At 71.8% G+C, this 57,671-nt stretch carries 38 protein-coding genes and 1 pseudogene (1 of these 39 running past the window's edge); 17 read left to right on the top strand and 22 right to left on the bottom strand.

What is annotated here, in order from left to right:
- A protein-coding gene (locus ACZ5SK_RS03370) for a galactose-binding domain-containing protein (protein WP_334582932.1) crosses the window boundary here: on the bottom strand, positions 1-1,650 show its 5' portion. 411 nt of this gene lie to the left of the window's left edge; 1,650 of the gene's 2,061 nt are visible here — the first part of the coding sequence; the start codon lies at positions 1,648-1,650; its stop codon lies beyond the left edge, outside the window.
- 279 nt (positions 1,651-1,929) lie between these two features.
- Here ACZ5SK_RS03370 and ACZ5SK_RS03365 point away from each other — a divergent pair, with 279 nt between their 5' ends.
- Both ACZ5SK_RS03365 and ACZ5SK_RS03360 read left to right on the top strand, forming a co-directional pair.
- Positions 1,930-3,969, top strand: coding sequence for a flavin monoamine oxidase family protein (locus ACZ5SK_RS03365; protein ID WP_468417507.1), 2,040 nt, complete (start codon positions 1,930-1,932; stop codon positions 3,967-3,969).
- Between the two features lie 108 nt (positions 3,970-4,077).
- Positions 4,078-5,019 carry a TIGR01777 family oxidoreductase gene (locus ACZ5SK_RS03360; RefSeq protein WP_334583806.1) on the top strand — a complete coding sequence of 314 codons (942 nt, stop codon included), beginning with the start codon at positions 4,078-4,080 and terminating at the stop codon, positions 5,017-5,019.
- 165 nt (positions 5,020-5,184) lie between these two features.
- Here the strand turns inward: ACZ5SK_RS03360 and ACZ5SK_RS03355 are convergent, their stop codons facing one another.
- From ACZ5SK_RS03355 to ACZ5SK_RS03340, 4 genes are all read right to left on the bottom strand, one after another.
- Positions 5,185-6,123 (bottom strand): helix-turn-helix domain-containing protein, encoded by a 939-nt coding sequence (locus tag ACZ5SK_RS03355; RefSeq protein WP_334582934.1) that lies wholly within the window; start codon positions 6,121-6,123, stop codon positions 5,185-5,187.
- A 113-nt stretch (positions 6,124-6,236) separates the two neighbouring features.
- Positions 6,237-8,162: an AfsR/SARP family transcriptional regulator gene (locus ACZ5SK_RS03350; RefSeq protein ID WP_361704314.1), complete on the bottom strand. Its 1,926-nt coding sequence runs from the start codon at positions 8,160-8,162 to the stop codon at positions 6,237-6,239.
- Complete coding sequence (locus ACZ5SK_RS03345; RefSeq protein ID WP_361704317.1) at positions 8,152-11,058, bottom strand: AfsR/SARP family transcriptional regulator; 2,907 nt, start codon at positions 11,056-11,058, stop codon at positions 8,152-8,154. Before ACZ5SK_RS03345 ends, ACZ5SK_RS03350 begins: the two co-directional genes overlap by 11 nt.
- A 165-nt stretch (positions 11,059-11,223) precedes the next feature.
- Positions 11,224-11,517, bottom strand: coding sequence for a DUF6355 family natural product biosynthesis protein (locus ACZ5SK_RS03340; protein ID WP_334582937.1), 294 nt, complete (start codon positions 11,515-11,517; stop codon positions 11,224-11,226).
- Between the two features lie 334 nt (positions 11,518-11,851).
- On the opposite strand from ACZ5SK_RS03340, the gene ACZ5SK_RS03335 reads away from it, so the two are divergent.
- The 4 genes from ACZ5SK_RS03335 (at position 11,852) to ACZ5SK_RS03320 (ending at position 16,744) form a co-directional block, all read left to right on the top strand.
- The gene (locus ACZ5SK_RS03335; RefSeq protein ID WP_468575235.1) at positions 11,852-12,574 is read left to right on the top strand and encodes a hypothetical protein; all 723 of its coding nucleotides are present in this window, start codon (positions 11,852-11,854) and stop codon (positions 12,572-12,574) included.
- 157 nt (positions 12,575-12,731) lie between these two features.
- Positions 12,732-14,330: a hypothetical protein gene (locus tag ACZ5SK_RS03330; RefSeq protein ID WP_361704323.1), complete on the top strand. Its 1,599-nt coding sequence runs from the start codon at positions 12,732-12,734 to the stop codon at positions 14,328-14,330.
- Between the two features lie 145 nt (positions 14,331-14,475).
- On the top strand, positions 14,476-15,849 hold the full coding sequence (gene dacB, locus ACZ5SK_RS03325; RefSeq protein ID WP_334582940.1) for a D-alanyl-D-alanine carboxypeptidase/D-alanyl-D-alanine endopeptidase: 1,374 nt from the start codon (positions 14,476-14,478) through the stop codon (positions 15,847-15,849).
- Positions 15,850-16,042: 193 nt separating this feature from the next.
- Positions 16,043-16,744: a response regulator transcription factor gene (locus ACZ5SK_RS03320; protein WP_361704325.1), complete on the top strand. Its 702-nt coding sequence runs from the start codon at positions 16,043-16,045 to the stop codon at positions 16,742-16,744.
- 69 nt (positions 16,745-16,813) lie between these two features.
- Here ACZ5SK_RS03320 and ACZ5SK_RS03315 read toward each other — a convergent pair whose 3' ends face one another.
- Entirely contained in the window at positions 16,814-17,794 is a 981-nt protein-coding gene (locus ACZ5SK_RS03315; protein ID WP_334582942.1) for an SMP-30/gluconolactonase/LRE family protein, read from the bottom strand.
- 213 nt (positions 17,795-18,007) lie between these two features.
- On the opposite strand from ACZ5SK_RS03315, the gene ACZ5SK_RS03310 reads away from it, so the two are divergent.
- Positions 18,008-18,307: a zinc-ribbon domain-containing protein gene (locus ACZ5SK_RS03310; RefSeq protein ID WP_468156261.1), complete on the top strand. Its 300-nt coding sequence runs from the start codon at positions 18,008-18,010 to the stop codon at positions 18,305-18,307.
- Positions 18,308-18,359: 52 nt separating this feature from the next.
- Here the strand turns inward: ACZ5SK_RS03310 and ACZ5SK_RS03305 are convergent, their stop codons facing one another.
- Both ACZ5SK_RS03305 and ACZ5SK_RS03300 read right to left on the bottom strand, forming a co-directional pair.
- Positions 18,360-19,442 carry a substrate-binding domain-containing protein gene (locus ACZ5SK_RS03305; RefSeq protein ID WP_468156263.1) on the bottom strand — a complete coding sequence of 361 codons (1,083 nt, stop codon included), beginning with the start codon at positions 19,440-19,442 and terminating at the stop codon, positions 18,360-18,362.
- On the bottom strand, positions 19,439-21,787 hold the full coding sequence (locus ACZ5SK_RS03300) for a SpoIIE family protein phosphatase (RefSeq protein ID WP_334582944.1): 2,349 nt from the start codon (positions 21,785-21,787) through the stop codon (positions 19,439-19,441). The genes ACZ5SK_RS03305 and ACZ5SK_RS03300 overlap by 4 nt, the downstream gene beginning before the upstream one ends.
- A 132-nt stretch (positions 21,788-21,919) precedes the next feature.
- Here ACZ5SK_RS03300 and ACZ5SK_RS03295 point away from each other — a divergent pair, with 132 nt between their 5' ends.
- From ACZ5SK_RS03295 to ACZ5SK_RS03280, 4 genes are all read left to right on the top strand, one after another.
- On the top strand, positions 21,920-23,008 hold the full coding sequence (locus ACZ5SK_RS03295) for a sugar ABC transporter substrate-binding protein (RefSeq protein WP_334582945.1): 1,089 nt from the start codon (positions 21,920-21,922) through the stop codon (positions 23,006-23,008).
- A 57-nt stretch (positions 23,009-23,065) separates the two neighbouring features.
- Complete coding sequence (locus ACZ5SK_RS03290; RefSeq protein WP_468575231.1) at positions 23,066-23,839, top strand: ATP-binding cassette domain-containing protein; 774 nt, start codon at positions 23,066-23,068, stop codon at positions 23,837-23,839.
- A 5-nt stretch (positions 23,840-23,844) separates the two neighbouring features.
- Positions 23,845-25,044 (top strand): sugar ABC transporter permease, encoded by a 1,200-nt coding sequence (locus tag ACZ5SK_RS03285; RefSeq protein WP_334583807.1) that lies wholly within the window; start codon positions 23,845-23,847, stop codon positions 25,042-25,044.
- Positions 25,045-25,279: 235 nt separating this feature from the next.
- The gene (locus ACZ5SK_RS03280) at positions 25,280-27,481 is read left to right on the top strand and encodes a sensor histidine kinase (RefSeq protein WP_334582947.1); all 2,202 of its coding nucleotides are present in this window, start codon (positions 25,280-25,282) and stop codon (positions 27,479-27,481) included.
- A 53-nt stretch (positions 27,482-27,534) separates the two neighbouring features.
- Here ACZ5SK_RS03280 and ACZ5SK_RS03275 read toward each other — a convergent pair whose 3' ends face one another.
- The 3 genes from ACZ5SK_RS03275 to ACZ5SK_RS03265 form a co-directional block, all read right to left on the bottom strand.
- Positions 27,535-28,116, bottom strand: a complete 582-nt coding sequence (locus tag ACZ5SK_RS03275) for a hypothetical protein (RefSeq protein ID WP_334582948.1) — start codon at positions 28,114-28,116, stop codon at positions 27,535-27,537.
- Positions 28,117-28,246: 130 nt separating this feature from the next.
- Positions 28,247-35,083 (bottom strand): polymorphic toxin-type HINT domain-containing protein, encoded by a 6,837-nt coding sequence (locus ACZ5SK_RS03270; RefSeq protein WP_468575229.1) that lies wholly within the window; start codon positions 35,081-35,083, stop codon positions 28,247-28,249.
- A 129-nt stretch (positions 35,084-35,212) separates the two neighbouring features.
- On the bottom strand, positions 35,213-39,607 hold the full coding sequence (locus ACZ5SK_RS03265; protein ID WP_468156266.1) for a LamG-like jellyroll fold domain-containing protein: 4,395 nt from the start codon (positions 39,605-39,607) through the stop codon (positions 35,213-35,215).
- 325 nt (positions 39,608-39,932) lie between these two features.
- Here ACZ5SK_RS03265 and ACZ5SK_RS03260 point away from each other — a divergent pair, with 325 nt between their 5' ends.
- Both ACZ5SK_RS03260 and ACZ5SK_RS03255 read left to right on the top strand, forming a co-directional pair.
- The gene (locus ACZ5SK_RS03260) at positions 39,933-41,078 is read left to right on the top strand and encodes a right-handed parallel beta-helix repeat-containing protein (RefSeq protein ID WP_457495690.1); all 1,146 of its coding nucleotides are present in this window, start codon (positions 39,933-39,935) and stop codon (positions 41,076-41,078) included.
- A 95-nt stretch (positions 41,079-41,173) separates the two neighbouring features.
- The gene (locus ACZ5SK_RS03255; protein ID WP_334582952.1) at positions 41,174-42,202 is read left to right on the top strand and encodes a methyltransferase; all 1,029 of its coding nucleotides are present in this window, start codon (positions 41,174-41,176) and stop codon (positions 42,200-42,202) included.
- 139 nt (positions 42,203-42,341) lie between these two features.
- Here ACZ5SK_RS03255 and ACZ5SK_RS03250 read toward each other — a convergent pair whose 3' ends face one another.
- The 9 genes from ACZ5SK_RS03250 to ACZ5SK_RS03210 form a co-directional block, all read right to left on the bottom strand.
- Positions 42,342-42,674: a TcmI family type II polyketide cyclase gene (locus ACZ5SK_RS03250; RefSeq protein WP_334582953.1), complete on the bottom strand. Its 333-nt coding sequence runs from the start codon at positions 42,672-42,674 to the stop codon at positions 42,342-42,344.
- 20 nt (positions 42,675-42,694) lie between these two features.
- Positions 42,695-43,174: an SRPBCC family protein gene (locus ACZ5SK_RS03245; protein ID WP_334582954.1), complete on the bottom strand. Its 480-nt coding sequence runs from the start codon at positions 43,172-43,174 to the stop codon at positions 42,695-42,697.
- Between the two features lies 1 nt (position 43,175).
- Positions 43,176-43,430, bottom strand: a complete 255-nt coding sequence (locus tag ACZ5SK_RS03240; RefSeq protein ID WP_334582955.1) for an acyl carrier protein — start codon at positions 43,428-43,430, stop codon at positions 43,176-43,178.
- A gap of 35 nt (positions 43,431-43,465) precedes the next feature.
- Positions 43,466-44,716 carry a beta-ketoacyl synthase N-terminal-like domain-containing protein gene (locus tag ACZ5SK_RS03235; RefSeq protein ID WP_334582956.1) on the bottom strand — a complete coding sequence of 417 codons (1,251 nt, stop codon included), beginning with the start codon at positions 44,714-44,716 and terminating at the stop codon, positions 43,466-43,468.
- A complete protein-coding gene (locus ACZ5SK_RS03230) occupies positions 44,713-45,981 on the bottom strand; it encodes a beta-ketoacyl-[acyl-carrier-protein] synthase family protein (RefSeq protein ID WP_334582957.1) in 1,269 nt (422 codons plus the stop codon). Before ACZ5SK_RS03230 ends, ACZ5SK_RS03235 begins: the two co-directional genes overlap by 4 nt.
- Positions 45,978-46,421 (bottom strand): cupin domain-containing protein, encoded by a 444-nt coding sequence (locus ACZ5SK_RS03225; RefSeq protein ID WP_319345014.1) that lies wholly within the window; start codon positions 46,419-46,421, stop codon positions 45,978-45,980. Before ACZ5SK_RS03225 ends, ACZ5SK_RS03230 begins: the two co-directional genes overlap by 4 nt.
- Positions 46,422-46,493: 72 nt before the next feature.
- On the bottom strand, positions 46,494-47,648 hold the full coding sequence (locus ACZ5SK_RS03220) for a SchA/CurD-like domain-containing protein (protein ID WP_334582958.1): 1,155 nt from the start codon (positions 47,646-47,648) through the stop codon (positions 46,494-46,496).
- A gap of 139 nt (positions 47,649-47,787) precedes the next feature.
- Complete coding sequence (locus ACZ5SK_RS03215; RefSeq protein ID WP_468417493.1) at positions 47,788-48,438, bottom strand: class F sortase; 651 nt, start codon at positions 48,436-48,438, stop codon at positions 47,788-47,790.
- Between the two features lie 409 nt (positions 48,439-48,847).
- Positions 48,848-50,584 carry an FAD-dependent oxidoreductase gene (locus ACZ5SK_RS03210; RefSeq protein WP_334583808.1) on the bottom strand — a complete coding sequence of 579 codons (1,737 nt, stop codon included), beginning with the start codon at positions 50,582-50,584 and terminating at the stop codon, positions 48,848-48,850.
- Between the two features lie 247 nt (positions 50,585-50,831).
- Between ACZ5SK_RS03210 and ACZ5SK_RS03205 the strand changes: the two genes are divergently transcribed.
- Positions 50,832-52,622, top strand: a complete 1,791-nt coding sequence (locus ACZ5SK_RS03205) for a protein kinase domain-containing protein (protein ID WP_361704348.1) — start codon at positions 50,832-50,834, stop codon at positions 52,620-52,622.
- Positions 52,623-52,657: 35 nt separating this feature from the next.
- On the opposite strand, the gene ACZ5SK_RS03200 is transcribed toward ACZ5SK_RS03205, so the two are convergent.
- Together ACZ5SK_RS03200 and ACZ5SK_RS03195 are read right to left on the bottom strand one after the other, a co-directional pair.
- On the bottom strand, positions 52,658-53,587 hold the full coding sequence (locus tag ACZ5SK_RS03200) for an anti-sigma factor RsbA family regulatory protein (protein ID WP_334582961.1): 930 nt from the start codon (positions 53,585-53,587) through the stop codon (positions 52,658-52,660).
- Positions 53,584-53,940 carry an STAS domain-containing protein gene (locus tag ACZ5SK_RS03195; RefSeq protein ID WP_361704351.1) on the bottom strand — a complete coding sequence of 119 codons (357 nt, stop codon included), beginning with the start codon at positions 53,938-53,940 and terminating at the stop codon, positions 53,584-53,586. The genes ACZ5SK_RS03200 and ACZ5SK_RS03195 overlap by 4 nt, the downstream gene beginning before the upstream one ends.
- 167 nt (positions 53,941-54,107) lie before the next feature.
- Here ACZ5SK_RS03195 and ACZ5SK_RS03190 point away from each other — a divergent pair.
- The 3 genes and pseudogenes from ACZ5SK_RS03190 (at position 54,108) to ACZ5SK_RS03180 (ending at position 57,352) form a co-directional block, all read left to right on the top strand.
- A pseudogene (locus ACZ5SK_RS03190) lies at positions 54,108-54,747 on the top strand (DUF6629 family protein).
- 437 nt (positions 54,748-55,184) lie between these two features.
- The gene (locus ACZ5SK_RS03185; protein WP_468575227.1) at positions 55,185-56,687 is read left to right on the top strand and encodes a sigma-70 family RNA polymerase sigma factor; all 1,503 of its coding nucleotides are present in this window, start codon (positions 55,185-55,187) and stop codon (positions 56,685-56,687) included.
- A 311-nt stretch (positions 56,688-56,998) separates the two neighbouring features.
- Positions 56,999-57,352, top strand: coding sequence for a VOC family protein (locus ACZ5SK_RS03180; protein WP_334582964.1), 354 nt, complete (start codon positions 56,999-57,001; stop codon positions 57,350-57,352).
- Positions 57,353-57,671: the final 319 nt, after the last annotated feature.

Raw genomic sequence — 57,671 nt, 5'->3', positions numbered from 1 at the left:
CTCGGTCGAGCCCCAGGTGTCGAGGTAGGACTCGGCGCCCCGGAAGAGGTCGTTCACCACGTCCTGGCCGCCGACGCGCCGGATGTCCTCGATCCAGTCCGGGATCATCCCGACCTGGGCGCCGCCGTCGGTGTTGAAGTCGAAGGTGCGCTGCCCGACGGTCTGTCTGTCGATGACGGAGCCGCCGTCGACGCTCTTGAAGGGGTACGTCACCTTGTTCGCGGCGTCCGCGCCGCGCGGGGCGGGGTGGTCGCCGATGCCGTTGAAGTCGGTGCCGAAGCCGTAGCCGACCTTGTACTTGTCGCGCAGCGCGGCCGTGCGCTTCGCCTCGGCGGCGAACGCCTGCGAGCCGTGCATGTACTGGGCGACGAAACCGCCCAGCGAGTAGACCCGCTCGGTCCAGTTGAGGTCCATCCAGCTGTGCGAGGACAGGACGCCGGGATAGGACGCGGCCTCGAAGATGTCGAGCGCCTGGCCGGTGGCCTTGACGCTCATGTGGTCGATCTCCAGCATCATCCTGCGCTGCATCATGCCGCGCACCGCGTACTCGCCGAGCGAGGTGAGCCCCCGGGTGTTGCACTGCGCGTCCGCGTCGTACGAGGGGACCTCCGTGCCCGCCGGCAGGTCCGACTCCGCCGCGGAGGCCGCGGTGCCGATGGGGTTGTCGTGCTGGGGGCCGGTGCACTTCTCGGTCTGCCAGAAGGTGCCGGTCGACAGGAACTGCCCGACGTTGATGGCCGTTCCGAGGCCGCCCTCGTCGAAGCGGACGCCGCACAGCGCGTTGTCGAACTTGTGGCACAGGAACATGCTGCGCACGCCCAGCCCGTACAGCTCGTCCAGGCCCTTGTCGATGTCGGACCTGCTGCACTGCGCGATGTCCAGGATCTGCTTGCAGCCGAAGGGCTCGGAGGTCTCGACGCCCAGGACGACGGCGAGCTTGCCCTGCTTGACGACCTCACGCGCCTGCGCGCTGTCGAGGACGATCCGGAACCAGCCCTTTCCGGTGCCGCCGTACTGCTTGTCGATGTAGGCCTGAAGGTCGTAGGCGAGCTTCGCCTGCAACCTGATCGAGGTCATCTCGTCGCAGCTGCGGTCCTTGAACGGGTAGACGGAGCAGATCATGCCGTTGGTGACGAGGTCGTTGACGAGCACCCGCTGTCCGCCGCGCCAGGCCCGCTCGACCCACGCGTAGTAGTTGGCCTGGTGGGTCATCGAGTCGTAGGCCGGCCAGTCCTTGAAGGTCGGCCAGCCGACCGGGTCGTGCTTGCCGTCGCCGCCGTGGGTGATGTAGTCGAAGATCGCGAGCGTGCCGTCGGGGTAGTGCTCGGGACAGTCCTTGAGGGCGTCGGCGACGCCCGCCTCGGAGAACACCTTGCCGCAGATCAGCCGCCCGCCGAAGGCCTCGTTGGAGAACAGGTGGTTGTGCGCGTCGACGAACCCGCGCACCTGCCCGGCGGAGTCGGTCCCGGTGAACGGCTCGCCCGTGACGTTGATCCCGGAGTCGGGGGCCGGCCTGGCCGTCGGCGTCCACCAGTCCGCGCCGGCCGCCGAACTCGGCGTGGGACCGAGGATCGTGGCGAGCACGAGGAGGAGCAGGGAAACGACGGTGACGTCTCGGCGTCTGCGGTACGGGCGTCCGGTCAGGGTCACAGCCTACGTCCCTCGGTCGACGGAAGGCGCGGTCGACGAAGGCGTTCTGACTGCCCCATGAAATTGTCATGACCGGCGCAAGATGGTGGGACGAGGATCGCGACCGACTCCGCTGCGAGTCAATAGTCCGGCACGCTTGACCTGATAAGTGCGGGCGCCCGGCGTAAACCCCCTGAGCCCATCTGCCGGTTGCACAGCGGAAGTCGATGCGCTTACACGTTCAGGTGATGATCCCCCGGAGTGGCCCACCACCCCCGATCCGGCCCGTATCCAGGGCATATGGACACTTCGCGTGCATCTGTAGACCCCACTCCCGCAGACCCCGCAGACCCCGCCCACTCCTCGTCCCCGGACTCCGGCTCGCTCTCCCGCCGGCGGTTCACCGCGGCCACGGCCACGACCGCCGCAGCGCTCACCGTCGCGGCCCCGGCCACGGCCGTTCCCCGGCAACCCGCCTGTCCCCCGAAGTCCACCGCCGACTGGGCGACCTGCCTGGCGGTCGCCCGAGCGCTCCTCGTGGTCGACGAGGACGACCGGCCGCTCGTGCCGCGCTACAAGAAGGTCCTCGACGGCGGCCTGCCACGGGCGAGGACGAAGACCGCCAAGAAGGTGCTCGTGATCGGCGCCGGGCCCGCCGGACTGGTGTCCGCCTGGCTGCTGAAGCGCGCCGGGCACCACGTCACCCTCGTGGAGGCCAACGGCAACCGGGTCGGCGGCCGCATCAAGACGTTCCGCACCGGCGGACACGAGCACGCGGCGCAGGCGTTCGCCGACCCGGCACAGTACGCGGAGGCGGGCGCCATGCGGCTGCCCGGCAGCCACCCGCTGGTGATGGGCCTGATCGACCAACTGGGCGTCAAGAAGCGCCGGTTCCATCTCGTGGACGTCGACGCGGACGGCAAGCCCGTCAACAACGCCTGGCTGCACGTCAACGGCATCCGGATGCGCCGCTCCGAGTACGCGAAGTCCCCGCGCAGGGTCAACCGGTCCTTCGGCGTGCCCCGCGCGTTCTGGGACACCCCGTCCGGGACCATCCTGCGCGAGGCGCTGGACCCCGTGCGCAACGAGTTCAGCACCGTCGGCCCCGACGGCAAGCGGGTCGACAAGCCGCTGCCGGAGCGGGTGCGCGGGTGGGCGCGGGTGGTGCAGCGGTTCGGGGACTGGTCGATGTACCGGTTCCTGACCGAGGAGGCGGGCCTCGACGAACGGACCATCGACCTGGTCGGCACGCTGGAGAACCTCACCTCCCGACTGCCGCTGTCGTTCATCCACAGCTTCATCAGCGCCTCGCTGATCAGCCCGGACACCGAGTTCTGGGAGCTGGTCGGCGGTACGGCCACCCTCCCGGACGCGCTGCTGAAGGAGGTCGCCGACGTGCTGCGGCTCGACCGGCGTGCCACGCACATCGAGTACTGGGCGCCGGACCGGCAGGGCAACGACAACACCTCGCACGTGCACGCCGACGGCCCGCACGTGTGGATCGACACCGTGTCCGAGGGGCGCGGCAGCCCGGTGGTGCGCGAGGAGTTCACCGCCGACGTCGCGATCGTCACGGTGCCGTTCTCGGGGCTGCGGCAGGTGCAGGTCAGCCCGCTGATGTCGTACAAGAAGCGGCGGGCCGTCGCGGAGCTGCACTACGACAGCGCGACGAAGGTGCTGCTGGAGTTCAGCCGCCGCTGGTGGGAGTTCACCGAGGACGACTGGAAGCGTGAACTGAAGGCCGTACGGCCGGGGTTGTACGAGGAGTACCGGTCGGGGAAGGCGCCGACCGACGGGAGTCTGCTGGGCGTGCACCCGTCGGTGCCGTCCGGCCACATCACGCCGGGGCAGCGGGTGCACTACGCCGCCAACCGGTGGGCCACCCGTGATCAGCCCGAGGCGGCGCACATCGTGGGCGGGGGCTCGGTCTCCGACAACTCCAACCGGTTCATGATCAACCCGTCGCATCCGGTCGCCGGCAGCGAGGGCGGTGTCGTCCTCGCCTCCTACAGCTGGGCCGACGACGCCTCCCGCTGGGACTCCCTGGACGACGACGCACGCTACCCGCACGCCCTGCGCGGACTGCAGCAGGTCTACGGCCAGCGCGTCGAGGTGTTCTACACGGGCGCGGGCCGCACCCAGAGCTGGCTGCGTGACCCGTACGCCTACGGGGAGGCGTCCGTGCTGCTCCCCGGCCAGCACACGGAGCTGCTGACCGCCATCCGCACGGTCGAGGGCCCGTTGCACTTCGCGGGCGACCACACCTCGGTCAAGCCGTCGTGGATCGAGGGCGCGCTGGAGTCGGGGGTGCGGGCGGCGCTGGAGGCGCATCTGGCCTGAGGGGCGGGGGCCCGGACCCGGGGACTCCGGGCGCCGAGAACCCGAAGAGTTTTGAACGCGTTCAAATAAGGGGTATGGTCCTCTTCCGACAGGGAGGGGACCATGCCCATGAAGATCGTGCTGCCCGGCGGGACCGGACAGGTGGGAACCGTTCTGCGCCGCGCGCTCACCGCGGCCGGACACGAGGTAGTGGTGCTGAGCAGGCGGCCCACGGGCCGGGGCGAGGTCGCGTGGGACGGCAGGACCCTCGACCCCTGGACGGAGGCGATCGACGGCAGTGACGTCGTGGTCAACCTGGCCGGCCGCAGCGTCAGCTGTCGCTACACCCCCGTCAACCTGAAGGCCATGATGGACTCGCGGGTGGATTCGGCCCGGGTCGTGGGCGAGGCGATCGCCGCCGCCGCACGGCCGCCGGGGGTCTGGCTGCAGATGAGCACCGCCACCGTCTACGCCCACCGGTTCGACGCCCCGAACGACGAGGCCACCGGCGTGATCGGCGGCAGCGAATCCGGCGTCCCGGGCTACTGGGGCTACAGCGTCGACATCGCGACCGCCTGGGAGCGGGAACAGGATCAGGCCGACACGCCGCACACCCGCAAGGTGGCACTGCGCTCGGCAATGGTGATGAGCCCGGACCGGGGCGGGGTGTTCGACGTCCTGCTGCGGCTGGCCCGGCTCGGGCTGGGCGGCCCGGTCGCCGGCGGCGCGCAGTACGTGTCGTGGATCCACGACCACGACTTCGTCCGCGCCGTCGAGTTCCTCGTCGCCCGCGACGACCTCGCCGGACCGGTGAACCTGGCCGCGCCCGCCCCCCTCCCCCATCGTGCCTTCATGCGCGCCCTGCGCCGCGCGTGGGGTGTCCCGGTCGGCCTGCCCGCCACGAAGTGGATGGCCGAACTCGGCGCCTTCGCGCTGCGCTCGGACACCGAACTGCTCCTCAAGAGCCGCCGCGTCGTCCCCGGCCGTCTGCTCGACGCCGGCTTCGCCTTCGAACACCCCGAATGGCCGGAGGCCGCCGCCGACCTCGTACGACGCGCGCGGATCCGCTGACGGCCCGCCGACCGCCCCCGGGCCGGTTCCTCTTGGTGGGGCCGACTTCCTCCGTGGCCCACCTGTGCACCACGCCTGTTCCGACAGTGCACGGGAAAGGGCGTGTGCCGAGGCCCGCGATTCCCGGCCCGCGCTTCACACCCCGTCACGCCACGTCACGCCCCGTCACACCCCGCCATGTCCTGCCATGTCCCGCCATTCGCGCGGGGACATGCCGTAGGCGGACCGGAAGACCCGGCTGAAGTGCGCGGCGCTCAGGAAGCCCCATCGGCCGGCCACGGCCGCGATGGTCCGGCTCCCCCGCCCGCTCCGCATCAGGTCGCGTCGGCACTCCTCCAGTCGGCGGCGCAGGATCCACCGGCCCACCGTGATGTCCTCCTCCTTGAACAGCTTGTGCAGATAGCGCACGGAGATGTGATGGGCGCGGGCGATGACCTCGGGGGAGAGGTCCGGGTCGGTCAGGTGCAGTTCGACGTACTCCATGATCCGCACCAGCAGCGGTGACCACCCGCCCGGCGTGCCCGGCGCCCCGGGCGCGCCCGCGCCCGTTCCCGCCCCCGTCTGCTCGGCGGCGAGGGTCGCCAGCAGGTTCACGGCGTTCCAGGCGAGCATCTCGCCGACCGGGGGCCCGGCCTCGGCCGCGGTGCGGGCCAGGTCGGACAGCAGCGGCGACAGCAGCGCGCCGAGCGGGGAGTCGCGGGCGACCGGCGTCCGCGCGATCCGGCCCGTGTCGTGCCGCGCGAGCCCCAGCAGCTCGCTCGGGACGAGGAACACCGTCGCCCGGCATCCCGCGGCGAAGTCCAGGGCAGGGGCGTGCCGGACGTCGTAGAAGCAGATGTCGCCGGGGGCGAGGTGGAGGGCGAGGGGCCGTGGGTCGCGAGCGGTGGCGCCGCCTCGCAGACCGACGAGGAGGTACTCGCCGCGGTCCTGGGCGAGGAGCCGGTGCGCGGGGTGCGGCCGGCCCTCCCCGGGCAGCCGTGCCGCGGTCCACCCGCTCTGCTCGCCGGTGAGGATCTCGACGCGCAGGGACGGGAGGCCAGAACGGCCGTTGGCACTCGGAACGTTGATGGTGGCGCTGCTGGTGGCGCTGCTGCTGGTGGGCATCTTCCGCCGTTGTCTCGGAGGGACGGGTCACTTGCCCGGACGGTAGGTCGGCGGATGTGCAAAAAGAGTGACAGTGGAGTGACAGCGCCTCCTCCCGTCCTCCCGCCGGCCTGTCAGTTCGCCGTGGGCCGCTCGTCCGTGGCGGCCAGTTCGGCGGCGAGGGCCCGCAGCAGGTGGTGCAGGGTGTAGCGGCCCGGCGCGGGCTCGGCGAGGAGGTGGGATTCGGCGAGGCGGGCGAGGAGCAGCCTGGTCCGGCGGACGGGCAGCCCGGTGAGTGCGGCGGCCGTCGCGGCGGTGAGGTCGGGTCCGGGGTGCCGAGGGAGCTGCCGGAACAGGCGCGCGGTGTCGTCCGGCAGCCGACGGTAGGAGCTCAGGAAGGCCGGGCGCAGGGCGGACAGCGCGTCGAGGCCGCCGTGGGCCTCGCGCAGTTCGGCGGCCGGCGCGGCGAGGGGGAGATCGGGTCGGCTGACGGCACGTGCGGCGACGTCGGCCAGCGCCAGGGGCAGCCGGGCGCACCGGGCGACGATCTCGTCGGCGGCCCCAGGTTCGGCGGCCACCCGCTCGGCGCCGATCCGCCCGGCCAGCAAGGCGCGCGCGTCCTCGGCGGACGGCGGCGCCAGGCGCAGCGGCCGGGCTCCCGAGGCGACCAGTCCGGGCAGGGCGTGGCGGCTGGTGACCAGCGCCAGACAGCCCGGCGCCACCGGCAGCAGCGGCCGCAGAGGTTCGCTGCCGACGGCGTCGTCGAGCACCACGAGGACCCGCCGGCCGGCGAGCAGGGTTCGATACATCCCGGTCAGGGCGTCCACGCCGTCCGGCATGCGTGACGTGGGCGCCCCGAGCGCCGCGAGCAGCCCGCGCAGCGCCTCGGCGCTCTCCACGGGGGGCCCGGCCGGGTCGAAGCCGCGCAACGCCACGTACAGCAGCCCGTCCGGGAAGCGGTCGGCGGCCCGGTGCGCCCAGTGCAGGGCGAGGGCGCTCTTGCCGACACCCGCCATCCCACCGACCACCACGATCTTCGCACCGCCACCGCCACCGCCACCGCCACCGCCACCGCCACCGCCGGCGCGACCGCCACCGCCACCGCCGGCGCCACCGGCTTCGGCGTCCAGCCACGCCAACTCGGCTGCCCGCCCGACGAAGGCGGGGGGAGGCGGGGGCAGGCGGGCGCTCCCGGAGTCGGCGGCTCCGGTGTCGAGACGCCCGGCCGCGGCCGGCGCGGGGGCGGTGGCCGCGGTCGCCCTGCCCGCCTCCACGGCCTCCCGTCGGCGGCCCACCTCCTGACGCAGTACGCGCGTGTGTGCCGCGGCCAGTTCGGCGCCGGGGGCGATGCCCAGGTCCCGCTGGAGGCGTCGGCGTACGTCCTCGTACGTGCGCAGGGCCTCCGCCTGCAGTCCACAGGCGGCCAGGACCAGCACCAGTCCGGCGTGCAGCGACTCGTCCAGGGGGTCGTGCGCGGCGGCGCGGCGCAGGGCGGGCAGGACCTGCTCGGCGCGTCCGCACAACAGCGCCGCGTCCGCCGCCGGCCGGGCCGTGTCCAGGAGTTCGCGTTGGAGGGCCGTGAACCGGACGTGCTCGCGCACGGACGCGGGGATCCCCATCGCCACCTGCCCGCGCCACTCCCCCAGTGCCAGGGCGAACGCCCGGGCCGCGGTCTCGGGTCGCCCGGTGGCGGCCGCCCGTCTGCCCTGCCGGGTCAGGTCGCGAAAGCGCAGCAGGTCGACCTCGTCGGTGGCCGCGTCCAGGAGGTAGCCGCCGGTACGGCGCAGCAGGCGCCGGCCGGGAGCGCGGGGCGGCAACCCGGGTTCCAGCAGCCGCCGCAGCGCGCCGGCGTAACGCCGCACCACGTTCGGCGCGCTGGCGGGCGGCCGCTCGGCCCACAGCACGTCGAGGATCTCGCTCGTCGGCACGGGCCGGCCGGCCTGCGTCAGGAGCAGGGCGAGCAGGGCTCGTTGCTGGGGGAAGCCGACGTCGAGCTCCAGTCCCTCGCGCCACACCCGTACGGGCCCCAGGACCTCGAATCGCAGCGCCTCACCCGGCACCGAGGTGACCGTCCGGTGCGTTCAGCCGCGCCTCGACCCGCTCGGCGTCGGGGTGGTTCAGGGTCTTGAAGAGGGTGAGGGCCTCTCGCCAGGCGGTGCGGGCGCCTTCGTGGTCACCGGTGGCGAGGTGGGTGTCGCCGAGCCGGACGAGGGTCTCGGCCTCGACGTAGGGCACGCCCAGGTTCCGCAGCAGGGCGAGGGCGTTGCGGTAGCCGAGGAGGGCGTGCGGGTGGCGGCCGAGGTGGTGGTGGGCGTAGGCGATGCTGTCCCAGGTGGCGGCCTGGCCGTAGCGGTCGCCGAGTTCCTGGAGCATGGCGAGGGCTTCGAAGCAGTGTGTCAGCGCCTGCCGGTACTCCCCGAGCAGGGCGTGGTACCAGCCGACCGAGTTCAGGACGCCGGCCTGCGCGGCACGGTCGTCGAGGGCGCGGAACAGGGCGAGGGCGCGCTGGTTGTGCCGCAGGGCGCCGGGCAGGTCGCCCCGTTGCTCGCTCTCCCACCCGAGGCTGCGGTGGGTGTGGGCGCGGCCGGTGTCGTCGCCGAGCCCGGTGAAGAGTTCCAGGGCCTGCTCCAGCCGGGGAACGGACCGGGAGTGCAGCCCGAGCCGGCCCTCCACCCGGCCCAGTCCGCGCAGGCCGCGGGCCTCCAGCGCGGGGTCGGCGAGCCGTCGGGCGGCATCCAGCGCGGTGCGCTGCACGGTCAGTCCGTCGTGCCAGTGGCCGCGCCGGTCGAAGAACGGCTCCAGGGACCAGGCCAGTTGGCAGGCGAGACGTTCCTGCACCGGCTGCCGGGACGCGGCGGCCGTGTCGACCACGGCGAGCAGTACGGCGTGTTCGGCGGTGAGCCAGGCCAGGGCGCGGTCGTCGTCGGCGAGGGGTTCGGGGTGCACGCCCTCGGGCGCGGGCGGCGGGGGCAGCGGGTCGGCGTTGGGCGCGAGGAGCCGGTCGGCGGCGTGGGCGGTGTGCAGGTAGTGGTGGTGGAGCCGGTGCAGGGCCGTCTGCCGGTCGGTCTCGGTGTGCTGCTCGTGGACGAGTTCGCCGGCGTGGGCGCGCAGCAGGTCGTGGAAGGCGTAGCGGGCGGGACTGTGCTCGGTGACGAGGTGCAGCCCGGTCAGCTCGGCCAGCAGCGGCCGGGCCCGGCGCACGGGCAGGCCCGCCAGGGCGGCCGCGGCCGGGAGGGTGAAGTCGGGGCCGGGGTGCAGGGCGAGCAGCCGGAACAGCCGGGCGGCCGCGGCCGAGACCGCGCGCGAGGACCAGGAGAAGACCGTGCCGACGTCGACGGAGGCGTCGGAGCGGGCGAAGGCGTCGAGGCTGCCGTGGGCCTCGCGCAGTTCGGCGGCCACGGCGGCGAGGGGGAAGTGGGGGTGGACGGCGGCGCGGGCGGCGACGCAGGCGAGGGCGAGGGGCAGCCCGGCGCACAGTTCGCCTATCTCGTCGGCCGCTCCGGGCTCGGCCGCGACCCGGTCGGCGCCCAGGCGGCCGACGAGGAAGGCCCGCGCCTGACCGGCGTCGAACGGACGCAGGGTCAGGGGGTGGGCGCCGTGGCCGGCGACGAGCCCCGGGAGTGCGTCGCGGCTGGTGACGATGGCGAGGCAGCCGGGCGAGCCGGGCAGCAGCGGCCGCACCTGCTCGGTGTCGCGGGCGTTGTCCAGCACGACCAGGACGCGTCGGCCGGCGAGCATGCTGCGGTAGAGCGCGCTCTGTGCGTCGACCCCGTGCGGGACGCGTTCCGGCGGCACACCGAGCGCGTCGAGGAACCCCCGGACGGCCTCCCCCGGTTCCATGACGGCGCCGGACGGGTCGAAGCCTCGCAGGTTGACGTAGAGCTGCCCGTCGGGGAACCGCTCGGCCACCCGGTGCGCCCAGTGCACCGCGAGGGTGGTCTTGCCCACACCGGCCATACCGCCGATGGCGCTGATCACCACGGTCCGGGGCAGTGCCACGTCCGCGCCGAACATCCCGAGCACCTCGTCGAGTTCGGCGCGACGACCGGTGAATCCCGGGATGTCGTGCGGTAGTTGGGCGGGCGGAGGGAGCGCGGTGAGCGGCCCGGCGGGCCCGGGGGGTTCGCCCGAGGACGCGGAAGTCCCCCCGGTGCCGGCGCGCATGTCCGCCACCTCGGACGCGCCCGTCGGAGGCGTCCCCCGCAGGACCGTGTCCCGCGCATGGCGCAGTTCCGGCCCGGGGTCGATCCCCAACTCCTCGGCCAGCCGCGCCCGTACGGTCTCGTACGCGGCCAGTGCCTCCAAGCGGTGACCGGCCGCCGCGAGCGCGGCGACAGTTGCGGCCTGGAGGGGTTCGTCCAACGGGTGCCGGGCGGCGGCCTGTCGCAGCTCGGGCAGGACCGCGCCGGGCGTTCCGGCGCGCAGTGCCGCGTCCGCCGCTTCCCGCATCGCGGCGAGCCGCTCGCGGTCCACCGCGTCGAACGCCGGGTGGGTGCGGACCTGCGCGGGGAGTCCGTCGGCGACCGGCCCTCGCCACAACGACAGGGCCTCGGTGAGGAGTTCGAGGGCCCGTGCGGGCGACCGTTCCACGCTCCGGCGTCCCTCGTCCCGCAGTGCGCGAAACCTCGGCAGATCCGAGGAGTCGCCGTCGGTCGACAGCCGGTAGCCTCCCGCGTCCCGTACCAGCCAGCGGCCCGCCGCACGGGCGGGGAGGCCGGGCTCCAACAGTCGGCGCAGCGAACCGACATGCCGTCGGACGACGTTGACCGCGCTGTGCGGCGGAGCCGCTCCCCACAGCACGTCGACGATCTCGCCGAGGGCGACCGGCTGGCCGGCCCCGACCAGCAGCAGGGCGAGGAAGGCACGTTCCTGCGGCCCGCCGAGGTCGAGTTCCACGTCCCCCCGCCACACCCGCACGGCCCCCAGGACCGCGAACCGCACCGGCTCCAGCGGCACGCCGGCCCCCTTCAGGTCTTCCGTCTCCGAGCTTTCCCCCGCCCTCGACTCTACGTCACGGAAAACACACAACCTAGGAGCACTAGCATTCAGCCTATGACCATTGGCTGCCGGGGTCCGGGACGGCTTCGTCCCGGACCCCGGCAGCCGCTGGGTGAGCGCCTGTCAGCAGGTGCGGCCGGTGTAGTGGGCGCCCTGGATCTTGCGGGCCGAGCCCAGCCAGGTCGTGCCGGGACCGACGCACCACTCGTAGTCGGGCGCCAGGGCGACCTCGACCTTGATGACCACATGTGAGCCGTCGGACGTGCAGTGGTTGTAGAAGGCGTCGGAACCGGTCTCGTAGAAGCCGCACGGGTTCGCGGCCGCGGGGCTCGTGGCGGCGGCGGTCACCGCGCCCAGAGAGGCGAGCACGAGTGCGACGGAACCGAGGGTGCTGAGCACCGTACGACGAACACTCACAGCAGAACTCCTTGCCGAATATGAGGCATCAGGGCCGGATACGAGGCATGCGGGCAGATCCCGGATGCCTGCCTCAGGATCGTGGCGTTCCCCTCGAAGGTGACCGGATGCCGCGCCTCTTCACCCCGGGAATCGTTTTGGCTCTGCGCCATTGGAGTGATTCCCCGAGAGGGGCGAATCGGGGGCGCGGATCGTGGGCAGCGCGGGCCGGTTCACCCGGGTGAGCGCCTCGAGTGGTGGCGGCGGGACTACTGCCTGACGGTGGATCACGTCGGGCCGGGTCACGTCAGCTGACGAAGTGTCGGCTGCCCGGTCGTGACGGAAGGACCATCAGATGCGTTCTGCTCGCATGATTCTGGCCACCGCGGCGGCCACGGCCGCCATCGCCATCGGCGCCCCCGGCGTCCACGCCGCCGACGGGGACCGGGACCACGACTCCTCTTCGTACAGCAAGGAGGACGACTCCTCGTACAGCAAGGGAGACGAATCCTCCTCCAGCAAGGGGGACGAATCCTCCCACGGCAAGGGGGACGAATCCTCCTACGGCGACGACGAGGACTCCTCGCACGGCAAGGACGAGGACTCCGAGCACGGCAAGGGCGAGGACTCGGACCACGGCAAGGGCGAGGACTCGGACCACGGCAAGGGCGAGGACTCGGACCACGGCAAGGGCGAGGACTCGGACCACGGCAAGGAGCACGGCAAGGAGCACGGCAAGGGGGAGCACGAGAGCCCGCACGGCGGCATGCACACCGGCGGCGGCGCGCTGGCCCTGCTGAACGACAACAGCGACCGCGGCGCGAAGGACCCGAAGTACGACCCCGAGACCTACAAGGACCACGACAGCGATCACGGCAAGGACGACTCCGGGAAGGGTGACAAGGAGGAGTCGGGCGGCTGGAGCAAGGAGCACGACAAGCCCAGCGGCGGCATGCACACCGGCGGCGGCGCCCTCGCCACGCCTTCGGTGTCCGCGGCCGGTCTCGGCATCCTCGCCGTCGCCGGCACCGGCTTCTACGCCCTGCGCCGCAAGAAGACGGTGGGAGGTGTGGCCTGACCCATGCCTGATGCGATAGCAGCCGCGGCCGCCACCTCTGCCCCCGGTGGCGGCCCGGCCGGCTTCCCGCCCTCGCCGCCTCTGTCGGAGGCGCCCTCTTCGCCCGTACACTGACAAATCAGCGGTGTGCGGGCGAAGTTGACCGGGGGGAGCCACCATGTCGGGGGACCAGTACGACAGATACGACAACACCGGCGGTTACAACACCGGCGGTTACGACACGTTCCATGTCCCGCCCATGCCCGCGGCCCCGCCGCCGGCCCCGGCGGACGGTGTGCGGGCGGTCGCGGTGGCCGTGCTCAACCTCAGCGGTCTGGGCCTGGGCTACGCGCTGATGCGCCGCCGGGCCCTCACGGTGCTGTGCTGGATCGCCACCGCCGTCCTGCTGTTCGTGGCACTGCCGGCCGACCCGGACGGCGTCCCGGTCTTCGCGCTCGTGGTGTACGTCGGGTTCCTCGTGGCGGTGGCGGCACACGGTGCGCGCCTGGGCCTGCGCACCCCGCTGGCCGGGCTCCGGCAGGCGCCGCTCGCGCTCGGACTCGGACTGCTCCTGCTCGTCGTGCCGGCCGGGGGTGTCGTGCTCTACGACGACGCCCGGGACGAGGCGACGCAGCAGATGCTCCTCGACCGGCTCGACGAGGCCGGCCGGCTGGTGCAGGCCGCCGGAGAGAAGCCCTTCTCCACCGCCCAGGCCGACTACCGCAAGGCGCTGGGGGCCTACGCGGACCTCAGGGCCGACCATCCCGGGTCCCGGGCGGCCGAGCGGGTGCCCGCGCGGATGAAGACCTTCTACACGACGGTCGGCGCCACCTTCGAGCAGGGCAACTACTGCCAGGCGATAGAGCCGTTGACGTATCTGCGCACGGTCCCCAAGAGCCTGCCCGACACGGACCTCGGAGAGCTGACGTCCTGGCCCGACGACCGCCTGGCCACCTCGCTGTACGAGTGCGCGTCGACGGCGCTCGCAGCAGGCGGGGACACCTGGGCCGCGCAGTTCGGGAAGCTGCTGACCACGTTCCCCGAGTCGGCGCAGGCCGCGAAGGCCGAGCCGGCGGTGGCAGCCGCCGTCGTCCGGGCGGAGAAGGACCTGCGTGGCGCGGAACCGTGCTCGGCGGTCGAGCGGCTGCGCACGCTCGGCTCGCAGATCGTCGCCGTGCCGTCGGAGCGGGCGGAGGTCGGCGCCGCTCTCGACAAGGACGCCCGGCGGGCGGACGCGAGCGCCGACAACGGCACGTACACGTGTGGCGTGGACCAGTACCGGGACGGCGACTTCAAGTCGGCGCAGACGACGATGACCGAGTGGGCCTCCGGCCACAAGGCCGCCAAGAACGCGGCCCTGGCGAAGAAGTTCGCGATAGCGGCGGAGATCGCCCAGACGGTCCCGGCCGCCGGCAAGACGCTGCCGACGACCCGGCAGGGCGGCAGCATCTCGGTGACGGTGCAGAACGACAGCCCCGACGAGATCACCGTCCTCTACACCGGACCGGTCACCGGCAGCTTCACCCTCAAGGGGTGCGGCAGTTGCAAGGCGTACTCCATGATCAGCACCATCACGCGGGGTTTCGAGCCCTGCAGCGACAGCGGCAAGAACTATCCGGAGCGCACCATCAGCCTGCCGGTCGGCACCGTGTACTTCCTGCACAAGCCGATGAACGACAGCCTCGCCTCGCCCGCCTCGGACACGGCGAAACTCGAATCGGGCTACATCTACACGGAATGCGCCTACACGACGCAGAGCCTGGGGACGACTTCCTGAACGGGGTGTGAAAGAGGGGGGAATTCCGGCCGCTGAATTTCCGTCAGCAGGCGAATGTGTCACCTGTGGGGCGCATGTGACGGGTGGTATGGTGCGCCGGAATTCTCTCGTGCAGGGCCCCCACACGAAAGCCTTGAGACAATCCATGAACGACATAACGGCGGAAACCCCTGTGAACTCTTTTGTCCCGGGCGGTCGCCGCCGGCACCGCAAGGCCAAGCAGAGCAGCACCGGCGTCCGGCGGGCGATCGTGCTCGCGCTGGCCGTACCCGTCACCTCTGCCGCCCTGGCCGGCCCTTCGGCGTTCGCCGCCGAGAAGGGCATCGGCACGACGGCCAAGGACACCGCACCGAGCCAGGGTCTCGACGCGGACGACCAGCAGATGGTCACGAACCTCGAAACCCGGGTGCTCGACCAGCGCCTGGGAGCCAACGTCAGCGGGGTCGTCCTCGACGCCGACTCGGACAGCACGCTCTGGGACCACAACGGGGCGACGGCGATGATGCCGGCGTCCAACGTCAAGCTCGCCACGTCGACCGCGGCTCTGACGGTTCTCGGCCCCCACCACCGCTTCACCACGAAGGTCGTCTACGGCAACGGCACCCTGACCCTCATCGGGGGCGGCGACCGGACGTTGACCACCGCCGACCTCACCGAGCTGGCCAAGACCGCGGTCGCCGGGCTCAAGGCCGCGGGGCTGACCACGGTGAAGGTCGCCGTGGACGACAGCCTCTTCCCCGAACCGACCCTGGCCAACGGCTGGAACACCGGCTACTACCCCGACTCGGTCGCCCCGGTGCGGGCGCTCGTCGTGGACGGGCACGGTGTGGAGGACACCTCCCTCGACGCCGGGCAGGTCTTCGCCCAGCAGCTCGCCACGGCCGGCGTCACGGTCGACGGCGCCGTCGGCCGCGCCACGGCGAGCAAGGGCGACGTGCCGGTCGCCCGGCACACGTCGGCGCCGCTGTCGGACATCGTCCACACGATGCTCAAGACCAGCGACAACAACATGGCCGAGACCCTGTTGCGGATGACCGCGCTGGGCGCGGGCCGCCAGGCCACCTTCGAGGACGGCACGCAGGTCGTGCGCCAGGTGCTGAGCCAGCGGTACGGGGTGTCGCTCGACCACTTCGAGATGTACGACGGCAGCGGCCTGTCGCGGGCCGACCGCATCCCGGCCGCCACCCTCGCGGACATCCTCGAACTGCTGACGGAATCCCGCTACGCCCACACCCTCGGGTCCATCCTCGACGGCCTGCCCGTCTCCGGTGAGGCCGGCAGCACCCTCGGCCCGGAGTGGGGCCGCTTCGACGACGTGAACTCCAAGTGCGCCGTCGGCAAGGTGCACGCGAAGACCGGCACCCTCACCGGCGCCATCGCCCTGAGCGGTCTGACGCAGGGCAAGGACGGCAAGTGGAAGGTGTTCTCGTTCATCGAGAACGGCTCCACGGCCAACCCGAACGACATCAAGGACGCCATGGACGGTCTCGCCGCGACCGTCAACGGCTGCTGGGCATAAACGGCCGGGTCCCTGCCTTGAGAAAAGGCAGGGACCCCGTCATGTCTTTCCCATGCGAGTCTCCGCCGTGTGATCCATAGCACAAGAAAACGGTGCCGTTTCGATGAGTCCGAGGGCTACTCTGGCTTCCAAGTGAACGAAACCGTTTCGTTCATAAGAGGCGTTTGCCCCCACCACATGGAGAACGACAGCCATGGCCTCCGTACTCGTCGTCAACGACCAGTCCCTCCAACGCCTCGGCCTGCGCATGCTGCTGGCCGCCGAGCCCGACCTGACCGTCGTGGGCGACACCGCGAGCGCCGCCGAAGCGGTCCGTATGAGCGCCGAACTCCGCCCCGACGTCGTCCTGATGGGCAGCCATCGCCCCGACGCCGACGACATCGCGACCATCCGCCACATCGCACGCCCCTCACACCTCGCACCGGTCCGCGGTGACTCCGCGGGGCCGGACGCGCATCAGCCGCGGGTGCTGGTCCTGACCTCCACCCATGACGAGGGGTACGCCTACGCCGCCCTGCGCGCGGGCGCCGGCGGATTCCTCCTCAAGGACGCCACCTCCGACGAACTGACCGCGGCGATCCGCGTCGTGGCCGCCGGGGACGCCGTCATCACCCCCGAACTCACCCGCGCCCTCATCGACACCGTCCGTCAGGAGCGCGTGCCGCGGCCGCGCGAGCGGGCCATCGGGCTCGACGCCTTCACCGAGCGCGAGCGCGACGTGCTCGTCGCCGTCGCCTCCGGCTGGTCCAACGCGGAGATCGCCGCCCGGCTCTCCATCGCCCCGACCACCGTCAAGTCCCACGTCAGCCACATCCTCGCCAAGATCGGCGGCCACGCCCGCGTCCAGGCGGTCGCCTTCGCCTACGAGTACGGCCTGGTACACCCGGCGGCCTGACCCGCCCCCGGCGCGCCGAGCACCCGTGGCCCCGTACCCGCTGTCCGGGTTACGGGGCCATGGTCGGTTCTAGTCGCGGGCGCGTTGGTGGACGCGGGCCAGGAGGAGGTTCGGGTCCTGCCGGGTGAAGTAGGCGGCGCTGGGGACGTAGGCGGTGCGGCCGCGGACGGCCACGGCGGTGGGGTTGGACAGGCCGTCCTGCCGGGTGAGGACGATCCGGTGGGTGCCGTCGGGGCGGACCAGGGCGACCCGGCTGCTGACGTTCAGGGCGGCGAGGACGGTGTCCCCGTGCCGTTCGACGAAGCCGAAGTCGTCGATCCCGTCGAGGCCCCTCGCCCGGGTCTCGATCGTCGCGGCGGAGCCGTTCTGGCGTACGGGGATGCGCAGCAGCGTCGCCGCGTCCGTGTTGGAGACCCACACGGCGTTGTGGTGGAACCTGAGGCCGTTGACTCCGACGCCGGCCGCGGGAGGCGCGGTGCCGGGTTCGAGCTCGGCTCCGGTGGCCCAGGCGACGGGTTCGCCGCCGGAGCGCGGGACGCGCCATACGGTGCCCAGTACGGAGTCCGCGGCGTAGAGCACGTTGCGGCGTTCGTCGAGGGCGAGGCCGTTGGGGAAGCCGTTCGCCGGCAGTTCCGCGATCTGCCGGGGTGCGCTGCCGTCGGGGTCGATGCGCCAGACGCCCGTCTTGGCGGTGCCGGTGGCGTAGTTGACGTAGAGGGTGCCGTCGTCGGCGCGGGCGATGCCGGTGACGACGGCCGCGCCGGTGATGGGGGTGTTCGGGTGCGCCACGGCGGGCAGCGTCGCGAGGATCCGTGTCCGGCCCTCCCGGGTGACGTTGGCGACCTGCCGGGCGTAGGCGAACGTCAGGTCGGCGGAACCGTCGGGCTCGAGCGCGATGTTCTCGGGTGTCTGGCCCCGGGCGAAGTCGAAGTGGGCGACGACGCGCGGATCGGAGACGGTCGGCTCGCCGCCCGCGGCGGGAGCCGTGGCCAGCAGGCCGAGGGCGAGAGCGGCGGCGGTGACGCCCGCCAGGCGTGGGAGTCGGGGCATGGACTGCGGGACCTCTCCGTGAGGGGAGCGGGGAAGGGCCGTCTTGCGGCGGCCAGACGACCATGGCGGTGGCCCGGTGGTGGCCGCGGCTGTCGCGGCCGGGAGTTCGCCCGCGTGGCCCAGGGCATGGACCCGGCTGCCGCTCACGCGGGTGACGCGGTATGCAGCAGACTGTGCGGTGCGGACGACCACTCACTCAGAAGGAAGCACAGCGTGATCATCTTCGGCACCAAGGGATACCTCTACCAACTGGCGATACTGACGCTGCTGTGCGGCCGGTGCGGGAACCCCGCCGCGCACACCCTCAGGAAGCGGGTCACGAAGTTCACGCTGTTCTTCGTGCCGTTGTTCCCGATCTCGACGAAGTACGCGACGCAGTGCACGTTCTGCGGCGCCGAGCAGAAGGTGACGAAGGAGCAGGCGGACCAGTTGCTCGCGCAGGGCGCGGACGGCTTCGGCGGGCAGCAGCCGTACGGGCAGCCTCACCAGCACCAGCAGCCGTACCAGAACTGACGGTTCGCACGGCGTACTGACGGTCCTCACGAGGTGCTGAAGGTCCCGCTGCTCACGGAGAGAGGCCGGCCCGGTCGCAGGCGGCCCGCAGGTCACGGGTGCAGATCTGGCCGACGGTGTACACGCCGCCTTCGACCAGGACCGGCCCGATGCCGGGGGCGGTGACCGCGGTCGGGGTGAGCAGGACCGACGGGATGTTCTCGGTGGTGGGGCTGTCGGTGGTGGTCGTCGCGCTGTCGCGGGGGTCCTCGCCGCGGCCGACGGCGACGGCCATGGCGGCGACGGCGGCAGCCTCCTTCGCGAACGGCTTGTACACCGTCATGTACTGCTCGCCCTTGACGATGCGTCGCACGGCGTCGAGGTCGGCGTCCTGCCCGGTGACGGGCGGGAACTTCGTGACGCCGGCGCTCTTGAGGGCGGCGACGACGCCCGCGGCGATGGAGTCGTTGGCCGCGAGGACGCCGTCGATGCGGTCCGGGCCGAGGGCCGCGATGGCGGCGGACATGTTGGCGTGGGCGTTCTGTGTGCTCCAGTCCTGGGTGTCGTAGGACCGCACAACCGTCGCCTTGCCGGTGAGGACGGACAGCGCGCCCTTGCGGTACCAGGCCGCGTTGGGGCCGGTCGGGTCGCCGTTGACCATGACGACGTTCGGGCGCCCGGTCCGCGCCTTCAGGGCCGTCAGGAGTGCCTCGCCCTGGAGCCGGCCGACCTGGAAGCCGTCGAAACTGACGTAGCCGACGATGGGGCCTTCGGCCAGGCGGTCGTAGGCGATGACCGGGACGCCCGCCCGGCGCGCCTCCTGGATCGAGGAGCGCAACGCCCGGGTGTCGGCGGCGTCGAGGATCACGACCTTGGCCCCCTTGGTGACCATGGAGACCAGCTGCCCGCGCTGGCGGGTCACGTCGTTCTCGGCGTTGGCGTACTCCATCTTGCATGTGGGGCACAGCTTCTTCACGTGCGCCTCGATCAGCGGCCGGTCCGAGTGTTCCCAGCGGGGGACGGCGCGGCTCGGGAGCAGCAGGCCGACGGTGAAGCCTTCGCCGCCCGTGCGGTGCTCGCCTCCGCAGGCGGCCAGGGGCATCGTCACCAGTGCCGCGGCGACCACGGCGACGAGGCATCGGCGTGGGATCCTCATGGCGCACCCCCTGGTACGGCGATCTCGCTCCACACCTGTTTGCCGCCGGCCACGGGGACCGAGCCGAAGGACTCCGACATGGCCTCGACCAGCAGCAGGCCCCGGCCGCCGGTGGACTCCCAGTCGACGATGACCGGTTTGGCGGGTGCGCGCGGCGAGGCGTCGCTGACGCCGACGCGCACCAGATCGCCGCGCAGCACCAGGTCGAGGCGGACCGGGCCCTGGGTGTGCACGAGGGCGTTGGTGACGAGTTCGGAGACGACGAGCAGGACGGCGTCGCCCGCTTCCTGGACCTGCCAGCGGCGCAGGGTGCGCGCGGTGAAGCGGCGGGCGTGCATGACGGCGTCGGGCAGCCGCCACACCATCCAGCCGGACCGGATCGGGCGGGTCTTCATGCCGTCGTAGCGCAGGAGCAGCAGCGCCACGTCGTCCTCGCGGCGGCCGGCGTCGCCGAGGAGTGCGTCGGCCATCCGGCCGGGGTCTTCGGGGTCCGCCGCGGCCAGTGCGAGGCGCGTGCGGTGCATGCCCTCGTCCAGGGGCAGGTCGGAGGCCTCGACGAGGCCGTCGGTGACCAGGGCGAGGACGGTGCCGGGGGCGAGTTCGACGGCTGTCATGGGGAACTCCGCTTCCGCGAGAATGCCCAGCGGGGGCCCGCCCGCGACCTCGACCTCTTCGGTGGAGCCCTCGGGCAGGCGCAGCAGGGGGGAGAGGTGGCCGGCCCGGACGAACAGGATGTTGCCCTCCTCCATGTCCAGTTCGGCGTAGCAGCAGGTGGCGAACAGGTCGGTCTCCATGGCGACGAGGAGCCGGTTGGCGTGGGAGACGACCACGTCGGGCGGGTGGCCCTCCATGGCGTAGGCGCGGACCGCCGTGCGCATCTGGCCCATGATCGTCGCGGCTCCGGCGCTGTGTCCCTGGACGTCTCCGATGACCAGGGCGACCCGGTCCTCGGAGAGGGCGATGACGTCGTACCAGTCGCCGCCGACCTGGAGGCCTCGCCGGGCGGGCAGATAGCGGGCCACGGCGATCCCGCCGGGCAGTTCGGGCAGGCGCCGGGGCAGCAGGCTGCGCTGGAGCATCGTGGCGAGTTCCTGCTCGGCGTCGTGCGCGTGGGCGCGTTTGAGGGCCTGGCCGACGAGGGCGGCGGTGGCGGTGAGCAGGGCGCGTTCCTCGGGGACGAACTCGTGCGGGCAGTCCCAGCCGACCAGGCAGACGCCGGCGACCCGGCCCTTGGCGGGCAGTGGCAGGACGGCGAGGCCGCCGGTGCCGATGCCGGCCAGGCCGGGTTCGAGGTCGGCGCCGGCCGGCCACAGGTCCATCCGGCCGTCCCGCAGGGCGGCCTGCAGGGTGGGCAGGGAGCGCAGCGGGGCGTCGGGCCATTCGGTGCGCCATTCGGTCCGCCACACCTCGGGCCAGGCGGTGGGCTGGGGCGGGTCGAGGACGGTGACCATGAGCCGGTCGTCCTGGAGCGCGGCGAGGGCCACCCGGTCGGCGGCCAGCGGCTCGCGCAGGGCGGAGACCACGACGCGGCCGACGTCCCGGACGGTCGCGGCGTCGTCGAGGGCGGCGGTCAGCCACTGGATCCGGGCGACGTCGTCGCTGCCGCGGCGCAGGACCGGGGTCGCCGTGACCACGCCGAGGACCTGTTCCGGGCGGTCGTCGGTGAGGGCCTGCCTCCGGCAGCTCAGGCTGAGCCAGCGCATCTCGCCGGTGGGGCCGCGGACCCGGAACTCCAGGTCCCGTCGGCCGAAGTCCTCGTCGGACGGCTCCAGGACCGACATCAGGGCGTGCATGTCCTCCGGGAGGGCGTGGGCGAGCAGGGTGTCGGCCTTGCCGTCGAAGTCGTCCGGGGTGATGCCGACGAGTTCGAGCAGGGTGTCGTCGGCGTCGATCAGGCCGGTGTCCGGGAAGAGTACGAAGGAGCCGACGCGCAGGCTGCGCAGGGCGGGCCCGAGCAGTTGGGCCGGCCGGGGCGGGTCGGCGCCGGGTGGGAGGAGGGCCGCGACGGCGTCGGCGTAGCGTTCCAGGAACCGGCGTTGCTCGCTCTGGAAGCCGTCCGCCGAGGTTCCCATGACGAGGAGGCAGCCCTGTCGTGCGCCCTCGGGGCCGAGGGGCAGCGCGGCGAGCGGGGGCTCGGCGGTGAGCCAGAGCGGTCGGTCGACTCGGAGGGCGCGTGCCGGGGGCGAGTCGCCGGACAGGGGGAGATGCTCCGGCGGCCCCGAACCGGAAGAGGTTCCTCCGGACGCGTCCACCAACCGAAGCTCCTGGTTGCCGGCGTCGGGTGCGTAGACCGCGGCCAGTGTCGCTCCGGCGAAGGTCAGGGCCCGATCGAGGCATGTCCGCAACGTACCTCCCGTCCTGCCGCAGGTGCCGACAGGTTGAGATCGGGGCACCCACCCACCAGAATCGCATATACGGATCAACCGAACACATACACCACATTTCCACCTTATTGTCGTCTACGGCAGGTATCACCCATGAAGGCCCGCATTCGGGACATGGTCGTCGCCGTGACCGCGGTGTCCGCCGCGATCGTGTCGGCGGCCTGCGGGGCGGGCGGGGGGAACGCCCCCGTCGGGGAGAACGGACCGCGCATCGGTCTGCTTCTGCCGGACGCCACCACGGCACGGTGGGAAGCGCAGGACCGGCCCCTGCTGGAGAAGAGGATCAGGCAACTGTGCGACACCTGCGCGGTCGAGCACGCCAACGCCAAGGGCGACGTGGCCCTCCAGCAGGAGCAGATGGAGTCGATGATCACCAAGAACGTCGACGCGATCGTGCTGGTGGCCGTGGACGCCCGTTCGCTCGGCCCCGCCGTCACCAAGGCCCACGAGGCGGGCATCCCCGTCATCGCCTACGACCGGCTCGCCCAGGGCCCGATCTCGGGATACGTCTCGTTCGACGGCGTGGAGGTCGGCCGGCTCCAGGGCCGGGCGCTGCTGAAGGCGATGGGCGACAAGGTTCCCGGCGCCGAGATCGTGATGATGAACGGCGACCCCAGCGACCCGAACGCGAAGGCGTTCAAGGACGGCGCGCTGTCCGTGCTCGGCGGCAAGGTGAAGATCGGCAAGGCCTACGACACCCCCCAGTGGCGGGCCGAGACCGCGCACATGAACATGTCCGGGGCGCTCGCGGCCCTCGGCGCCGGCTCCGTCGACGGCGTCTACGCGGCCAACGACGGCCTCGCCGGCGGAAGCATCGCCGCCCTCAAGGCCAACAAGGTGGACCCGCTGCCCCCGGTCACCGGGCAGGACGCCGAGCTCCCGGCCCTGCGGCGCATCGTCGCGGGCGACCAGTACATGACCGTCTTCAAGCCGTTCAAGCCCGAGGCGGCCGCCGGCGGGGCCATGGCGGTGGCCGCGGCCCGCGGGCAGAGCCTGGACAAGGTGGCCACGGGCCAGGTGCCGACGCACGGCGGGAACGCGGTCGCCTCCGTCCTGCTCACCCCCCTGTCGGTGACCGCCGGCAACATCCGGGACACGGTGGTGAAGGACGGCCTGCACACGGTCGCGCAGATCTGCACCCCGCAGCTGCGGGCCGCCTGCGCGAAGGCCGGACTGACCTGAGGCCGCACCGACCGGCCGCCGCATCGCCCCGACGCCCCCGAGAAGGAGTTGGTTTCCGTGCCGGATCCCCCCCTGCTGGCGCTGCGGGGCGTGTGCAAGCGCTTCGGCGTCGTCGAGGTCCTCACGGACATCGAGCTGGAGATCCACTCCGGGCAGGTCGTCGCCCTCCTCGGGGACAACGGGGCCGGCAAGTCCACTCTGGTCAAGGTGATCTCCGGGGTCACCCCCGCCGAGAAGGGCGTCATCGAGTGGAAGGGCCGGCCGGTCCACATCAGACGCCCGCACGACGCCCGGGACCTCGGCATCGCCACCGTCTACCAGGACCTGGCGCTGTGCGGGAACCTCGACGTCGTCGGGAACCTGTTCCTCGGCCGGGAGCTCCGCAGGTTCGGGTTCCTCGACGAGGTGGAGATGGAGCGCCGCACCAGAAAGCTGCTGGAACGCCTGACCAGTCAACTGCCCGATCTGCGCGGCCCCGTCGTCTCCCTCTCCGGTGGCCAGCGTCAGACGGTCGCCATCGCCCGCTCGCTCCTCGCCGGACCGCGGGTGCTCCTCCTGGACGAACCCACCGCCGCGCTGGGCATCGAGCAGACCAGCGAGATCCTGGATTTGATCGACCAGTTGCGCGACCGCGGGCTGGGCGTGCTGCTCATCAGCCACAACATGGGCGACGTGAAGGCCCTCGCGGACCGGGCAGCGGTGCTGCGTCTGGGCCGCAACAACGGCTTCTTCGACGTGCACACCGCGTCGCACGAGCAGATCATCTCGTCCATCACCGGCGCCACGGAGAACGTGCCGCGCCGCCCGGCCGCCCGGGAGGCGGGGTGGTGACCCGCGTGCGGGCCGTCGGCCGTGCCCTGGGGAGCGGGGTCGCGGTCTTCCGGCACAAGCTGGGCGCGGGCGAGCTGGGGTCACTGCCCGTCGTGCTCGTGCTGGCCGTCGTGTGGATCACCTTCCAGTCCCTCAACGAGAACTTCCTCTCGCCCCGCAACCTGTCCAACCTCAGCGTGGACATCGTCGGGACGGGGTTGATCGCGGTCGGCATCGTCTTCGTGCTGCTGCTCGGCGAACTCGATCTGTCCGTGGGCTCGATCAGCGGCCTGGCGGCGGCCGTCTTCGCCGTGCTGAACGTCAACCACGGGGTGCCGGAGTGGCTCGCGCTCGTCGTCGCGGTGCTCGCGGGCACCGTCGCGGGAACCGTGCAGGGGTATTCCATCGCCCGGACGCGGGTGCCGGCGTTCGTGGTCACGCTCGCCGGGCTGCTCACCTGGAACGGCCTGATGCTCGCCATCCTCGGCGACAGCGGCACCGTCAACCTCGACGAGGACGGGCTGGTCGCCAAGCTGACCAGTTACTACTTCACCGATGACGCCGTCGCCTACGGGCTGGCGGCGCTCGCCGCGGGCGCGGTCTTCCTCGCCCTGGACCGCGACCGGCGGCGGCGCAGGGCCGTCGGCATGCCGCATCGCTCGCTGCGCGCGATCGTGGTGCGCACCGCGGGGCTGGCGGTGGTCGCGTTCGCCGTCGCCTATCTGCTGAACCGGTTCCAGGGCCTGCCGCTCGCCCTGCTGATCTTCCTCGTGGTGGTGGCCGGCCTCGACGTCATGCTCCGCCGTACGCACTACGGGCGGCAGGTCTACGCCCTCGGCGGCAGCATCGAGGCGGCCCGTCGTGCCAGCCTCAGCGTGACGGGGGTGCAGACCGCGGTGCTCGCGGCCTCGGGCACGATGGCCGCGATCGGCGGCCTGTTCCTGGCCTCCCGCATCACCTCGGTGAGCCAGAGCTCGGGCTCCGGGGTGCTGCTGGTCAACGCCATCGCGGCGGCCGTGATCGGCGGCACCAGTCTGTTCGGCGGGCGCGGTACCACCTGGTCGGCGGTGCTGGGCATGCTGGTCATCCAGTCGATCGCCTCCGGCATGGCCATCACGGACACTCCCCCGGCCGTCCAGTTCGTGATCACGGGCGGGGTGCTGTTCGCCGCGGTGGTCATCGACTCGCTGTCGCGTCGCTCCCAGGAGGCCCATGGACGGGCCTGAGGCGGTACTCGTCGGTTTTCTGTGACTCGATATGACCCGAGTGCACTGAAGTGGCCACGGAGGCCGATAACTTTGGTTAAAGTTGCACCACTTTTGAACGCGGCCCCGCCGACTCGTCGTAGTGAGGGGTACCGGCGCGTCACGCGCGAGACGTTCCAGCAGCGATTGGACGACCTTGCCGAACAACTCACCTACGGCGGAGGGACGGAGAAAGTCCCTCACCCGCAACTGGCCAGTGGGCAGAAGGCTTCGGGCCGTTCTGCTGATTCCGGTGCTCGTCGCCCTCGTTCTCGGGGGCGTGCGGGTGAAACGTTCGGTCGACACCTGGCAGGACGCCGACGACGCGGTCCGCGTGGCCGAACTGGTTCAAGCGGCGAACAAATATGCCAGCGACGCGATCAACGAGCGCGATGTGTCGGTCATCCCGCTGGTGAAGGACAAGAAGACATCGGACGCGGTCGTGCAGGCCCGGAAGATCACCGACGCGGACGCCAAGGCGTTCAGCGCGGCGGTCGACCGTATGCCGAAGACCGCCGGACTCCTGCGGCGCGTGCAGCTGGTGCGCGAGGGCGAGAAGCAGCTCGAAACCGTGCGGGCGGCCGCCTTCACCTCCCGGATGTCCGGGGTGAAGACGGAGGAGAGCTACCACACCGTCCAGCACCCCCTGATGGAGATCTCCAACGAGCTGGGCTTCGGCAGCAACAACCAGGCGAGCTACGGCCGCACGCTCTACGCCGTGTCCCTGACCCAGGCGGCCGAGTCCCTGATCCGGTCCATCGGCACCCATCTGCTGGTGGAGGACCGCGACGGCCTCGCCCGGGGCGAGCTCCAGGCACAGCTCGCCTCGTTCCGCTCGTACGCCTACCTCGAACAGGTGGGGCTCCAGGAGTACGCGGGCGCCGGCACCACCGGGGACATGGCACGGTTGCAGAAGGCGCTGGCCGACGCGGAGGCGCGTGGCAGGCAGCAGATCGCCCAGGCCGCCGCGCAGGCCAAGGCGGCGGGCCGGACGTTCGTCGCCCCGCCCGGCATCGACAAGATGATCACCGAGATCTCCACCGGGAAGCCGGCCGCGGAACTCGCCGCGCAGGGCATCACGCCCGAGTCGTTCTTCGCCGCGTCCACGCTGGGCTTCGACGCCTACCGGGGCATCCAGGTGAACCTCACCGACACCGCGCTCGCGAGCGCCCAGGACATCGCCGACGACGCGCGCCGCGACGCCATCATGAACGCCGCGCTCGTCCTCTCCGCGGTGCTCGTCGCCTTCCTGCTCGCCGCCTGGGTGGCCCGCACGATGAGCACCGGCATGCGCCGGCTCAGCGCCTCCGCCATCGAGATCGCCGGGCAGCGGCTGCCGACGATGATTGACCAGATGTCGCAGAACGACCCCGGCCAGGTGGACACCCGGGTCACCCCGATCCCGATCCACACCACCGACGAGATCGGCGAGGTCGCCCGGGCCTTCGACCACGTCCACCGCGAGGCCGTCCGGCTCGCCGCGGAACAGGCCCTGCTGCGGGGCAACATCAACGCGATCTTCACCAATCTCTCGCGCCGCAGCCAGTCCCTGATCGAACGTCAACTGGCGCTGATCACCAGCCTGGAGGACAACGAGGCCGACCCGGAGCTGCTGGAGAACCTCTTCCGCCTGGACCATCTCGCGACCCGTATGCGCCGCAACGGCGAGAACCTCCTGGTGCTCGGCGGCGAGAAGCCCGCCCAGCAGTGGGACCAGCCGCTTCCGCTGGTCGACGTGATCCGCGCGGCCTCGTCGGAGGTGGAGCAGTACGAGCGCATCCGCTTCTCCGGCATCCCCGAGGCCCACGTCCACGGCCGGGCCGTGACCGACCTCGTCCATCTGCTCGCCGAACTGCTGGAGAACGCCACCGCGTTCTCCTCCCCGCGCTCGGAGGTGCAGGTGACCGCGGCCCGGCTGCCCGACGGACGGATCATGGTCGAGATCCACGACGAGGGCATCGGGCTGGAGGCGGACGACTTCGCGACGCTCAACCACAAGCTGGCCAACCCGCCGACCGTCGACGTCGACATCTCCCAGCACATGGGCCTGTTCGTGGTCGGCCGACTCGCCGAACGGCACGGCATCCGCGTCCAGTTGCGCCCCTCGGGCGAGCGGTCCGGCACGACGTCCCTCGTCATGCTGCCCGACACGGTCGCCCAGCGCTCGCCGGACGCCATGCCCGACTCCGACACGCTGGCCCTGGCCGTGGTCAGGGGCGTCCCGCAGTCCCGGCACGCGGACGCCCTGGCCGGATTCGGCGGCCAGGACTCCGGTGACGCCTTCACGGACTACGAGGCGTGGCAGGACGAGTCGGCGAAGACCCGGCCCGCCGAGGAGCCCCAGCCCCCGGCCGCGAAGACCCGCCCACGGCCGCTCCCCCGCCGCGCCCCCGGGGGCCGGGGCCGTCGCCCCCAGTAGCCGTCATGCACGATGCCCCGCCGGAAACGTCCGGCGGGGCATCGCGTATGCCGTCAGTGCTCCGGGGGATGCGCTCTGAGCCAGGCCTCGCCTTCGGCACGCTCCGCCGCGGGAGTGCGGGGATTGGCGGAGCGCCGCTCGACGTAGTCACGGATGATCTTCACTCGATGCGGGTCGGGAACCAGCAGGGAGCCGATGGTTTCCTGCCAGACGGTGCCTCGCAGGATGACGTTGCCGTCGAGCGAGAGCATGGCGAACTCGGGGAACCCGGCCGCCGATCCCAGGATTCCGGTCGCGGCGCCGGCCCCCATGATGTCCCACTCCTGAAGGAGCCGGACTCTCGCCCAGCGCAGGATCGGCACCGACTCGTCGTCGGCGTGGTTCACTCCCAGCAGGAACTCCCGGTCCTCTCCCAGGAACCCGTGGTCGCGGGCCAGCCGGAACCACCCGTCGTTCGCCTTCTCGATCAACTGCGGATCGTCCCTGCGCACGGTCTCGTCACGCCGTCCGTCCTCCCGACGGCAGCTGGTGGCGAGCCAGGCGGCCGTGACGGGCAGGGCGCCGCCGCCGGCTTCCGCCGCGCACCACTGCAGGCCCGCGTCCAACAGCGACGCCGCGAACTCTGCTTCTTCCACAGGGGCAACCTTTCTCACCCGTGCGTCCCAAGGCTCCTCGGGACGACATGAACCCGGCCGCCGGGGAGACTCCTGCCTCCCCGGCGGCCGGACGGCGCCGCGATGTCGCGGCGGATTCCCTCGGGACTTCTTACGACCGAGGTGTGTAGGGATAGATCCTGGTGTAGTCGTGGTCCCTGATCCAGCCGATGTCACCGTGACCGTTGATCAGCACCCGGTAGTCGTTGCCGCCGTTGGGGATGTCGTAGATCTTGGCTCCACCCCACTTCCGGGCGATCCGCAGCGGCGTGGTCGGCCGCACCGTGAAGAAGTCGAGGTCGCCGTTCTCGTCCACCCGCTGCGGGCGTCCGTTGACCTGGATGTCCGCGACCCCCTCGTGAACGATGTTCGGGGTCTCCGGAACGGCGTTGGCGCCCCGTGCCACCCTCTTGGGGCAGTTGTGCACGAGCACCGGCGTGGTCCCGGCGAGCACATAGTACGCGTGGACGTCGGCGACGGTGAGGTTGTGCACGGTGGCCGGGGCGGTCCAGCGGTCGACCGCCGTCACCCGGACCGTGGCCCCGGTGGAGGCGAGCAGCCACTCGCCGGGGATGAGGTGGGTGGCGTCGATCCACTGGCCCAGTTCCGGCACCCAGAAGGGGTGGCCGTCGGTCGCGGTCAGGGAGACCGTCCGCTTCTCGCCGTCGACGGACAGGGTGAGCCTGACCAGCTGCTTCAGGCCCTTGCCGGTGATCTCGGCGGTGACCGTCTTGGTCGTGGTGCGGCCGGTCTTCGGATCGGTGGTGCGAACCTTGTCGCCGGGTCTGATCTCCTCGATGGGCTTGGTGGTGCCGTCGGCCAGCAGGACCCCGGTACCGGGGGCGAAGCTGTTGCAGGGCGTCCCGTCTTCCTCGATTCCCTGCGCCCCGCCGAGATAGGCCAGGAACACCTCGTTGGTGACCTCTTCGATGACCTTGCCCCGCGCCACCTCCTTGGCCTCGTCCGAGCACTGGCTGGCGTGGTAGACGCAGTAGGTGGCCGCGATCTCCTTGGCCTTCTTGACGTCGGCGTGGTCGCCCTCGTGCAGCACGTAGAGGTAGGCCTGGCGGCATCCCTCACGCCCGTAGCAGGCCGAGCCCGCCGTGGACGACTCGTAGACGGGGTTGGACCAGAAGTTGTCGGTGAATTCCCCGTCCATCATGCTGGCCCAGTAGTTCTGGAGCTTGTCGATGTCGTTCGTGACGGGGGTGTTCGTCGCCACCCAGTGCTTCTTCGCCGCGTGGGCGCGCTTGTAGATGTTGCCGCGGTGGTAGTCGGACGTGCCCGTCTTCGGGTCGTAGCCGACTTCCTGCTGCTCGTGCTTGCTGCAGTACTTGACGTCGTACTGGCAGGAGTTGGGCCGGGAGCCGATCTCCGTGCCCGCCGGGTCGGAGAACGTCAGCGGGTTGTTGTTGGCGTAGGAGTAGCCGTTCATCTGCTGCGGGTCGTCGGCCGTGAAGACCGGGTCGACCGACAGGAACCGGCCCGTGGCGGGGTCGTACTCGCGGGCGCCGAGGTGGGTGAGGCCCGTGGCGGTGTCGGCGGTGCCGCCGATGAAGCCCTTGGTGCCGGTCCAGGTGTTCGGCTCGGTGCCGCGCGACCCGCCGAACGGCAGGGTGCGGCGCTGGGTCAGTGCCTGGGAGGTGGCGTTGACGGACAGCTGGGCCGTGCCGTGGTGGTCGGCCAGCGTGAAGGAGATGGATCCGTCGTTGGCCTGGACGGCCTGGTGGCCGCCGCCCACGTCGATGTAGCGGGTGCCCTTGGCGGCGGTCGCGCCCTTCGGCAGGGTGATCTCCGTGGCGCCCAGGTAGAGCGTCGTCTCGGTCGGGGTACGGCCGATCAGCCGGGTGCCGTCGGCGTCGTAGAGGTACTCGGTGACCTTGTCGCTGCCGCCCTCCACCGGCTGGGTGACCTTGGCGAGGTGGCCCTCGGCGTCCCAGTCCAGGGTCTGCGAGGTGCCGTTGCCCAGCAGCCGGGTGTGGGTGTTGCCGTCGTCGTCGTAGGTGAAGCTGTCGGTGGACTTGACCGTGCCGGTGACCTCGTCCACGGAGCCGAGTGCGTGCGGACGGACCGCACCCGGGTCCGGGTAGTGGTAGCTCCGCTTGGTGTCCGAGGCGCCGGTCGTGGTGGCGTGCCGGGTCTCGGTGAGCCGGTTGCCGACCTTGTCGTAGGTGTACGAGGTCCAGTACGGCGCCGGGCCGCCCACCGTGTCGGTGGTGGGAGTGGCGACGCACCCGGTGGTCGACTGCGCCCAGGCCTCCGTCACCCGGCCGAAGTAGTCATAGGCGAAGCACTGGTTGTCGGTGCCGGAGCGGGAGGTGTCCGAGACGGACAGGACGTTGCCCGCCTCGTCGTACTTGTAGGTGTTGTACTGGTCGACGCCCGCGACGTCCTGACGGTCGACGCGCGAGGTCGCCAGCCGCTGGGTGCCCCACTCGTAGGTGTTGGTCTCGTACGTGGTCTTGCCGCCGTTCGCGGCCAGCGAGTACTGCAGCGGCTTGCCGGTGAGGCTGAAGGTGGAGCTCCCGGTCAGGTTCTGCGGGCCGCTGATCCCGACCGGCCGCAGGGTGCCGTCCTCGTAGGTGTAGGTGACGGTGTTGGCGGCGAGGTCACCGGCCTTGGGGTAGCCGATGCCCTGGATCGTGCCCGAGGCGTTGTAGCTGGTCGACGTCAGGTAGGTGCCGGCCAGCGCGCCCTCGGTCGAGGGGATGGTCATCGAGGTGCGCAGCGGCCGGTACTGCCGGTCGTAGGCGACGATGCTGGTCTTGTACTCCTGGCCGCCGCTGTATCGCGAGCTGGACGCGAGCTGGCCCTTGGCGCCGCTGACGGTGTCGTAGACCCACTTGGCGCGCAGCGTGCCGGTCGAGGAGGTGTCGCGCACCTCGGTCTTGCGGCCCAGACCGTCGTAGCCGTAGGCGAGGACGCTGCCGTGGGCGTCCTTGGTGCTGGTCATCTGGGAGCGGTCGTCGTACTCGTGGTGGCCGGCGCCCTTGTCGGGGTCCGTGGTGTCGGTGAGCCGGCCCATCAGGTCGTACGTCCACGTCCAGGCGTTGCCGGCCGGGTCGGTGACCCGCGTCAGCTCACCGCGCGGCGAGTAGCCGTACGACGTGGTGTCGTAGGCGGCGTCGGCGGCGCGGGCGTGCAGCAGGCGCACTTCGGTGGTGCGGCCGCGGGCGTCGGTGACGGTGGTCTGCGCGGTGCCGCCGACCGGCGGGATGACCGTGGTGCGGTCACCGCCGTAGATCGTCTTCGTGATGCCGAGGACCGCTCCTCCGTCGCCGTTGCCGGCGATCTGCCGCGACTCGGTCACCCGGCCCAGACCGTCGTAGGTGTAACGGTTCTGGGTCTCCACGCCCAGCGCGTCCTCGGGCTTGAAGAGCGTCGTGGACGGCGCCGCGGTGGCGTAGTAGGGAGCGAACTCCTTTGCGGTCAGGCCGCGTTCGTCGTAGAAGGTGTCCGCCAGCAGGGTTCCGCCGTTCGGACCGGGGGCCTGGGTCTGCCGGGCTCGCAGGAAGCCGTCGTAGAAGGTGTACGTGGTGTCCTGCGCACCCGAGTTGCCGATGGTCTTGGTGGCCACCACGACCGGCTTGCCGTCGGTGATGGTGTAACTGAACTCGTAGCTGGGGGTCTGGCTCGTGGTCCGGTCCGTCTGCCACACCTTGGCGGTGCGGCCCAGCGCGTCGTACGCGTAGGTGACGGCCTTGCCGTTGGTGTCGGTCTCCGTGAGCGGCTGGCCGCGCAGCGTGTCGTAGGCGGTGGTCGACGTCTGCGCGGTGGTGCTGTCCGTCGGCGTGGCGGGCGGGGTAGTCACCGTGCTGCTCGTCGGGAATCCGGTGGTCGGGTTGTAGGCGGTGGTGGTGGTCCGGCCGTCGGTGCGGGCGGACCGGGTGAGCGCGCCCGCCGAGGTGACCGTGACGTCGGCGGTCAGGTCGTTGGTGGTCAGCGCCCTTCCGTAGCCGTCGTAGGTGGAGGTGGACTCCAGATAGACCGCGCTGGAGCCGCTGTACGTCTTCAGCTTCGCGGTCCGGGTGGCGTCGCCCTTCGTCGCCGCGGCGCCGTACGCCCCGCCGTCGTAGGCGGTGCGGACGTCGGACATGACGTCGGCCGGGCGGCTGGTGGCGGCGTCGCACGCCTTGGCTACCGTCTCGACCCGGGAGGGGGCCTGCACGGGGACGCTGCCGGCGACGTAGGTGGTGCGGGTGCACTGGTCGTCGGCCGCGGTCGTCGTGTCGCCGAGGTCCTCGGTCTGGGTGACCAGGCCGGTGGTGGCGTCGTGGGTGTCGGACGTCGAGGTGGTCTGCCACTTGACGCCGGCGCCGTCGTCCAGCGACGTCCAGGACTTGGTGGAGGCGTTGCCGGTGAGGTTGGCGGTGACGGTGCCCCAGGTGCGGACCTTCTTCGCGGTCTCCTTGTACCAGGGACGGTTCACCGTCTTGGACAGCACCTTGCCGCCGGGACCGGAGTAGGTGACGGTCTTGTACGCGAAGCCGGCCTGCGACTCGTGGTCGGTGATCGGGTCGCCCTCACCGGAGTCGAGGGTGACCGACACGCTCTTGGTGCCGCCGCTGGTGGTCTTGCGGTCGCCGTCCATGCCGCGCAGGAAGTAGGAGTCGGTCTGCGTCTTCATGGCCGACGCGCCGCCCTGACCGCCGGTGCGCACCCGGACGTGGCCGTAACCGCGCCACTGCGACCAGGTCTTGGACTTCTCCTTGGTCATGCCGTCGTCATCGTCGTAGTGCCAGGCCGCGCCGTCCAGGTAGTCGTACATGGTGACCTGGTCGGGGGCGCCGCCGGTGCGGTCCGTCGAAGTGACCGTGTCCACCACGTACTTGTTGAACCACTGCCGGTCCGGGTCGTCGGTCGCACTGCCGCCGATGTACTGCGGGAAACAGCGGGTGGTGTTGGTCTCCGGGGTGGGCAGCGAGGCGGCGTCACAGACCGGGGCCGAGTAGCCGACGTCGATCTGGCCGCCCGCCTCGTCGGCGACGGAGGACAGCCGGGCCTTGATGTACGGCGCGTAGCCGTCGCCGATCTTGTCCAGCCGGTTGGCGAGCTGCGTGTAGGCGAACGTGACCTTCGGCAGGGTGATCGAGGCCGTGCCGTCGTAGCCGGTGTGCTGCACGGAGTCCAGCAGCAGCTGGTAGTCGGTGTCGGCCATGCCCCACCGGTGGGTGAGCTTCCAGCCGTCGACGTTGCTGTAGGCGCCGGACGCCAGGACCTGGGTGGTGACGCTCGTCAGCCGCTTGCGGGTGAAGAACGCCGGGGAGAACCGGCCGTTGTCACAGTCGGTGCCCGCCGTGCAGTTCAGGTCCCACGGGGTGTCGTACCAGTAGAACGCGTCCTTGGAGATCGAGGAGCAGTCGGTGTTGCTGTCGGGAATGCACCGCTCGCTGTTGGTGAAGTTCACCTTGGCCAGCGGCTTCGCCGAGTACATGGCCGTGGACTTCAGGCCGTACTCGATGCGGTCCACGGTGCCGCCGCGCACGTACGGGGTGTCGTCCGCCGCCTTGAGGTTTCGGCCGTAGGAATTGCTCTCCTTGTCGTAGTAGTACGCGACGGCGTTGCCGTGCGGGTCCACCACGTAGTCCAGGTTCCAGCGCCAGCCCTGCTGGCACCAGGAGTCCGCGAAGGCGGCCGCGTGGCACGGTTCGTCCGTGTTGTTGCCGAAGACCGGCACCGTCCACGCCGAGTCGGTGGTCTCGTTGCCGCTGGCCCAGCCGGGCAGCCGGTTGTAGCCGAAGTAGTACTGCGTGCCGTCGGGCGTCGTCACCCGCCAGTACTCGTCGTTGCGGGCGCCGTTGGAGCGCACGTCGGACGACGAGCCGTAGATCCGGTCGATCTTCGTGCCGTTGTCGTTCTGCAGCTTGAAGGAGTTCGTGCCGTTCGGCACCAGCTCGCCGCCCGAACCGTTCAGCGACAGCGTGGCGTTGTCGTACGCCCAGCACAGGTCGCCCGGCTTGTTGCCATCGGCGTTGGTGACGCCGTCGTCCGCGCACCCCTTGTAGCTGCGCTCGATGAAGCCCGGCGACAGGTCGAAGCCGTCACCGACCCACGACGCCTGGTTGTTGGTGTTTCCCGTCCGGCCGTCGACCCCGCCCGAGGAGTACGACAGACCGACCTTCGGGGCCAGCCCGCCGGGCACCTGCGGCACCGCCATGTCGTAGGCCCAGGCGAACGAGCCGGTGCTCTGATCCGTGTTCCAGGTCGAGGAGGCGGACAGGGGGGTGGCCTTGTAGTCGCCCCGGTCGCTGCCGGTGGACGTGGCCGCCGCCAGGACCGTCGCCGTGCTCGCGCTGAGCGCGACCGCCTTCGTGGTCAGCGTCTGCTTCTCGGTGTCGTTGACGGTCGGCACCGGCTGGACCGTACGGCACTGCGCCTTCTGCGGCGTCGTCAGCGCACACGCCGGCAGCCGGACCAGGGTCAGCCGGTCCGCGTAGCCGCCGCCGTACAGGCCGGCGAACGAGGAGTAGTCCAGCGCGGCGCGCACCGTACCGGCGCGCCGCGTGCCGCCCTGACGGGGCGTCAGGGTGAAGACCGGCCCGTCGACCCCCGTCCTGGCAGCCGCCGCGCGGGACAGCGTGCCGACGGTGTAGGTGCCGGTGGCCGCGTCCTTGGACCGGTCGACCTTGGTGTCCAGGGTGAGCGGCAGACCCTTGACCCGGGTCGCCTGCGGCCGCAGCGTCACGGCCGCCGCGCTCGCCTTCGGCCAGCCGGTGGCCGGCGCCTCGGCGGGCGTGCGAGGCCCCTTGGTCACCTTGCGGGGCACCGCCTTGCCCGCCGGGCCGCCGGCGACCGGCGACTCCGACTGCGGCAGCGCGGGCTTCACCCAGCCCTGGGCGACGGCGGGCACGCCCGACGCCTGGAGCAGGGTCGCGGTCAGCACGGCGGCCGTGGCCATCGCCATACGGCGCCACGGCCTGCCCGTTCGGTTACGTGATCTGGTCTTCATGCCGTTCCGTGTTCCTCCCGTTGAGTGCTCCGCGGACAGCGGGACGCCGTGCACGGCGGAGCGAAGCAGTTGGCCCGGGAACGGGCCGGTCCGCACGCGGCGGCCGGCCCGTTCCGGCAGGTGAACCGATCAGTCGCCGCTGGGGACGGCGGTGTCCACGCCCGGCATGCCGACGGCGAGGTGATCGATCTGGGTCTCGGTCAGCGCACCCTGGAAGACCCACACGTCGGAGAGCGAACCGGGGAAGTACTGGCCGGACGTGGTCCCGGTGGTGTCCCGGCCGAGCTGCAGGGTCTTGGCGGCCTTGTAGGTCAGTACGTCGTCGGACCACGAGACGGTGTCGGTGCAGCTCGCGTCGTCCTGCACGCCGTCGTCGTCGGCGTCGGCGCAGGCCGTCTCCTGGAGCTCGCCGTTGACGTAGAGGCGGACCTCCTTGGAGAAGCCGTCGTAGACCAGTGCCACGTGGTTCCAGTCGGTGGGGCTGTAGAACATGCCGTTGCCGATGTCGGAGACGGCGGCCGAGTCGCTGTCGGAGTCGGCCGTGGCGATCCGCCAGCGACCGGGATCGGTGGCCGGGGTGGCACTGGGCTCGTAACGCACCGCGAACGCGCTCTTCTTGGCACCCGGAGCGCTCATGACCGTGACCGGACTCGTCGGAGTGGCGGCCGCCTGCACGTAGGCGCTGACGGTGAAGCTGGCGCTGGTGTCGACCGGGACCACGGAGGCCGCCGCGTAGTCGTCGGTGCCGTCCAGGGCGACGGCGCCGTCGACCCAGCCCGAGCCCGTCTGGGCGCCGTTGTAGAGGGTCATGGCGTTGCCGGAGGACGAGGCGTCCGGCGAGGTCGGCGGAGTGCCGGCGGCCGTCTCGAACTTCCAGCGGCCCTTGACCACCGCGCGCTGCTTGAACAGCTGCTGCACCTCACCGGCCGACACCGGCCGGTCGAACAGCCGCACGTCGTCGATCTGACCGGGGAAGAACGAGGTGGCCGCGCCCTGGAACGCGCTGGCGCCGAACTGCATCGCGCCTCCGGCGTACCAGGTCGTGGGCAGGGCGGTGGTGCCGGCGAGGGTCCCGTTGACGTACAGCGAGAGCTTGTCGGCCTCCGTGTCCTGCACGCCGACCAGGTGCGTCCACTCACCGCCGTACGCGGTGACGCCGTCGGGCTGCATGGCCCGCACCACCGTGGAGTCGGCGGTGTCGGCGCTGTGCTGGTTGAACACCCAGCGGTCGTAGGAGCTGGAGTAGTACAGCTCCGGACCCGTCACCGTGTCGCCGATCTGTGTGGCGACGGTCGCGGCGTGCGTCGGTTTGGTCTTCGGCAGCTTCACCCAGGCGGAGACGGCGAAGCTGTATGAGGTGTTGATGTGCGGGCCGGCGGTGACCGCGTAGTCGTCGGTCCCGTCCAGGGTCAGCGCGTTGCCGTCCACGCCGGCCGAGCCCGTGGCGGCGCCGCCCTTGAGGACCGCGGGGTTCACGTCGGCCCGGCCGCTCAGCGCGGTCGCGTCGGCGGCGTCGTCCATGTGGAAGACGGCACGGGCCGGGCGGCCGGAGCCGATCGTGTTCGAGCTGTAGAGGCTCGACACCTCGCCCGCCGACAGCGGCTTCTCGAAGGTCTTCACCTCGTCGATGGCGCCGGGGAAGGGCGAGGCCGGCGTGCCGCCCAGGAAGCTGCCGCCGATGACCATGCCGCGCCGCGCGTTCCACGGTGTGCTGTAGGCCGTGGTTCCGGCCAGCGCGCCGTTGACGTACAGCTTCAACAGCTTCTCACCGGCGGCGTACTCGCCGACCAGATGCGTCCACTCCCCCGCCTTGACCCCGCCGGCGGCGGCCTGCATGGCGCGCACGGGCGTGCCGCTGGTGCTGTCGGCGCTGTACTGGTTGAACACCCAGCGGTCGTAGCCCTTGGAGTAGTACAGCTCGAAGCCCGGCGCGTTGTTGCCGCGCTGGGAGGCGACGACCGCCGCGCCGGACGGCATCGCGGACAGCTTCACCCACGCGGACACCGAGAAGCTGACGTCGGTGTTGATGGTGGCGATGTCGGTGGCGGCGTAGTCGTCGACGCCGTCGAACTGCACGGCCTTGCCGAACTTGCCCTCCACGTTCGGCGTCGGACCGTTGTACAGGGTCGCGCTCTGCTCGGGTGCGCTGCCCGCCGCCTGGGTGGCGCCGGCCGCCTCGTCCATCGACCAGTCGGCGCGTTCGAGCTGCCCCGACTTAACCCGGAACTGATAGGTGCGGATCTCGGAGCCGTTGCCCGCGGCGTCGAAGGACCGCGCGGTGAAGGTGTTGAGGCCCGGCTTGAGCGGCAGCACGGGCACGGTCTTCGCCGCTCCGCCCGAGGTGGTGACGGTGTTCGCGGAGACCGGGTCGCCGTTGAGGCCGAACCAGTACTTCGTCACGTCGGAGACGGCGCCGGTGATCACGAAGTCGCCGTACTGGCCCACCCCGTCGTACCAGGGGTCGTCGGGGTCGTCGGGGTTCGAGGCCGGGTAGATGGCGGACGAGATGGTCGGCGCCTTCGGCACGCTCTTGTCGTACACGAAGTAGCAGGCGGTCGGGTCACCGGTGTACGACCACGGCGAGTACTGGGCACCGTCGTAGGAGTGGACGTACCAGCTCACCGTCTTGTCGGGGGGAATGGAGGACGGCAGGCTGATCACGAAGTCCGAGCCGGACTTCTTCGCCGTCGTCAGTCCGGACTTCCAGCGGGTGACGACGCCCTTGCCGTCACCGGTGTCCCAGCTCGCGCGGAACTCCACCGAGACGGAGTCGCCGTCGGGGTCGGTGACGTCGTTGGCGTAGATCTTGCCCAGGCTGCGCACCCGCGCGGCACTGGTGGGCTTCTTGCAGGAGCCGCCGTACTCCATGGTCAGCTGGGACATCTTGATCTGCGGCGGCGCCCGGTTGTACTGCACGCGCAGATAGGCGTCGTCGGAGAACCGCTTCCAGCCGTATCCGTCGGACTCGCTGGACGCCTTCATGCCGAAGGTCATCGTCGACCACTTCTTGTCCGCGGCCTGCTGCACCGCGGACTTCACGTCGAACTCCGCGTCCTTCGCCGCGCAGCCGGTGTAGCCGTAGGCGAAGGACTCGGTCTTGAGGTGGTCGATCCAGAAGCCGGACGCGTTCTGCGAGTTCCACGTCGTCGACGAGGAGATGTCCTTGGTGCGCCACAGCTCCACGCCCCGGTCCGCGCACGACGCCGACCAGGTGTTGCGGACCACGAACTCCGCCTGGAGCACGGTCCGTCCGGCGAACTTCGAGGTCGGGATGCGGTAGAAGAGCCGCTTGGTGTCGTACGGCGCGCAGTACGACCAGTTGCAGTAGCCGAGGCCCGCGTCCGGGTCGCCGTTGAACTTCCACTGCGGCGACGAGTCCCAGTACTTGGAGGCCATCGTCCACGCCGAGGCCTTCGGGGAATACCACTGCGGGTCGATGAACACGGGGTACACCGTGTTCTCGCCCTTGAGGACACCACTGTTCGGCGTCAGCACCAGCGCGTCCTGCGCGGCCGGGACGTCCACGCCGACCGCGGCGACGTTCCCGGACTCCGCGGCGACGGCCTCGGGGGCATTCGGCCCACGCCCGGCGGCGGGGGCCGTTTCCGAAGCGGTTGCCGTGGGTGTGTCCGCGGCGGCTTCCGCGGCAGCCTTGCCGGCGGTTTTGGAAGCGGTTTTCGAGGACTTCGCCGCGGCGCCGGGGGCCTTGGTGCTGGAGTCCCACATCACGGGGCGCGGGGCCTCGAAGACCGCGCTTCCGGCGCCCTGGTCGATCGCCGTCAGACCGCCGTCCGAGGTCTCCTTGACCCGCATGCCGTCGGCGTCCAACTTCAGCCGCAGCCTGCTCAGTTCGGTGCTCGCCGCGGCCTCGGCCGACTTGACGACCAGGAGTTGGGTGAAGCCGTCCTGCTGCGCCGTCATCCTCAGGTCGACGCCGGGCAGCACCTCCGGATAGGTGACGGTGTTCCCGTTCAGCTCCGGGGCGGGCAGCTTCTTCGGCCAGGACAGCGCCAGTTCACGGCCGTTCTTCGTCATCCGCACCAGCGGTTCGGAACCGCCGCCCGAGAACGTCAGACCGACCGTCGTGGCCTTCGGCGCCACCGTTCCGTCCGCGCCGCGGGTCAGGGTGGTGTCGATGGTGCGCCATGCGCCGTCCACCCGGGTGCGCACCGGACGCAGATGCTCCCGCGCCTCCAGATGCCCCTCGGGGAGGGCGTACACCTCACTGCTCTCACCCCGCATCGAGGTGATCTCCACGGGCTTGCCCGTGCGCGCGGCCTTCGCCAGCGCCTTCGCGTCCTCGCCCCCGCCCGCTCCGTCGTCTCCGGCGGCCGTGGCCGACCCGTCGGCCGCGGCGGCGCCGGCGGACTTTGCAGACTCGACGGACTTTGCGGCCGGGGTGTCGGCCGCTCTCTCACCGGTCGCCGCCAGGGCGCCGCCGGATGCACTCGCCGCCAGCACGATGGCAGCGGAGAGCACCACGCCGGCTGCGCGCAGCCGACGTCTCCCCCCGTATGTGTTCATGTGAACTGCTCCCCCATGGAACCGCGTTGGACTATGACCGGATGTGTTCGCTCACACGGTCAGGTCGCAACATACGACCGCTCCCGCCCCACTAACCAGAGACTCACAACTGGACATAGCCCCCAAGGTCCGCAAACCCGTGGAACTCATGGAGTGACACACTTCACGTTTGCTCCGCAAATTCGCCACGATTCGGCAACGGCTCCCGATTCGTCACCCGCCCCGCGAGACGAGCGAGAACAAGCCCTCACACCTCGCGGCGGGACACGCCGCCGGATGGCCCATCCCGCCGATTCATAGCCGATCCGGTCATAACGTACGCAATATGAAGAAATGCCATATCGCATACCTGGCGTGCACCGCCGCGCTCGTGGGCACCGGCCTGGGCGCCGCTCCGTCGGTCGCCGGTCATACGGTCCACGTGGTCCGGCCGGGTCAGTCGATCCAGAAGGCGGTGGACGCCGCCAAGCCGGGGGACACCGTTCTGCTGACCTCCGGCACCTTCCACGAGAGCGTCAAGGTCGGCACGCCCGGGCTGACCCTGCGCGGCATGGGCAGCCGCACGGTCCTCAAGCCGGACCCGCGCGTGAGCACCGGCACCGCTGCCACCGGCACCAGCACTGCTGCCGCCGGCACCAGCACGAGCACCACGAGTGCCGCCGCGCCTGCCCCGAAGGCCCCCGAGAGCTGCGCCGCGGGCGGCTACGGCATCTGCGTCGTCGGCACGAAGAAACGCGACGTCAAGGGCGTCACCATCGCCTCCCTCACAGTGACCGGCTTCACCAAGGCCGGCGTCCTCTCCATGGCGACCGACGGGCTGACCGTGCACCACGTCACCGCGGTGAAGAACGGTGTGTGGGGCATCGCCTCGGAGCGTTCGGTGCGCGGTGTGTTCCAGGACAACGTCGCCCGGAACAACGGCGACGCGGGTCTGTTCCTCGCCAACACGATCAAGGAGGAGCAGGGCGCCACGGACACCAAGGGGACGCTGGTCGAGCACAACCGTCTGGACGGCAACCGGATCGGCATCACCGTCCGCCGCCTGCGCGACCTCACCGTCGCCCACAACCAGCTCACCGGCAACTGCGCGGGCGTGTTCGTCGTCGGCGACGAGAACAAGCCGAAGGCCGGCCTCGTGACCGTGGCCGAGAACCGCATCGTGCGCAACAACAAGTCCTGCCCGAAGACGGCCAGGCTGGACGCGTTGCAGGGCTCGGGGATCGTGCTGACCGGCGCCGAGGACAGCCTGGTGACCAAGAACGTGATCGAGGAGAACGCCGGCAAGTCCCCGTTGTCGGGCGGCATCGTCCTGTTCAAGAGCTTCGTGGGCACCACCAGCGACCGCAACCGGATCACCGACAACGTGCTGCGGGACAACTCCCCCGCGGACCTGATCAACACGGACACCGGCAAGGGCAACGCCTTCATGGGCAACAACTGCCGGGCGTCGAAGCCCGCCGGCCTGTGCTGAATCCGAGCCCATGACCTCAAGCGCGTGACCTCACGCGCGTGACCTCACGCGCGTGACCCCGGGTCAGTGACCCCGACAAGGAAGGAAGGCGGCACATGACGACCGCTCGTACTGCCCCACCGCCGTCCATGCGGCTGAGGGAGCTCGCGTTCGGGGCGGCGTGTGCCGCCGCCCTGCGCGCGGCCGCCCGGCTCGGCGTCGCCGACGCCCTCGGCGACCGTCCCATGGCCGTGGAGGACCTCGCGGCCGCGGTGAAGACCGAACCCCGGCCGCTGCGACGGCTGCTGCGGGCCCTGTCCTGCTACGACGTCTTCGCCGAGCAGCCGGACGGGACGTTCACGCACACCGACGTCTCCCGGCTGCTGCGCGAGGACGACCCGCACAGCCTGCGCGCCATCTCCCTGTGGTGCACCGAGCCGTGGACCTGGGACGCCTGGCCGCTGCTCGACGAGGCGGTGCGCACCGGCCGCAACGTCGTGGAGGACCTGTACGGCAAGGAGTTCTTCCCCTACCTCAACGAGGACGCCCCGGAGTCCGCCGACGTCTTCAACCGCGCCATGACGACGTCCAGCGTGCAGTCCGCGCGGGACGTCGCGGAGTTCCTCGACCTGTCGGGGAGTTCCTCGGTCGCCGACATCGGCGGCGGCCAGGGGCACGTGGTGGCGAGCCTGCTGGACAAGTACCCCGCGATGCACGGCTCCCTGCTCGACCTGCCCCGGGTGGTGGAGAACGCGGTGCCGAGGCTGCGGGCGGGCGGCGACCTCGCGGACCGGGCGCGCGTCGTGCCCGGCGACGTCCGGGAGGCCGTGCCGGTGAAGGCCGACGTCTACGTCATCAAGAACATCCTGGAGTGGGACGACGAGAGCACCGCCCGCACCCTGCGCAACGTCCGGGCGGCGGGCGGCCCTGGGGCACGGGTCGTGGTCATCGAGAACCTGGTCGACGACACGCCGTCTATGCGGTTCAGCACCGCGATGGACCTGATGCTCCTGCTCAACGTCGGCGGGGCGAAGCACACCACCGACAGCATGGTCGACCGGCTGACCGAGGCGGGCCTGGTCATCGACGACATCAGCCCGGTCAACCCCTATCTGCACGCGTTCGACTGCCACGTCCCCGGCTGATCCGGCCGCACGTTCCCCGTACCCCCCGTCCCCCCCGTATCCCCTCTTCCCTCCCCCGCCCTCTCCCCCTCCCCCACGAACCACCGGTCGCCGGGCCCGCAGCGTCGCGGGTCCGGCGACCGGTGATGGTCGGCCTCGGTCAGCCGGCCGACTCGCGCTCCCAGAGATAGAAGCGCTGCGCCATGGCGTCCTTGGGGGACCGCCAGGTCTCGGGGTCGTACGCGCTGACGTACGCGGACAGCCGCTCGCTGACGTCCCGGAACTCGGGATGCCCGGTGATCTTGGCGATGGCGGGCCCGGGCTCGCGCTCGGACTCGATGAGGTGCATGTACACGTCGCCGAACTGGAAGAGGCTGCGCCGGGCGACGCCGACGAGGCGCGGCAGTTCTCCCCGGTCGGACTCCTCGAACACCTTGGCGATGTCAGGGGCCGATCCCGGGGCCATACGGGCGACGATCAGGGCTTGGTGCATGGGACTCTTCTCCGTCCGGCTCAGTCGGTCAGACCCCGGGTGGCGCCGCGTTCGGCGGCGGCCTTCTCGATGCGGTCCCGGATGAGGCTCATCTGGACCTTGGAGTTCCGGTTGATGTTGTCGGTCATCCACTCGTCGTCGACCGGCGCCTCCGGCTTCATCGCGAAGTCCTGCGTCCACACCATCCGCGTGCCGGCCGGGACCTCCTCGTACCGCCAGTGGATGTTCATGTGGTCGAAGGGCCCCGTCTCGACCCGGCGGGCCTTGACGGTGAGCGCCTCGCGGTCCGGCTCGCGCTCGGAGACCCAGCTCCACACGGTGCCGTTCTCGTCGGGGTGCATGGTCAGCCGGAAGGTGGTCTTCCGTCCCTCCCGGCGCAGGACCTCGACGGAGGCGTACTCGCTGAACAGCCGGGGCCAGTTCTCCAGGTCGTTGGTCATCTCCCAGACCAGGTCCAGGGGGGCCGCGATGGTGATCTCGTTCTGCGTGTGTCCGGTCATCTCACGCTCCTGTCATGAGGGCACTGTTGACGAGGTCGAGGAACTGCCGGGGCGTCTTGGAACGCTCGGCGTCGGGGGGCATCGGCGTGCCGTACCGGTTCTCCAGCTCGCCCACGATGCCCAGCAGGCCGAGCGAGTCGACGCCGAGGCGGTCGAAGCCGGTGTCGTTCTCCCGGAGTTCCTCCGGGGCGACGGTGACGCCGGCGGACTTCTTCATGAGTTCGGCCAGCTCTTCCACGGTGATGCGATCAGACATGCGGTTCCTCTCCTCTATTTCTCCGCGGCGCCTCGCTACGAGGCGTCGGTGGCGCCGTGCCGCAGCACCAGCGCCGAGTTCGACCCCATGAGTCCCCGGCTCAGGACCAGCGCCGTGCGCATTTCGGCGCTTCGGGCCCGGCCGGTCACCAGGTCGAGGTCATGGCAGATGTCGAAGACGTTCGGGGTGGGCGGGATCATGTCGTGCTCCATCGCGAGCACGGCCGCGGCGGCGTCCATCAGCGGCGCCGCGCAGTAACCCCGGCCGATCCCGGTCTTCGGCGCGGTGACGGGCACGCGGGTGCCGTGCGCGCCGAGGGCGTCGGCGATCGCCAGCGCCTCGGCGCGGTCCGCGGCCGGCACGCCGAGCGCGTCGGCGAAGACCACGTCGATCTCCTCGGGGGCGCACTCGGCCTCCTCCAGCGCTCCCCGGATCGCCTGGGCGAGCCCCTCCCGGGACTCCTCCCAGCGGGAGGCGCCGGTGAAGGTGGCCGCGTGGCCGGCGAGAAAGGCCCGTACCCGCGCGCCTCGCGCCAGGGCCGTGCCCTCCTCCTCCACCACGGCCATGGCGCCGCCTTCGGCCGGCACGAACCCGCAGGCCGCGGCGGTGAACGGGCGGTAGGCGCGGGTCGGGTCGTCGAGGGTGCTGAGCTCCTCGTAGCCGAGTTGGCAGACCATCGAGTAGGGCGCGATCGGCGCCTCGGTGGCCCCGGCCACGATCACGTCGGTGCCGCGCCGCACGGCCCGCGCCGCGTGCGCGAGGGCGTCCAGGCCGCCGGCCTCGTCGGCGGCGACGACCGAGCAGGGGCCCTTGAAGCCGCGCCGGATGGAGATCTGGCCGGTGCTGGCGGCGTAGAACCAGGCGATGGACTGGTAGGGGCCGACGAAGCGGCTGCCCTTGCCCCACAGCTGTTGCAGTTCCCGCTGGCCGAACTCGCCGCCGCCGGAACCGGCCGCGGTGACCACGCCGACGGAGAACGGCGCCGCGTCGGTGGCGGTCCGCGCGAGGCGGGCGTCGTCCAGCGCGAGGTCGGCCGCGGCCATCGCGAAGTGCGTGAACCGGTCGGTCTGGACGAGGAAGCGCTCCTCGATCATGGCCGTCGGGTCGAAGTCGCGGACCTGGCCCGCCACCCGCAGCGGCAGGTGTTCGCATCCCTCGCGGGTGACGCGTTCCAGGACGCTGATGCCCTCGCTGGTGGACTTCCAGAAGGTCTCGGTACTGGCTCCGTTGGGCGCGACCACACCGATTCCCGTGACGGCCGCGCGCCGTGGATGGGGTTCGCTCATCGTGTCTTCTCCCTCGGCCGGTTCATGACCACCGCGGACTGGAAGCCGCCGAACCCGCTGCCCACCGAGAGCACGCTGGCCAGCTTGCGCTCGCGGGCCACGCGCGGGACGTAGTCCAGGTCGCACTCGGGGTCGGGCGTCTCGTAGTTCGCGGTCGGCGGTACGACCTGGTGGGTCAGGGCCAGGACACAGGCGACGAGTTCGATCGCGCCGATCGCGCCGAGGGAGTGACCCACCATGGACTTGATGGAGCTCATGGGCGTGTCGTAGGCGTGGCCGCCCAGGACCCGTTTCACCGCCGCGGTCTCGTGGCGGTCGTTCTGCTTGGTGCCCGACCCGTGCGCGTTGACGTAGTCGATCGCCGTGGCGTCGGTCCGGGCGTGGTCGAGGGCGTCCTCGATGGCCCGGGCCATCTCCAGGCCCTCGCTGGTCAGGCCGGTCATGTGGTAGGCGTTGCCGAAGGTGGCGTAGCCGCCGAGCTCGCAGTACACGTGGGCGCCGCGGGCTCGGGCGTGCTCCAGCTCCTCCAGGACGAGTACGGCGCCGCCCTCGCCCATGACGAACCCGTTTCGGTCGGCGTCGAAGGGACGCGAGGCGTGGGCGGGGTCGTCGTTGTTCGGGGAGGTGGCCTTGATCGCGTCGAAGCAGGCCATGGTGATCGGGGAGATCGGCGAGTCCGAGGCGCCCGCTATGCAGACGTCGGCCCGGCCCTCCTCGACGGTGTGGAAGGCGTACCCGACCGCGTCGAGTCCCGAGGTGCAGCCCGTGGAGACGGTCTGCACCGGGCCGCGCGCCCCGAACCGTTCGGCCACCGTGGCGGCGAGCGTGCTGGGCGAGAACGCGCGGTGCAGCTGCGGCGCCGCCTCCCGGTGGTCCACGTCCCAGCGCTGCCCACCATGGCTGACCAGGACGTAGTCGTTCTCCAGCCGGGTGGTACCGCCGACGGCGGTGCCCAGGGAGACACCGACCCGCCAGGGGTTCTCGGCGGCGAGGTCGAGACCGGCGTCGCGGACCGCCTCGTCGCCGGCGACCAGGGCGAACTGGATGTAGCGGTCGCACCGTTCGACGTCCGCGGCATCCAGTCCGTGGGCCGCCGGGTCGAAGTCGCACTCGGCGGCGATCCGCGAGCGCAGGCCGGTCGGGTCGAAGAAGGTGATGCCGCGCGTCGCCGTGCGTCCCTCGACCAGGAGCCGCCAGAACGACGGGACGCCTATGCCGCCCGGGGCGACAATGCCTATGCCGGTGACCGCGACCCGCCTCGTCATGAGCCGACCTGACGTCGCGCGGTCGCCTCGCGCCCGATCACCACGGGCTCGGCGTCGCTCTCCTCGGTGTCGACGTGGCCGAGCGGCGGGCTCGGGGCCAGCGGGCCGAGGTGGAAGACGATCCGGGCCTCGACGTTTCCGACGTTGCGGAAGCGGTGTCGCATGTGAGCGGGGATCATCAGGCCCTGCTCGGGTTGCAGCGGCTGGGGCTCGCCGTCCAGGTCCACCTCCAGCTGCCCGCACACGACGTACACGAACTCCTCGGAGTAGGGGTGGTAGTGCTCGCCGATGCGGTCGCCTGGCTTGATGAGGGCCACGCCCATGAAACCGCTGGTCGAACCGACCGTGACGGGGGTGAGCATGGCGCGCAGATCGCCGCCGCGCCGGGTGTTGGGCTCGACCTCGCTGAGATCCACGACTCTGGGACGGGAAGTGATCACGACGTTCCTCCGTTGCTGTACTGCACCGACGTGGGCGGGGCGTGGCGCCGCCCCGGCCCACGTGATGACGAATCAGGCGTCGGGCGACCGACGGTCGGTGACGAGGTCCATGCGGGCGCGTTCGAGGAAGCGCGCGAGCCGGGCGTCCTTCGTCGCGGAGGCGTCCGCGTCGACGGCGTCCTGGAGCGTCGTCAGCTCGGCGACCTGCCCGGGGTCGGCCAGGCCGAGGGCCTGTACGGGGTCGGCCGCGTCGAGTCCGCCGCGCACGTCGATCAGCCGGACGACGACGTCGTCGCGCTGGAAGATCGTGCTGCGCAGGACCGGGCTGCGCGGGTCGTCCGCCGCCGCCTCGTCCTGCCGGGCCAGCAGCTCGGCGAGCTTCATGCCGCGGTCGGCCCGGGCCGGGTAGTACAGGGCGTACCGCTCGGCCTGCGCGTCCTGGCGTTCCGCCGTCACATGGTGGACGGCCGGCAGCGCGGCCCGGGTGAAGAACACCCGCGCGGACTCGGGATCGTTGAGGTCGCGGTCCTGCTCCAGATGGGGGTTGATGGCCTCCTCGACGGCCCGTACCTCGGGCTGCCGGGAGACGTGCCGCAGCGCGGCGAGCAGGTCGCCCCGCACCTCGATGGCCCGCACCACCCGGTTGCCGTGCATGAACAGCGAGGTGCGGCACAGCCGGGTGGTGTCGTCGACCTGCGGCTCGGGCGAGGCGTAGTCGGCGAGGATCTTGGCGACGATCTCCTCGCTGCCCGGCTTCACGGTGAAGGTGAGCGCGTGACGGATCACGCCGTCGCCGATCCTGGGCGAGGTCTGGAGCCGGCGCTTGCCGGGCTTGGCCTCGGTCGCCGGGCCGCCGGTCTCGCGCACCACGTGGAAGCGCAACGACCTGGTGTCGCGGACGCAGCTGTGCAGTGGCTCCACCATCCGCACGTGTTCCTCGCTGTTGACCCAGGCGAGGAACGGCGGGGCGCTCTCCCATTCGCTGGTGATGAGCCATTGGGAGGGGTTCTCGATGGACTGGCACAGCTGGTCGCTGACATGTCCGGGGACGGACGCGACCTGGTTGCAGAGCTGCTCGTAGGCCTCCAGGAACTGCTGCTGGGCTCCGTCGTAGACGTCGACCAGGAGGACGACTCGAAGCCGGGAGCCGTCGAACACGGACTGGGAGACTCGTTGCGACGCCTGTCGCGTCCGCGAACCTGCAACACGTTCGGACGTGGTGGTCATCCTGCGCACATCTCCTTCGCGGAGGGGGAAGTGAACGTCGGCCGCGGTGATGCGACGTCAGCGTTCCTCGATCCTCAGCCCGTCCCCGCAAGCGCGCGACTCGGATGAACTACGCGGGTGACCGGGGCCGGGCGAGGCGTCAGATGAGATGGGCGAAGACGACCAGGTTGTCGGTGTAGTCCTTGACCGTCCGGTCGTAGCTCCCCGCGCAGGTGATGAGCCGTACCTGTGCCTGCGCGGTGTCGGCGTACACGCGTTCGCTGGGGAAGTCGTTCTTGGCGAAGGTCTCCGCGGTGTCCACCCGGAAGGTCGCCGTCCTGCCGTCGGCCCGCCGGACGGAGAAGGTGTCGCCCTTCACGAGTTCGCTGAGGCCCGCGAAGACGGCCGGGGACGTCTTCGTGTCGACGTGCCCGGCGATGATCGCGGTGCCCGTCTCGCCGGGGGAGGCCCCGGCGACGTGCCAGCCGACGAGGTTGACGTCGTCCGCGGGCGGCGGTTCCAGCCGTCCGGAGGGCCCGATGACGAGGTCGGTGAACGGCGCGTCGACCGAGATCTTCGGGATGAGCAGGCGTACGGGCCTGGAGCGCGGCAGGTGCTTGCCCACCGGGGCCTGGCTCTCGTCGGCCTCGTCCTCGGCGGACGAGGCCGAGGTGGACGTGCCGGGTGCGCCGCTCGCCGCGAGCGCGGCGGCGGCGGGCGGGGCGTGCGGGGGGCTGGGGGCGCCGGGGGCCGTGTCATGGCCGCCGAACAGGTTCAGCACCAGGATCACGGCGGCCGCGGCGCACACCATCGTCAGTCCGGTACGGGGGTTTCCCTCCTCGGAGGGAATGGGCGCAACGGAACGACCAGAAGCAGCGGCGGACGACGGAACGGAGGAAGGAGAGGACGAAGAAGAGGACGCAGAAGGGGAGGGGGAAGCGGAAGAGGAAGACGACGGGGAAGAGAACGGGGACGGGGGCGGGGGTACTGCCATCGGGAACCACCTCACTCGGGCGCGGCAGCGGAGCGGACACGGCACGGGAAGCGAGCCGGGCCGCCACCCGGGGTGCGGGTGGCGGCCTCGGCTTCGCTATCGCGCCCGGCATGGGTCACCGGCGGCCGGGATCATGTGAGCGGAACGCATGCGACGGCCCTTCCGTCACGATCGGGCAGCCGACGCCTCGTCAGCTGACGTGACCCGACCGGGACGTGATCCACCGTCAGCCGCGCCTCGTCGCGGCACCACTCGGGGCGTTCACACGGGTGAAGTCCGCTGAGTCCCGGTGGAGTCCGCGGGGCGTGGCGAGAGCCAGCGCGGTGCTCAGGACCTCGCGCAGCGCCGCCTCGGCGTCCGCCTCCGGGCCCGGCGACCGCCAGGCGACGAATCCGTCGGGCCTGACGAGTACGGCGCCCCCGCGGGCCGTGCCGTGGCGCTCCGCCCAGTCGACGTCGTCCTCGGTCACCAGGTCGGCGCCGGGTCCGGCGCCCACCCGGTACGACCTGAGCGGGACGGAGAGCTCCTCGGCGAGCCGGGCGGCGGCCTCGTGCCATCCGCTCGGCTCACCGGCGTCGCTGAGCAGGACGGGGGCCCGCTCGTAGAGGTCGAGGGTGGAGATCCGCTCGCCCGCCCGCCGGACCCACAGGTGGGGCGCCCGGCTGCCGGGCCGGCCGCTCAGGTCGAGGCCCTCCGGGACGACCGGTTCGGCGGGGTCGGCGCCGACGACGGCGCCCTGCGGGTAGCGGTAGCCGAGGGCCACATTGAGGATGCCGCGCTGGGGACCGCCGCCGCCCGCGCCGGGCGGCGCGGCGAAACCGGGGTGGCTGTGCTCGGCCGACCGGGCGGCGGCGCGGGCGCTGGTGGCCTCCGCCACCGGGCGGCGCTCGGCGTCGTAGCTGTCCAGGAGCCCCTCCCCCGCCCAGCCGTCGAGCACCGCGGCCAGCTTCCAGGCGAGGTTGTGCGCGTCCTGGATGCCGGTGTTGGAACCGAAGGCCCCGGTCGGGGACATCTCGTGGGCCGAGTCGCCGGCCAGGAACACGCGTCCCGACCGGTAGCTGCGGGCGACGCGCTGGGCGGCGTGCCAGGGCGCCTTGCCGGTGATCGTCACGTCGAGGTCGGCGACGCCGACGGCCCGGCGGATGTGCTCGACGCACCGCTCGTCGGTGAACTCCTCCAGCGTTTCCCCGTGTTCGGGGTGCCAGGGGGCGTGGAAGACCCAGTTCTCGACGTTGTCCACGGGCAGCAGGGCGCCGTCGGCGTCCGGGCTGGTCAGATAGCAGACGATGAAGTGGCGGTCGCCCACGACGTCGGCGAGGCCGCGGGAGCGGAAGGTGAGGCTGACGTTGTGGAAGAGGTCGCCGGGGCCGCTCTGCCCGATGCCGAGCTGCTCGCGGGCGGGGCTGCGGGGCCCGTCGGCGGCGACGAGGTAGTCCGCGCGGATGGTGGTGTGCTCACCCGTCTCGCGGCTCTTGGTCACCGCGGTGACGCCGTCGGCGTCGCTCTCGAACGACATCAGTTCGGTGGAGAACCGCAGGTCGCCGCCGTGCCTGCGGGCGTGGTCGAGGAGGACCGGCTCCAGGTCGTTCTGGCTGCACAGGCACCAGGAACTGGGGCTGAAACGGGCCAGTCCGCCGCCCGGGTCGATGTCCCGGAACAGCCACTCGCCGGCGTCGCCGACCAGGGTGGGAGTCTGCAGGATGCCGTGGTTGCCGGCCAGGGTGGCGGCCGCCTCCTGGATGGACCGCTCCACGCCCGCCACCCGGAACAGCTCCATCGTGCGGACGTTGTTGCCGCGGCCGCGCGGGTGGATGGAGGTGCCGGAATGGCGCTCCACCAGCATGTGCCGCACTCCGAGCCGTCCCAGGAACAACGAGGTCGCGAGCCCCACCAGGGAGCCGCCGACGATGAGGACCGGGACCCTGAGGGTGTCATGGCCGGTTCGTCCGGCTCGTTCGTTCATCACTCTCGCCTCCAGCGCGTCGTGTCCGCCGACCCGGCCGGATACGGCGGAGATCCTCATGCATGCCCCGTTGAGCTGACGGCGGCTCAGGCTTCACCCGGCTGCGTCGCGGCGTCGGCGGGGCCGGTCCGCGGCGGCGGTGAGGGGACGGAAGTACTTGAATCCCTGAGCACGGGCTGCGGCTGGGCTAGCCTCGATATTCCGCCCAGGCGAACTGACTTACGACGAACATCACTTCGGGAGTTCCGTGTCCGACCAGCTGCCGTCATCACCGAACTCCGCCGCGCGCGAGGCCGCCGCGCTCCGGCGGACCGGGGCCGCACCCCTGCGGATCGGCGACCCGGCCCGGGTCGGTCCCTTCGTGCCGGTGGCGGTGCTCGGCAGCGGCGGGATGGGCCGGGTCTATCTGGCCCGGGCCGCCGACGACACTCCCGGGCTGTTCGCGGTGAAGGTGATCCGGCCGGAGTACGCCGAGGACGTCCGCTTCCAGCGCCGCTTCGAACGCGAGGCGTCGGTGCACGCCCGGCTGGGTCCGCCGCACGCCCCGAGGTTATGCGGTACCGGCTGGGACGACCAACTGCTGTGGATGGCCACGGAGTACGTCCCCGGACTCGATCTTGCCGACGCCGTACGCGACGACGCGGCCCTGCCGGCGGCCACCGTGTGGCAGCTGGTGGCCGAGCTCGGGCAGGCGCTCACCGCCCTCGCCGCCGCCGGCATCGTGCACCGGGACCTCAAGCCGTCCAACGTGCTGCTGTCGCTGCAGGGCGTGTGGGTCATCGACTTCGGGATCTCCAAGGCCGCGGACGCCAGCGCGATCACCGGCACGGGCAACCGGGTCGGCACACCGGCCTACATGTCCCCGGAGTACCTGAGGACGGGCCACTGCGACACCGCCTCCGACGTGTTCTCGCTGGCCTGCACCCTGCTCTACGCGGCCACCGGACGGGCGCCGTTCGGCGACGGCACCGGCGTCGACGTGATGCACCGGGTGGCGTTCGAGGAACCGAACCCGGAGGTGACCGGTGTGGTGTCGGCGGCCGACCCCGAGCTGGGGGCGCTGCTCACCGCCTGTCTGGCCAAGGAGCCCGAGCGGCGTCCGACCCCACGGGAGCTGATCGACGCGGCCGGGACACGGGCCGGGACTCCCGGCTGGCCGGAGCCGCTGCACGGCCAGGTGCTGGCCAGGCAGCAGGCGTACGAGACGCTGCGCCGTCTGCCCGTCGAACGGGCGGCCCGGCTGCGGCCCTCGGACCATCGGGTGAAGCAGGCGCCGCCGGCTCCGGAGGCGGTCCCGGTCGCACCGCGGCCGGACCCGGCGCCCGTGGCCGACTCTCCGGCGGAGTCTCCCGCCGCCGGGACGACGCCGGCCCGACACCGCGTCCGCCGCAAGCGGGTGCTGGCCGCCGCCACGGGCACCGCCCTGTGCGCGGTCGCCGCGGGCGCCTTCGTGCTCATGCGCGAGGGCGGTGCGGCGAGCGCCGCCCCACCGGAGACCGTCGCGTCGGCGACGGGCACCGGCGCCGGGGGCCGGCCCGGCGCCGTCGCCCTTCCGGGCGTGTCCGACTCGCCGGACCGGGCGTCCGCCGCGGGAGCGGCCGCCGGACGCGCCGACGAGACCCGCGGCGACGTCACATCGCCGCCGGGAGCCTCCGCGTCGGGCGTCGGCGGCGGGCAGGAAACCCCCGCCGCGGCGGGCGGCGGCGCCGGGGGCGCAGGAGACGCCGACTCCGCCTCCCCCACCCCGGCCGGGTCCCCCGACACCGCGCCGACCGAGCCCGCGACCCCGCCCTGGATCACCGACTGCACGTACTACGCCGGCAACGGCCGTACCCGCACGGGAGACACCGGCAAGCGGGTGCGGCAGGTGCAGTGCATGCTCACCAAGCGCGGTTACGACGTGGGCGGGGCCGGGGTGAGCGGTGACTTCGACGCCGGCACCGAGACGGCCGTCCGCAGCTTCCAGGGCGACAAGGGGCTGAAGGTCAACGGCATCGTGAACCCGGCCACCTGGGGAGCGCTGCGCGCCGCCGACTGACCGTTGCCGGCCGGCGGCTGTCGGCCGCCGCCGCTTCAGGGGGTCAGGTAGAAGCGGACGGTCGTGCCGTCCTCGGCGGTGTGCAGGCGGACCAGGTCGGCCACGTAGTGGACCAGCATCAGACCGCGGCCGCCGATCTGACCGCGCAGCGGCGGCCTGCGGCCGGCCAGCGGATCGGCCAGCCGGCCCGCGTCCCGGACCTCGCACACGACCTGCCCCGCCTCGGCCCAGACCGCGAGGGTGCCCCGTCCGCCGCCGTGCACCACACTGTTGGTCGTCAGCTCCGCCACCGCCAGTTCGGCGTCCTCCAGCCGCTGTCCGGCCAGACCCAGCCGTTGGGCCCGGCCGACGGCGAAGGCGCGGACGGCGGACAGCTCGTCGGGGCCGAAGGAGTACACGGCGGCGTCCGGCGCGGCCACCAGCGCCTCGTTGTAGCGGACGACGACGGAGCGCCAGTCGTAGGCGTCGCTGGTCTGCTCGGCGCCGGCGGCCATGACGGTCGGGTGGGTGATCCTCGCGTCGGCCAGGACCTCCGGGTCCAGGCGGGAGACGTCGTACGGGCACAGGATGGTCACCGGCCGGCCCTCGAAGGCCGCGTTGATCAGCGCCTCGTGCTGTGCGCACGCCGGATACTCCACCGCGCTGCGGCCGGCCCAGATCGGCTCGCCGATGATCCGCACCCGGCCGTCGCGGTGGGCGTCGGCGAACGCGCGGAGCACGCCGGGGATGATCCGGCCCGGGTTGCGGCCCGCCTCGGTCATGTCCAGCAGGAGGACGCCCTCGGCGTCCGCGCCGAGTCCGGCTCTGATCAGCTCCAGGTTGGGGCCGGGCACCGCCACCGCGACGGGCTCGCCGACGTCCAGGCCGTCCTGCACGAACGACACCGTCCGGTCCAGGTACTCCTGTTCGGTGCGGTAGAACAGCGCGGGGTGCTCGAAGGCCTCATGGGTCGCCACCGGGTTCATCGCGACGCCACCTCGATCCGGCTCAGGCCCGGCCAGAACAGGCCCAGCACGCGCGGTACCTGCGGTGGCGGATGCTCGACCACCACCCGGCCGCCGCGCAGGGCCAGCGCCGTGACGGCGAGCGCCGTCACCCCGGCCACGTCGACGAACCCGACCTCGGAGAGCTCCACATAGGACACGTCGCCATGCTGCCGTGCCAGGCCCGCCAGGGCCTCTTCCCACGGCGAACGAGTGGCCTCGTTGATCTCGCCCCTGGCCCGTATGCCGGGCCGGCCGGACAGCGGGCCCACCTCCAGCACGGCCCCGCCGTGCACCGGCCCGAACCGGTCGACTCCCCGCGAGGCGTCCACCACCCTCGGCCTCCTTCACTGTCCGTCGCTCACTTAGGCGCCCTCCCGCCCGGGACGGCCCCACGGGCAGCCCCTACCCGCCAACGGCATCCTGACGCCGCTCCGCAACGGGAGGATGATCGGAGCGGGACGTACGGTGGCAACCGAGGCTCGACGGACGGGGGGGCACGATGTGCTGGAGTGCGACGGCCGATCTCGTCGCGGGCGCCGGGGTGGCGGCCATCGGGGTGGCGTCGGTGGCGCAGGTGCGGGAGCTCCGGGACCTTCCCCTCGCCGCACTGCCCCTGCTGCTCGGAGCGCACCAGATCGTGGAGTCGGCGGTCTGGGACGCGGGCGGGGGCAGCGGACCGGCCACCGTCGCCTGGGCCGTCATCGCGATGCCGCTGCTGGCGGTGTGGGTCCCGGCGGGAGTGTGGTGCGCGGCCCCGCCGTCCGCCCGGCGCGGGCCGGCGTTCCTGCTCGCGCTCGGCGTCGCGACGGCCACGGGCCTCGGGTACGGGATCGCCACCGGCCCGGTGACGGCCGAGATCCGCGGCCGCACGGTCGGCTACGCCGTCGACCTCCCCTTCTCGTCCGTCCTCGTCGCGGGCTACCTCATGGCCACCGTCGGTTCCCTGCTGCTCTCCGGCGACCGTCGGCTGCTGACCGCTGGGGGTGGTGGTCGCCATGGGCGCGTCGGTCTGCTTCGCGCTGTGGCGACTGGAGTTCGTCTCGACCTGGTGCGCGTTCGCGGCGCTGTGGTCGGTGCTGCTGCTCGGCTGGGTCCGCGACCGACGGGCCGCACCGCGCCTCAGCTCGCGCACCGTCTGATTCCCGCGCGCTCGGCGTGCGGGTCCGCTCGCCGCTGCCCGCCGTGCGCGAGAGCCGTCCCCCGCGTCGGCGGGCAGGGCGCGAAGGCCGGCGTGCCGATGCGCGATGGTCTGCGACCAGCCGAAGCCCACCCGGTCGGCGTCGTCGGTGGGGCGCCGGCGGCGCCGGAGGGCCACATCCGGCGTTCGTCGTAGGTGCTGAACTCGGTCTGGTCCAGCCGGCCGGTGAGCCGGGCGCCGAACTCACCGCGGGCCTACGCCGGGTCGTGGAGCGGACCACGGTGTGCGCGTCCACCCCGCTGCAGGAGGGCACCGCCGCGGACCAGACTGACGGTGATGTGAGTCACATCCTCCACTGTTCGCAACTTTGATTGAAAGTTTTGTCATCTAGGCTGACAAATCCTTCCGCCCCTCAGCAGGCAACCGGAGCGTTCCTCCATGACCGACAGGTCCACTGCCGTGCCCGCACTGTCGTCCTCCGCCACCGCCGCGTACGCCCGCGTCTACGAGGAACAGCAGCCGCGCCTCGTCGCGTACGCCCGCTCGCTCACCAGGAACGCGTGGACCGCCGAGGACCTCGTCGCCGAGGCGCACTTCCGCGTGTGGCGGCGACTGTCCGCGGGGCACGAGATCGACAACGTGCCGGCGTACCTCAGGACGACGGTGCGGCACCTCGCGATGGCTTCCGGGAGCGCGGCGCACGAGACGCCGCGGGATCCGCGGACCGAGGAGCGGGCCGAGCCGGGCAGGCACGGCGAGGACCCGGCCGAGCGGGTGGCCGGCGTCGATCTGGTGGTGCGGGTGCTCGGGCAGTTGCCCGAACGCTGGGTGAAGGCACTGTGGCTGGCGGAGGCGGAGGGCCAGCCGCTGGCTGCGATCGGGCCGCAGCTCGGCACCAAGGAGGGGGCGACGGCCGTCCTGCTGCACCGGGCTCGGGAAGGCATGCGGCAGGCGTTCCTGCGGGCCCAGGCCGGAGCCCCCGAGGACCCCGCGTGCCAGGTCCACTGGGCCCGGATGCCCGCGTACGTCCGCGGCGCCGCGACCGCACGCCAGCAGGAGCGACTGCTCGGCCACGTGGACGCGTGCGACGACTGCCGCGCGCTGCTCGCCTCGCTGATGCAGGCCAACGACCGGCTGCCCGCACTGGTCGGCCCGGCCCTGCTCGTCCTCGCGCTGGGCGGCACGGGCAAGTTCCTCCTGGCGTTCGCGGCCGGGTCCGCCGGTGCGGCGGGCGGCCTCGGAACCGGGGTGCTGCACGGGGTGCGTCATGCCACGGTCGGCGGCGCGAAGGCGCCCCTGGCGGCGACGGCCGGCGCGCTCGTGACGGGCGCCGCCGCGGTCTGTCTCGTCCTCGGCTGGTCCGACTCCGCTCCGGCGCCGGTACAGCGCACCCCGGTGGCCGAGGCGCCCACGGCCCAGGTCCCGGCGAACGGGGCGCCGCTGACCGAGGCGGCCGAAGCGCCGCCATCGCAGGCCGCCGTCCGGGCCGGAGCCCCCGAGGACGTCGGCCCCCTCGCGCAGGCGGCCGACGTCCGGGAAACACCCCCCGCACGGACGGCCGACACGGCCACGCCCACCGCGCCGACCACGGAGACCGCGCCCACGGCCACCGCCGGAACGAACGTGCCGCAGCCGCCCCCGGCCGCCAGCCCCACACCGGCCCCCGGTGACGCGACGACCGAGGAGCCCCCGAGCCCGGTCGACGCGCCCCCTACCGACCAGGGCACGCCAAAAGCCCCGGAGCCCACGGTGCCCGCACCCGTGACGCCGGACCCGGACCCCGACCCCCCGCAGCCCGGTGGGGACGGCGCCCCGGACCCCGGACCGGCCGGACCCCCCGACTGCTGGGGCGACGCCCCGCACACCGGACACGGAAGCCATTCGCACCGGAGCCCCGGAACCGACCCGGCGGCGAAGGGCCCTGGTCGCAAGGGGCACTGACCGTCCAACCGCCGCAGGCGACCGAGGTCACGTCACCCTCGGGAGCCGCCGAAGCACGACGCCAGCCGAAGCGCGGCGTCTTGTGACGGCAGAGGCCTTCGGACCTCGGTACGCGTCACGGGCCGGTGCTTTCTTAACGCCTGCTGCGTCTTGTCCTGCCGGCTCCTGCGGTCGTCGTCGGCGTAGACGACGACCGTGTGGGTCTTCCGCCCCAGGGGCGGGCGTCGTGGAACTCCGCATCCCGACCCGCAAGGACCCCCGGACGACCTGCTCCCCCGGCCGCCCGAGCGCCGTCCTGGCAGGATGGCGGCATGGAACGTGTGCTTGGAATCGGTGGGTATTTTCTGCGGGCCGCCGACCCGGCGGCCCTGAGCGCCTGGTATCGCGACTGCCTGGGCCTGGACGCCAACGAGCACGGCCTGTGGCATCAGGGACCCGGGCCGACGGTGTTCGCGACGTTCGAGTCCGAGACCGACTACTTCGGGTCCCGCGCCCAGCGGACCATGCTCAATTTCCGGGTCCGCGACCTGGATGCGATGCTCGCGCAGTTGCGGGCCAAGGGAGCGGACGTCACCCGGGAGACGCAGGAGATGGAGGGCGTCGGCCGGTTCGGCTGGGTCACCGATCCCGAGGGGAACCGCATCGAGCTGTGGCAGCCCGCCTGACCACGCATGCCGGAACGTCTTGTCAAAACGTCCGGACAAACCCGTTGACATCCCTCGTGGGCGGCTCCATAGTCATGCCACTAGAGCGCGCTAATACAGCGCGCTAGTGATCGGGCCCAGCTCCGCCCACCCACCCTGACCAGCACAGCGAGGTGCGAGGGACATGCACAGACACCACCGAGCCGCCGCCCTGGCCGCCGTCGTCCTCACCGGCACTCTGATCACCGCGGGCTGTTCCAGCAGCTCCGGCGGCAAGAAGTCCGAAGAGGGCACCGCCGACGCCTCCGCGGGCAAGGCCACCACCCCCCGCATGACCGTC

This window comes from Streptomyces sp. NPDC031474, assembly GCF_055581185.1.
This window is presented reverse-complemented; position numbering and strand designations above follow the sequence as displayed.

Coding starts and splice junctions, on each gene's coding strand:
- ACZ5SK_RS03365 (WP_468417507.1), top strand. CDS start 1,930: ATGGACACTTCGCGTGCATCTGTAGACCCCACTCCCGCAGACCCCGCA.
- ACZ5SK_RS03360 (WP_334583806.1), top strand. CDS start 4,078: ATGAAGATCGTGCTGCCCGGCGGGACCGGACAGGTGGGAACCGTTCTG.
- ACZ5SK_RS03355 (WP_334582934.1), bottom strand. CDS start 6,123: ATGCCCACCAGCAGCAGCGCCACCAGCAGCGCCACCATCAACGTTCCG.
- ACZ5SK_RS03335 (WP_468575235.1), top strand. CDS start 11,852: ATGCGTTCTGCTCGCATGATTCTGGCCACCGCGGCGGCCACGGCCGCC.
- ACZ5SK_RS03330 (WP_361704323.1), top strand. CDS start 12,732: ATGTCGGGGGACCAGTACGACAGATACGACAACACCGGCGGTTACAAC.
- dacB (WP_334582940.1), top strand. CDS start 14,476: ATGAACGACATAACGGCGGAAACCCCTGTGAACTCTTTTGTCCCGGGC.
- ACZ5SK_RS03320 (WP_361704325.1), top strand. CDS start 16,043: ATGGCCTCCGTACTCGTCGTCAACGACCAGTCCCTCCAACGCCTCGGC.
- ACZ5SK_RS03315 (WP_334582942.1), bottom strand. CDS start 17,794: ATGCCCCGACTCCCACGCCTGGCGGGCGTCACCGCCGCCGCTCTCGCC.
- ACZ5SK_RS03305 (WP_468156263.1), bottom strand. CDS start 19,442: ATGAGGATCCCACGCCGATGCCTCGTCGCCGTGGTCGCCGCGGCACTG.
- ACZ5SK_RS03295 (WP_334582945.1), top strand. CDS start 21,920: ATGAAGGCCCGCATTCGGGACATGGTCGTCGCCGTGACCGCGGTGTCC.
- ACZ5SK_RS03270 (WP_468575229.1), bottom strand. CDS start 35,083: ATGAAGACCAGATCACGTAACCGAACGGGCAGGCCGTGGCGCCGTATG.
- ACZ5SK_RS03265 (WP_468156266.1), bottom strand. CDS start 39,607: ATGAACACATACGGGGGGAGACGTCGGCTGCGCGCAGCCGGCGTGGTG.
- ACZ5SK_RS03260 (WP_457495690.1), top strand. CDS start 39,933: ATGAAGAAATGCCATATCGCATACCTGGCGTGCACCGCCGCGCTCGTG.
- ACZ5SK_RS03255 (WP_334582952.1), top strand. CDS start 41,174: ATGACGACCGCTCGTACTGCCCCACCGCCGTCCATGCGGCTGAGGGAG.
- ACZ5SK_RS03250 (WP_334582953.1), bottom strand. CDS start 42,674: ATGCACCAAGCCCTGATCGTCGCCCGTATGGCCCCGGGATCGGCCCCT.
- ACZ5SK_RS03245 (WP_334582954.1), bottom strand. CDS start 43,174: ATGACCGGACACACGCAGAACGAGATCACCATCGCGGCCCCCCTGGAC.
- ACZ5SK_RS03240 (WP_334582955.1), bottom strand. CDS start 43,430: ATGTCTGATCGCATCACCGTGGAAGAGCTGGCCGAACTCATGAAGAAG.
- ACZ5SK_RS03235 (WP_334582956.1), bottom strand. CDS start 44,716: ATGAGCGAACCCCATCCACGGCGCGCGGCCGTCACGGGAATCGGTGTG.
- ACZ5SK_RS03230 (WP_334582957.1), bottom strand. CDS start 45,981: ATGACGAGGCGGGTCGCGGTCACCGGCATAGGCATTGTCGCCCCGGGC.
- ACZ5SK_RS03220 (WP_334582958.1), bottom strand. CDS start 47,648: ATGACCACCACGTCCGAACGTGTTGCAGGTTCGCGGACGCGACAGGCG.
- ACZ5SK_RS03215 (WP_468417493.1), bottom strand. CDS start 48,438: ATGGTGTGCGCCGCGGCCGCCGTGATCCTGGTGCTGAACCTGTTCGGC.
- ACZ5SK_RS03210 (WP_334583808.1), bottom strand. CDS start 50,584: ATGAACGAACGAGCCGGACGAACCGGCCATGACACCCTCAGGGTCCCG.
- ACZ5SK_RS03200 (WP_334582961.1), bottom strand. CDS start 53,587: ATGAACCCGGTGGCGACCCATGAGGCCTTCGAGCACCCCGCGCTGTTC.
- ACZ5SK_RS03185 (WP_468575227.1), top strand. CDS start 55,185: ATGACCGACAGGTCCACTGCCGTGCCCGCACTGTCGTCCTCCGCCACC.
- ACZ5SK_RS03180 (WP_334582964.1), top strand. CDS start 56,999: ATGGAACGTGTGCTTGGAATCGGTGGGTATTTTCTGCGGGCCGCCGAC.